The sequence below is a fragment of the Aureimonas sp. AU40 genome (assembly GCF_001463785.1).
Classification (GTDB): Bacteria; Pseudomonadota; Alphaproteobacteria; order Rhizobiales; family Rhizobiaceae; genus Aureimonas.
This window is the reverse complement of record NZ_BBWL01000025.1, coordinates 1-55934: the sequence shown is the minus strand read 5'-3', so window position 1 is coordinate 55934 and position 55934 is coordinate 1. Positions and strand designations below refer to the sequence as shown.

Below are 55934 nucleotides of genomic sequence, written 5' to 3'. Positions count from 1 at the left end.
CGATCGCCTCGGGCACGGCCTTGGAGAAGAACTGCGCGCCCTGGCTGCCGCCGAACACCACGAGATGGAAGGGCTCGTCGCCTCGGCTCGGCTCATAGGGGCGCTCGGCCGCCTTCAACACGGCGGGGCGCACCGGATTGCCGGTGACCTTCATCTTGGCCGCGACCGCCGGATCGGCATGGGTCTGCGGAATGCCGGCGGCGATCGCCCGCACGCGGCCGGCCAGAAAGCGGTTGGCCCGGCCCATCACGGCGTTCTGCTCGTGGATCAGGGTCGGGCGGCCCGCATTCACGGCGGCGAGCATCGGCGGCACGGTGGGATAGCCGCCGAAACCGACCACGGCGGCGGGCTTCAACGCGCGCATCAGCGCCCCCGCCTGCCGGTAGCCGTTCAGGAGCTTGAAGCCGGAGCGCAGCATCGCGATCGGGTTCTTCGAGCCGAAGGTCGCCGAGGGGATGACATGCGTGGCGTCGGCCGGGAAGCTGCCGGCATAACGCCCGGCGCGCTCGTCGGTCGCCAGATGAACGCTGAGGCCCCGCGCGCGCAGCTCGTGCGCCAGGGCCTCGGCCGGGAAGAGATGCCCGCCCGTGCCGCCGGCGCAGAGAAGGATTGGTCCTGCCACACCCTTCACCGGGGGCTCGCCGCAGTCTGGAAAAACAGCGTGCGGTCCACCAGCCGGTCGGTCTGCGAGACGTTCTCGGCACGCTTGCGCGTCAGCGCCAGGACGAAGCCGGCGGTGATCGCCACCGCCATCATGGACGAGCCGCCATAGGAGATGAATGGCAGCGTCATGCCCTTGGCCGGCATGAGGTGCAGGTTCACCGCCATGTTGATGATCGACTGGAGGCCGAACAGCATGACGAGGCCGGTGATGGCGAGGCGGCAGAACGTGTCGCGCTGGCGGAAGGCGACCGACAGGCCGCGCAGCACGATGAAGGCGAAGACCGCCGTCAGCGCCATGCAGGAGATGATGCCGAACTCCTCCGCAATCACGGAATAGGCGAAGTCGGTGTGGCTGTCGGGCAGGATGCGCTTCACCGTGCCCTCGCCCGGACCTTGGCCGAACCAGCCGCCGCGCATGATGGCCTCGCGCGCCGTGTCGGTCTGGAACGTATCGCCCTCGCCCGTCATGAAGCGGTCGATGCGCGAGGCGACGTGCGGGAAGACGAAATAGGCCGAGCAGAAGCCCACGAGGCCGATGCTGCCGAGCATGACGATCCACATCCAGGGTAGGCCGGCCATGAAAAACAGGCCACCCCAGACCGAGGTCGACAGGATCGTCTGGCCGAGATCGGGCTGCGCCACGAGCAGCGCGCAGACCACCATCAGGATCAGGATGGAGAAGAGATTGCCCGGGATATCCTTGCGGCGGGAATGCTCGGCGAAGAGCCAGGCGCAAACCACCACGAAGGCCGGCTTCATGAACTCGGAGGGCTGGATGCTGAGCGGGCCGATGTCGACCCAGCGCCGCGCGCCCTTGACCTCGGTTCCGAAGAACAGCGCCAGAACCATGAGGCCCAGGGCGCCGCAAAGCATGACGATCGAGGCGCGGCGAATGCCGCGCGGGCTGAGCAGCGAGGTGGCCAGCATCACGGCGATGCTGGGAAACAGGAACAGGGCGTGGCGTTTCACGAAGTGGAAGGGCTCGAGGCCGATGCGCTCGGCCACCGGCGGACTGGCCGCGAAGGACAGGACCATGCCGCCGATCATCAGGATCAGGAAGGCGGCCAGGAACCAGCGGTCGATCGACCGCCACCAGTCCGTGATGAGACCCTTCTTGGCGCGACTGACCATGTTCTAACCCCTGCGGAAGACATCGACCCCCGGCAAGGCTTCCACCAGATGGCGGAAGCTTTCGCCCCGGATCTCGAAATTGCGGAACTGGTCGAAGCTGGCACAGGCCGGCGACAGGAGAACGACCTCCTCCTCGCCGGATCGGGCGGCGTCGCGCGCCGCGTTTTCGACCGCGACGTCCAGCGTACCCGAAATTTCGTAAGGAATTCGTTCACCAAGAGTCGCGGCGAAGGCGGGCGCCGCCTCGCCGATCAGATAGGCCTTGGCGACACGCGGGAACAAGGGCTCCAGCGAGGCGATGCCGCCCTCCTTGGGCAGGCCACCGGCGATCCAGTGTATGCGCTCGAAACTCGCCAGCGCGGGCGCGGCGGCGTCGGCATTGGTGGCCTTGGAATCGTTGACGAAAAGCACTTGGCTGGCGCGCCCGACCTGCTCCATGCGATGAACGAGGCCGGGAAAGCTTTCGAGCCCCGCCTGGATTTCGTCCTGCGTCAGCCCCAGCGCGGTCAGCGCCGCGACGGCGGCGGCCGCGTTCTGCCCGTTGTGCCGGCCGCGCAGCGAGCCGATGCCGGCGAGGCGATACTGCGCCTCTTCGACGCCGTCGCGCGCCAGCACCAACGTGCCGTCGCGGTAGAAGAGTCCGTCCTGAAGCGGCTTCTCCTTGGAGATGCGCACCACGACATTGCCTTCGCTCTCGTGCCAGTCGGCAATGCCGGCGCCGTAATCGTCGTCCACGCCGATCACCGCCGTGCCTGCGTCCTTCAGGAGCCGGGCCTTGATCGCGGCATAGTTCTCCATGGTCCCATGCCGGTCGAGATGATCGGGCGTGAGGTTCAGGAGAATGCCGACGGTCGGCGCCAGCGAGGGCGCCAGATCGATCTGGTAGGAGGAGCATTCCACGACATAGTGCCGCTCGGGCGCGGGCGGCTCCAGCGTCAGCACGGCGACGCCGATATTGCCGCCGAGCTGCGTGTTGCGGCCGGCATGCCGGAGGCAATGGGCGATCAGTGCCGTGGTGGTGGACTTGCCGTTGGTGCCGGTGATGGCGATGAACGGCGCGCGGGGGCAGGTCGCCGCCCGCTCGCGCACGAAGATCTCGATATCGCCGATGATCGGTACGCCCGCCTCGCGGGCCAGCTCCGCCGCCCAATGGGGCTTGGGATGGGTCAGCGGCACACCGGGCGACAGCACCAGGGCCTCCAGCCGCGACCAGTCGAGACCATGGAGATCGCCGCTCGGCAGGCCTTCGGACGCGGCGGCCTCGACGCTTTTGGGATTGTCGTCGAAAACGGTGAGATCGGCGCCGCCCGCCAGCAGCGAGCGGGCGGTGGCGAGGCCGGAGCCGCCGAGGCCGAACAGAGCGACCCGCTTGCCGCTGAAACTCGTCGCGGGGATCATCGGCCCCTCCTCAACGCAGCTTCAGCGTGGACAGGCCGACGAAAGCGAGCATCAGGGCGATGATCCAAAAGCGGACGACGACCTGGCTCTCGGTCCAGCCGAGCTTCTCGAAATGGTGGTGGATCGGCGCCATCAGGAAGACGCGCTTGCCGGTGAGTTTGAACGAGGCGACCTGGATGATGACCGACAGCGCCTCCATGACGAAGAGGCCGCCGATCACGGCGAGCACCAGCTCGTGCTTGGTGGCAACCGCGACCGTGCCGACGAGGCCGCCCAGCGCCAACGAGCCCGTGTCGCCCATGAAGATGGCGGCGGGCGGCGCGTTGAACCAGAGAAAGCCGAGCCCCGCGCCGATCACCGCGCCGCAAACCACGGCGAGCTCACCCGTGCCGACGACATAGTGAATCTGCAGGTAGTTGGCGAAATTGGTGTTGCCGGCGAGGTAGGCGATCAGTGCGAAGGCCGCCGCCGCGATCATGATCGGCATGATGGCGAGCCCGTCGAGTCCGTCTGTCAGGTTCACGGCATTGGCCGCGCCCACCACGACCACAGCCGCGAAGGCGGCGTAGAACCAGCCGAGATCGATCAGGAGCGACTTGATGAAGGGCACCGACAGGGAGGTGGCGAAACTGCCGGACTGCGCGAGGATGATGAGGACGCCGGCGGCCAGCGCAATGGCGAATTCGATCGCGAGGCGCGCTTTGCCGGAAAAGCCCTTGTGGCTCTGCTTGGTGACCTTGAGATAATCGTCGTAGAAGCCGATCGCGCCGAAGCCGAGCGTGACGAGCAGCACCGTCCAGACATAAAGATTGGTGAGGTCGGCCCAGAGCAGCGTCGCGGCGAGGAAGCCCGACAGGATCATCAGCCCGCCCATGGTGGGCGTGCCGGCCTTCTTGAAATGGGTCTGCGGCCCATCGGCGCGGATCGGCTGGCCCCGCCCTTGCCGGATGCGCAGGTTGGCGATGATCGCCGGGCCGAACAGGAACACCACGATGAACGAGGTGATCATCGCGCCGCCGGTGCGGAAGGTGATGTAGCGGAAGACGTTGAAGACCTGCGCGTCTTCGGTCAGCGCGGCGAGATAGGTGAACATGCGATCAGGCTCCCTGCCGGAACGAGTGGGGGGCAGGTTCGCCCATTGAAGGGGCGGCGGATGCGGCGAACTGGGCGATCAGATCGTCCACGACCTTCGAGAAACCGATGCTCTTCGACGCCTTGATCATCACGACGTCACCGGGCCGAAGGTGACGCAGGAGGCTTGCGCGAAGCTCGTCGGTGGAGGAATGCCACTCGTGGCGCACGAGGCGCTCAAGCGCGGCGTCGAGCGCCGTCATCTCGGTTCCCGCCAGCAGGACGAGATCGGGATGGGCGTCGAGAACCGCCGAGGCGAGCTCGACATGCAGGGCACGCGACTGGGCCCCGAGCTCCAGCATGTCGCCGAGAACGGCGATGCGGCGCGCGTCCTCGCCCGGCGCGCATTGCGCCAGCAGTGCCAACGCGGCGCGCATCGAGGCCGGGTTGGCGTTGTAGCTTTCGTCGATCAGCGTCCATTCCCCGCCACCTGGAAGCGAGAGGACGTGGCGCTCGCCCCGGCCCTTGCTGGCGCCCCAGCTGGCGAGATCGCCTGCCGCCTGCTCGACATCGGCGCCGAGCAGGTCGGCCGCGCCGAGAACGGCCAGCACGTTCTGCGCGATATGGCGCCCGGCCGCGCCGATCTCGGCCGTCACGTCGGTTCCGTCGATGCGCGCGGCGAGCCGCTGGCCGGCGCCGGTGGAGCGCAGCGCGGTCAGGCGATAGTCGGCACCTTCAGCCTCTCCGAACGTCGTGATGCGGGTGACGCCAGCCGCGCGGGCGCGTTGGGTGAGATGGGCGAGTTGCGGATCGTCGGCATTCAACACGGCGGTTCCGCCCGGCACCAGCCCTTCGAAGATCTCCGCCTTGGCCTCGGCGATCTCGTCGATATCGCGGAAGAAGCCGAGATGCGCGGCCGCGATCAGCGTGACCACCGCGACATGCGGCTGCACCAGCTTCACCAGCGGACGAATCTCGCCGGGATGGTTCATGCCGATCTCGAACACGGCGAAGCGCGCGTCGGCCGGCAGGCGCGCCAGCGTCAGCGGCACGCCCCAATGGTTGTTGAACGAGGCGACCGAGGCATGGACCTCGCCCTGGCGCTCCAGCACATGGCGCAGCGCGTCCTTGGTCGTGGTCTTGCCGACGCTGCCCGTCACTGCGACGATGCGGGCGCGCGAGCGGGCGCGGGCGGCGAGCGCCAGCCGCTCCAGCGCCTTCAAAACGTCGTCCACCACCAGCAGCGGCACGGTCACGCTGCCGAGCGCCGGCAGCTTCTTTTCCGCCACGACGAGCAACCCCGCCCCGGCGGCGATCGCCTGGCGCAGGAAGGCGTGGCCGTCGAAGCTCTCGCCCTTGATGGCGAAGAAGACCTCGCCCGGCGCGAGTGTGCGCGTGTCGATCGAGATGCCGGAGATCGAGGGGGGCAGCGTTCCGACCGGACGCCCGCCCGTGGCAGTGGCGATGTCCGAACCGGTCCAGAGAGGTGCGGTCATGCGCGCTCCTTTCCGGCGATCGCGAGCCGAACTTCCTCATGGTCGCTGAAGGGCAAGGTCCGCCCGCCGGCCGTCTGGCCGTTCTCGTGGCCCTTGCCGGCGACGATCACCGTGTCGCCCGGCCCGGCCAGCGCCACGGCGGTTCGGATCGCCTCGCGTCGATCCCCGATCTCGCGCGCGCCCGGCGCGGCGGCGAGGATCGCGGCGCGGATCGCGGCCGGCTCCTCCGATCGCGGATTGTCGTCGGTGACGATCGCGACGTCGGCAAGGCGCGCGGCGATGGCGCCCATGATAGGCCGCTTGCCGGTGTCCCGATCCCCGCCGCAACCGAACACGAGGATGACGCGGCCCGTCGTGAAGGGGCGCACGGATTGCAGCACGTTCTCCAGCGCTTCCGGCTTGTGGGCATAGTCCACGAAGACCGGCGCCCCCTCGCCCGTCGTGCCGGCGAGATCGAGCCGCCCGGGCGCGCCGCGCAATCCCTCCAGCGCCCGCAGCGCCACCGCCGGCTCGACGCCAGTGGAGATCGCAAGACCCGCGGCCACCAGCGCGTTCGCCATCTGGAACTCGCCGGCAAGCGGCAGGACGATACGGTGAATCTGGCCCGCCGCCTCGATCTCGGCGATCTGACGATGGCGCTCGTGTTCGAGGCGCTTGAGGATCAGGAGATCGCCCGCCCGGCCGACGAGTCGCACATCGGCGCCCGCCGCGCGCGCCGTCTCGGCCGCCCGCGCGCTCCAGGCGTCGTCGGCATAGATCACGGCCGGAGCGCCCTTCGGCAGCAGCGTGTCGAAAAGGCGCATCTTGGCGCGGAAATAGTCCTCCACCGTCGGGTGGTAGTCCATATGGTCGCGGCCGAGATTGATGAAGCCGGCGGCCGACAGGTTCACGCCGTCGAGGCGGCGCTGCTCCAGCCCGTGGCTGGAGGCTTCCATCGCGGCGTGGGTCACGCCTTCGTGGGCGAGCTCCGCCATCAGCTTGGCGAGCGCCACCGGCTCGGGCGTCGTCAAGGTGCCGTAGTCGTCGCGCGTCGGCGACACGACGCCCGTCGTGCCGATCGACGCGGAGACGAGGCCGCTGGCGGCCCAGATCTGGCGGGTGAAGGCGGTGATCGAGGTCTTGCCGCTGGTGCCGGTGACGGCGACAACCTGGGCGGGCTGCCGGCCGTAGAAGCGCGCCGCCATGAGGGACAGCGCGCGGCGCGTGTCGCTTACGCGAACCAGCGGCAGGGAGCTTTCGACGCTCGCGCCGTCGGAGACGAGAAGCGCGGCGGCGCCGCGCGCCTGCGCATCCGCCGTGAAGCTTTCGCCATGGCCCTTCGTGCCCGCATGGGCCGCGAACAGGAAGCCGGGTTCCACCATGCGCGAATCCGAGGTCAGTCCCGTGATCTCGACATTCGCTCCGTCGGGGCCGGTGCCGAGGTCACCGGCGAGGTCGCAAAGCTTCATTCACCATCTTCCACGTCGCAGAAAAAAGCCGGCGGCGGGCCGCCGGCTTTTCACAGTTTTCTTATCGCGCTCATAGAGCGCCTGACCAAACCTCATGGGGTCGGCTGGTCGGTGCTTTCCGCCGAGGGCGTCGTCGCGAATGCTCGACGATGCCGCCGGCATCGACTGCGCTTCGCTTCTCGTCCTCGGACGAAAATCCCTCGCCCATCCTCCGCCCTGAGATTTGATCAGGCGCTCTTAGCCCACACAGCCCGGCGATTGAAGCAATTTGGCGTCAGTAGGAGACCAGAAGCTGCTTTCCGCTCTCCCCGAAGTCGGGCTTCACGTTCAGGAAGGTCGCCGCGCGGCGCACGATATTGCCGACCATGGGCGCCGCGTTCCAGCCGGCCTGGGCGTTCGGCTTGCCCGGCTCGACCTTGGGATCGTCGACGATCGACATGACGATGTAGCGCGGCTTGTCGATCGGGAACGCGCCGACATAGGCGTTGAAGCGCTGGTCCTTGGAATAGCGGCCGTTGACCACCTTTTCCGCCGTGCCGGTCTTGCCGCCGACATTGTAGCCGGGAACGTTGGCGGCGCGGCCCGAGCCTTCCTCACCGTTGAGACGGAAGATCGTGCGCATGTCGAGCGCGGTCTTTTCCTGCACCACGCGGTGCTTGAGCTCGTCGGCCTTTTCCTTCGTGCGCGGCAGGAAGGTGGGCGGAATGTAGTAGCCGCCATTGATGATTGCGGCGGCCGCCACGGCAGTGTTGAGCGGGGTCGTGGACACGCCATGGCCGAAGGCGATGGTCATGGAGTTGATCTTCTTCCAAACCTTAGGCTGAGTCGGCATGGCCACCTCGGGCAGCTCCGTCTTGAGGCGGCTGAGAATGCCGAGCCGCGTCAGGAACTCCTGATGGCTTTCGGTTCCGACCATGTCCGCCTCGCGCGCCGAGCCGACGTTCGAGGAATATTTGAAGATGTCGGGCACCGAGAGCGAGGCGCCCTTGTTGTGGAATTCCTTGATCGTATGACCCGCGACGAAGAAGGGGCGCGTGTCGACCATGGAGTTGATCGACACCTTGCCGAAGTCGAGCGCCATGGCGGTGGTGAAGATCTTGAAGGTCGAGCCCATCTCGAACGTGCCGGCCGAGAACCGGTTGAGGTTCTCCTTCTTCAGCGCGTCGCCTGGGTTGTTGGGGTCGTAGTCCGGCAGCGAGGCCATGGCGATGACCTCGCCCGTCTCGACGTCGAGCACGAGGCCGCCGGCCGCTTGGGCACGGTACTTCTGCATGGCGGCGACGAGCTCGTCGCGCACGATGTGCTGAACGCGCAGGTCGATCGACAGCTTCACCGGCTCCAGATTGTCGCCCGAGGCGAAGCCGCTCGCCTGCAGCGCGCGGAAGCCGCTGTCGTCGATGTATTTCTCCATTCCCGCGATGCCCTGATTGTCGATATTCGTGAGGCCCACGATATGCGACGCGGTCGAGCCGCCGGGATAGAAGCGGCGCTTCTCGGTGCGGAAGCCGATGCCGGGAATGCCGAGCGCCAGGATTTCCTGCTGCTGGCGCGGCGTCAGCTCGCGCTTCAGCCAGGCAAAGCCCGCTTTGGAGGACAAGCGGTCGTGCAGCACCTTGGGGTTGAGGTCGGGCAGAACGGTGAGCAGCGCCTCGGTCGCCTCGTCGGCGTCCACGATGCGGCGCGGCTCGGCAAAGAGCGAAGCGGTCTTGAGGTCGGTCGCCAGAACCTCGCCGTTGCGGTCCACGAGGTCGGGCCGGGTCACCGGGCCGGCATTGGCCATGGCGCGATAGGCATCGTTGGGATCTGCCACGGCGCCCCAGAGCAGGAGCCGCATTCCGATCACGCCGTAGATCGAGCAGAACAGGCCGGTCGCGATCAGAAAGCGCGCCTTGTTGCGCGGAGCTTCCGAGCGGCGCCGCCGAAGGCCGGCGGCGAGCCCGCTCCCCGGCTTGGTCTGGCCGCCGAGAAAGGCGAGCTTGCGACGGAAATCGATCATCGGGACTTGCTCCGATCCACGGCTGCGAACCGGTCGTGAGGCTTCTGTTCGGCGGCGGGCACGACGGGCAGCGGGGGCGAGGGCAATTGGTTCGGTTCGACGATCTGCTCGGGATCGGTCGGGTCGAGCTTCAGCGTGTCCTGGAAGGCTTTGGCCAGCTGCTCTAGGCGGCTGGGCTGGTTAAGAAGGCTCCAGTCCGCGTCGAGCAGCTGGATCGTCTCCTTCTCGAGGGCGATCTTGCGGTCGAGCAGCGCGATCTGATGCTCCACCGCCTCGGCCGAATATTTCTGGCCGAAGGTCCAGGCGGCTGCGCCCAGCATGAGAACGACGAGGAGAACGTCGAGCGTTTTCAACATGGGACGGTTCAAGCTCCGGACGGCAGGTCGGCGAGCGACGGCAGATCGATGAAGTCCGTCGCCTCCCCTTCCGCGCGCGGAGGCGCCTGGGTGCGGACGGCGGATCGCAGCTTGGCCGAGCGGGCCCGAGGATTGAGGGCGATTTCCTCCTCCTCGCCGCCCACCGGCCGGTTGCGCGATTCGAATGTGCGGTCCTTATGCTGAACATCCGGTAAATGCCGCGAGGTCGTCGCCGCTTCCGAGCGATCGCGCAGGAAGCGTTTCACGATCCGATCCTCCAGCGAATGGAAGGTAACGACGGCAAGCCGGCCGCCAGGCTTCAACACGCGTTCGGCCGCGACAAGGGCGCGCGTCAGCTCGCCGAGCTCGTCGTTCACATAGATGCGCAGCGCCTGGAAGGTGCGCGTCGCGGGGTCGATCCGATCCTTGGGCGCGCGCCCGATGACGCGGCCGACGAGTTGGGCGAGATCCAGCGTGCGCTCGAACGGGCGCTCGGCGCGCCGCGCCTCGATGGCGCGCGCGATGCGCCCGGCCTGCCGCTCCTCGCCGAGGAAATTCAGGATGCGCGCGAGATCGCCGACCTTCAGCCGGTTCACCACATCGGCGGCGCTTGGGCCGGAACGGCTCATGCGCATGTCGAGCGGCCCGTCCTTCTGGAAGGAGAAGCCGCGCTCGGCCTCGTCGATCTGCATGGACGAGACGCCGATATCGAGCACCACGCCGTCCACCATCCCGCCGGCCTCGCGCTCGACGATGGATTGAAGATCACCAAACTGGGCATGAACGAGACTGAGGCCCGGCTGGGCCGCAAGCATGGGCGCGGCCGCAGCGATCGCCGTCGGGTCGCGGTCGATGCCCAGAATGCGGGCGCCAGACGCAAGAAGGGCGGCTGAGTAGCCGCCCGCCCCGAACGTCCCGTCGACGATCAGATCGCCGGGACCGGGATCGAGCGCCTCCAGAACTGGCCGGAGGAGCACCGGGATGTGACGAACCGGTCCGCCATCGGCAGGTTCCTCAACCGTGCCGTGATCCGTCATCATTCCGGCGCACCCTCGGACATGCCTCGAGTGGTGCGACGCGCCGTCAGACGGGCACGCGCTTCCGCTCGATAGGCCTCGAACCGGGATGGCTCCCAGAGTTGGAAAAAGTGGTTGCGCCCCACGAAGGCGACGCGATCCGTGATGCCCGTGTGGGAGCGTATGAAGTCGGTCACCATGATGCGCCCCTCGGCATCGAATTTCAGAAAGGCGCCGTCGCCATAGGCAAAGAGCGACATGTCCGAATAGTCCTCGCTGAAGGGGTCCTCCTGGGCCATGCGCGTCTCGTAGCGCTCTAGGAGATCCATCCCGCCCACGTCGATCGCGGGCTGGCCGATGGCCTGCAGCGCATAAAGCTCCCGCTGCCCGCGCGCGGCCAAGACCTGCCGAAAGGGAGCTGGAACGGAAACGCGACCCTTGGCGTCGATATTGTTGACCGAATTGGAAAGGAACCGGTCCATCGTCGCCGTCGACCGCTCCTCTTTTCTCCCGATCCCTCACGACACCCCCACCCGCGCTTCACGCCGAAATCAGCACACAAACTCACACGTAGGCGGCACAACCACCCACGCCGCCCGGCCAAAACACGCCGGAAACGATGCTCGCCAATGTTTGAATTCGGCCCGAAAACGGGCCTTCAGGATGAATTTGGGATACCATGGGACCCTATGGGGGTCAATGGGAACGGGCCGCTCACGAGGTGGCAGAGGACCTGTTGCAGCCTTGCCGCAACCTCTTTCGTTAACCAATCTTTACAGGTAGTTAAAGCCACGAATGCAAGCATCGCTGGAACGTAAGACCAGCCTCGCGGCTCGGGTGAGCAAGGACAGTCGAGCTAGCCTAAACAAGCAGTTACGAGCGCCGATTGAAATTTCGTAAGGCAGCACAAGGTTCGGAAAGTTTTTTCCACCGCTCGAATCCGCCAGATCAAAAACCTGCGGGTTGCTCTTGAAGTTTCCGAAAACAGGAAATTTACGGCAAGCCGGTCCGGCAGGCCAAACTGTCGCAGGGCTTGCGGCCCTCGAAGGCCCAAACCGGATCGAATGTGGGGCGCCCTCCCATGATCGGGTGGGACGCGCTCCCATGCCGCGAGCGAGCCTAACCCCAAGACTGGAGGAAGCCTTTGGAAGCCCCTCAGCGGCAGGGCCATATCCGATGTCACGTGCGAAGAGCCAGCCGGCCTATAAGCCGGGTTCTGTGCGACGGCTTGCGCCGTCCGGCGACCATTCCTCTGGGATGCCGCTCGCGCGGCACCTCAAGCAACCCACCCGAACGATCGACCCGGAGAGGGCTGGCGGTTTCCCGCCGCGTCGTTCCTATTCGGTCTTGCTCCCGGTGGGGTTTGCCCTGCCGCCGCCATTGCTGGAAGCGCGGTGGGCTCTTACCCCACCGTTTCACCCTTACCCCTCGCACGAAGCGAAGGGCGGTTTGTTTTCTGTGGCACTTTCCCTGGGGTCGCCCCCGCCGGGCGTTACCCGGCACCGTTTCTCCGTGGAGCCCGGACTTTCCTCCCCCGCCGTCTTTCGACTTATGACGGGAGCGGCCGCCCGGCCGGCTGGCAAGCGGTCATGTCGCCCGCCCGGCCGAACGTGTCAAGCGAGCAGACTGCCTGGGGGCCTGTTTCGACGCCTCGGACGGCGAGATCCGCGCCCCACTATTTCGGGATGGCCTCAGAGCGAAGCGAGAACCAGCTTCACCTTCTCGCAATAGCGCGCCGAGGTGGGGTTCATGCGCCGGGAATAATGGCCGGCATTGTACTTGAGGATCGTGCCGCAAAGCGTTCCACCGCCACGCCGTTCGGCGCCGGCGAGATATTTCATGCCGTATTTGATGTTGACTTCCGGGTTGTAGAGATCGGTCGCGTCGCCGACGAAGCCCATGTCGCGGGCGGTCGCGGGCTTGATCTGCATGAGGCCGATCTCGCCGGCCCGGCCCGTGACTTCGATGCGGTAGTTGCTTTCCACGGAGACGATGGCATGCGCCAGTTCCACCGGAACGCCGTTGGCCCGCGCCTCGCGCTCGATAATGTCGGCGAAGGGCTTTTCCGAAAGGCGATCGGCCTCCGTCTCGACGTCGTTCGTCTCGACTGCATTCGCCGGGGCGGCGGTCTCGTCGGGGTCGGTCAGGGTCTGGCTGGAGACGGTCTTCTCGATCGGGGCGGTGGAAGTGGAAGAGGCGGTATCGGCGGTTGCGGCGGAAACATGCGCAAGCGCAAGCGTCACGGCGGTGGCCATGGCAGGCAGTCGTCTCATTTCGGTCCTGTGGTCTTCGACCCGGCCGGCGCAACAAGCCGGCGGCATCGTCCCCTCTCGGCCGCAAATCCTCAGCGGCGGTGCAAAGGCGTTTTGCCCTGCAAATCGACCGTGAGTGCGGCAGCGAAGTAACGGAATGTTAACGGCTGAAACAAAACGCGCTTGAACCAAGCTCTGGCTAGAGCGTTTGCAACGCCCAGATCAGACCAGTTGAACCAAAGTTCGAAGGATTTCGACGGTCTCGCGATCGGCCCGGCCATTGACTTGGCGTGGCCGGAAGTGGCGCTGGAAGGCCGCTGTCACGAACCGGGTCTCATCCCCGAAGATGCCGTCGATTCGCAGGCCGTAACCATAGGCCACGAGATGGCTCTGGTAGGCCTCCACCTCCGCTCCGCGATCCCCTTCGCAGAGCAAAACTTCGTTTTCCTTAATATTGGTCGTGCACCAAACACCGACGCCCGCTTGAAAAAGTTGATCCCAAGGGAACAACTCGCCGGGGTCTTCCTTCCGATCGGGCGCGATATCGGAATGAGCCAGCACCAAATGTGGCGCGATTTTCCATCTCTCGCCACAATCTCTACACAATTCGATCACCGCCTCGATCTGCCGTTGAGGAAACGGGCGGTAGCCGTGCTCGTGTCCGGGATTGACGATCTCGATGCCGATCGAGCGCGAGTTGATGTCGGTGTGGCCTTGCCAGCTTCCCCTCCCCGCATGCCAGGCGCGCTGCGCCTCGGGAACGAGTTGCAAAATCTCGCCGTCTTCCTCGACGACATAGTGGGAGGAAACTTCGCTGGCGGGGTCGGTCAGGCGCGCCAGCGCCGCTTCGCCGCTGCGCATCCCGGTGTAATGGAGGAGGAGGATATCGGGGCCAGCGACACCGCGTCGGCCGTTCTGGTTGGGAGAGGGGACGAGCCGGGAGACGAGCGGCGTGTCCGCCTTCATTCCGCGGGCGCCAGCTTGCCGACCGTTGCCCAGGCCGCGTTGATCGCCTTCATACGCTCGGTGGCGATCGCCATGAATTCCTGCGGAACGCCGCGCGCCACGAGCCGGTCGGGATGGTTCTCCTTGACCAGTTCGAGATAGCGGCGGCGGATCGTCTCAACGCTGTCGGTCGGCTCGACGCCCAGCACGGCATAGGCGCCCGTCTCGCCGCCCACGACATGGCGCGCCTTGAGGCGCTCAAACTCGCGCTCGCTGATGTCGAAGAGTTCGGCGACGCGGTGCAGGAAGCTCATCTCCCGCTCGTGCACGAATCCGTCCGCGCCCGCGATATGGAACAGGCCGTCGAGAACGTCGGTCAGAAGCGCGCAGTCCCGCTGCTCGCTGCCGCAGAGCGAGCGCATGCGCAGCGCATAGGCTTCGAAGCCTGCCGTGTCCTGCTTGGCGAGGTCGTAGAGCCGGAAGACGTTGCGCACTTCTTCGGGCGGAATCGCAAAGATCCGGCGGAAGGCATTGATCTCATTCTGACTGACGACGCCGTCGGCCTTGGCCATCTTGGCCGAAAGCGCGATCATGGCGACGGAAAAGGCGACGCGATTGCGCGTTTCACGGTCGGCCGCGAAGGCCGAGCGGATACGCTCCACCAGGGCTTCGACGGTGGCCGCACCGCTGGCGGCGAGATCCCGCACGAGTTGCGCGAGGCTCGAATAGATCGACATGGTCTTTCCGTTTCCGTCGCGCCGCAGGAGCGCCCGAGTCGGCATCTTATCGCAGCCAGGAATTTCGCAACAGCGAAAGCGTGCAGGGAAAGCCGGCCTTGCGTCACGAAAAAGGGCCCGCGCTGATGGCGCGAGCCCGGTTTGGCGTGGAGCGAGCCCACGCGCCCGAAGGCTGAGATGGGTTACGGCGTCGTGGTCGTGCCCGACGTGCCGGTGGTGCCGGTTGCGCCCGGCGTGGCGGTCATTCCGGTAGTGCCCGTCGTACCCGTGGCCGGCGTCGTGGTGGTTCCGGTGGCGGGAGCGGTCGTCGTGGCCGGAGCCGTCGTGCTTGCCGCAGGAGTGGACGTGCTGCTTTTGTTGTCGGAGCAGGCCGACAGCGCCAGAAGAGCAGCGGCGCCGAGAGCAAGAGAGATCGTCTTCATCTGAGGTCTTCCTGTTGTTGGTCTGCTGCACACTGAACGAGCCAAATCCCATTCGGTTCGCCCAAAAACCGATCACGCTGCATTACAGCGATCACATTAAAGCCGGCTCACCAATCGGTGAGACTGCGTAAGGAACAGCCCGGCGTAAGGTCCGATCCTCAGTTTGCCGCCGCAGAACGAGGCGGGACGGGAGCGGCACGATGCGGGTTGAAGGCGGGACGACCCCATTCGGTCTGCCGTTCGGGCGGCGGCACCTAGCCTGCCGCAGCCTCGCCCTCCTGGCTCTCGCCTGCCTTGCTCTCTCCAGCTGCCGCTCCGTCTCGCTCGACGCGACCGAACTCGGCCTGACACCGATTGCCGGCTCGAAACCCGAGCACTATCCCGTCCACGGCATCGACGTGTCGAAATACCAGGGCGACGTGGATTGGGACGCGGCGCGCAGCGGCGGCGTGGCCTTCGCCTATCTGAAATCGACCGAGGGCGGCGACCGCGTCGACTCCTCCTTCCTGCGCAACTGGAAATACGCCAAGGCCGCCGGCGTGCCGCGCGGCGCCTACCACTTCTTCTATTGGTGCCGGCCGGGCATCGAGCAGGCGCGCTGGTTCATCGCCAACGTACCGCGTGACCCGGACGCCCTCCCCCCGGTGCTCGATGTCGAGTGGACGCCGGATTCGCCGACCTGCACCCGCCGCCCGCCGCGCGAGGAGATGGTGCGGGAGATGACCGCGTTTCTGAACGCCGTCGAGCGCTACTACGGCGTCCGGCCCATCATCTACGCGCCGATCGATATTCACCGCGACCGGCTGGAGGGCACGTTCCCCAAGCACCAGTTCTGGCTGCGCGGTGTGAAGGACCATCCCAGCGAGAACTATCCCGGCCGCGACTGGCGCTTCTGGCAATGGACGGCGACCGGCACCGTGCCGGGCGTCGAGGGCGAGGTGGACCGCAACGCCTTCGCCGGCACGAAGGCTGACTGGCAGGCCTGGCTCAAGGCCCATCGTCCCGCTTCCTGAACCGCCTTCTTCAAAGCGCCGCAGTTTGTCTGTTAGGCCGGGCGCATTCTCCTCCCGAAACGGACCCGCCATGACCTCTTCGTTCAGACATGTGCTTCTCGCCTCCACCTTGCTTCTGGCCGGCGTCGGCTCGGCCGCGGCGCAGAGCGCGCAATGCGGCGGGGACTGGAACGGGTTCCTTCAGGGCGTGCGGGCCGAGGCCGAGGCCAAGGGCCTGTCGAAAAGTGGCGTCGACCGGGCTTTGGCCAATGTCCGCCAGGACGAGAAGGTCCTGGCGCGCGATCGCGGACAGGGCGTGTTCCAGCAGGAATGGCTGCGGTTCCAGGGCCGCATGGTCAACAAGGATCGGCTGGCGCGCGGCAAGGCCAATATCCAGAAATACGCCTCGACCTTCCGCGACGTAGAGAGCAAGACCGGCGTGCCGGCCGCCGTCATCACGAGCTTCTGGGGCCTTGAGACCGATTACGGCGCGGTGCTAGGCGATTTCGACACGCTCTCGGCGCTGGCGACCCTGGCCCATGACTGCCGTCGCCCGGAGATTTTCCGCCCGCACCTGATCTCGGCGATCGAGCTGGTGGATCGCGGCTATCTCCGGCCCGACCAGATGAAGGGCGCCTGGGCCGGCGAGCTCGGGCAGACGCAGATCCTGCCGGAGGACTACATCGCCTTCGGAACGGACGAGGACGGCAACGGCCAGATCAACCTCCTGACCGACGTGCCGGACGTGTTGATGACCACCGGCAAGTTCATCCAGTCCATGGGCTGGCGCAAGGGCGAGCCCTGGCTGGAAGCCATCCGCATGCCGGCGAACTTCCCCTACGACCGCGCGGCGCTGGTCAACAAGGAGCCGCGTTCCGAGTTCGCCAAGCTCGGCGTCACCAAGTCCGACGGAACGCCGCTGGAGCGCGACGGCATGATGGCCTCCATCATCCTGCCGCAGGGCAAGGGCGGCCCGGCCTTCCTCGCCTTCCCGAACTTCGACATTTACCTCAAGTGGAACAACTCACTGACCTATTCGCTGACCGCCGGCTATTTCGGCACGCGGTTGGCGGGCGGTCCGGAGGTGGACGCCGGCAAGCCGCAGCCCGGCCTCGACGGCGAGGGCATGAAGCGGCTGCAGCAGCGCCTCGTCTCGCTAGGCTACGATGTCGGCAAGGTGGACGGAATTCTGGGCGCCAACACCCGCGCTGCGGTGGCGACCGAGCAGCAGAAGCACGGCATGGCGCCGGACGGCTGGCCGACCGCCGAGCTCCTGGCCAAGCTGGGCTGAGCCGGATCACCATCAAACGAAAAGGGCGGCCTCTCGGGGCCGCCCTTTTTTATTCTGTCCCCTCCCCTTCGAAGGGGAGGCCAACGTCAGGCGACGGCCTTCCAGTTGATGCCGCCGGCATCGGTCAGGAGGAAGGCCTCGCCGCAGGCTTTCGCCAGCGTGCGAACGCGCAGGATGTAGCTCTGGCGCTCCGTCACCGAGATGACGCCGCGCGCGTCGAGCAGATTGAAGACATGGCTCGCCTTGATCGCCTGGTCATAGGCGGGGAAGACGCATTTGTGCAGGGCCTGATTGGCGCCCGCGCCCGGCGCGCCAGCGTCGAGCAGGGCGCGGCACTCGGCCTCCGCGTCCTCGAAATGGCGCAAGAGCGTCTGCGTGTTGGCGAACTCGAAATTGTGCCGGGAATATTCCTGCTCGGCCTGCAGGAACACGTCGCCATAGGTGACCTTCTCGTCGCCCTCGCGGCCGTTGAAGTTGAGGTCGTAGACGTTGTCGACGTTCTGCACATACATGGCGAGGCGTTCCAGGCCATAGGTCAGCTCGCCCGCCACGGGCGCGCATTCGATGCCGCAGACCTGCTGGAAATAAGTGAACTGCGAGACCTCCATCCCGTCGCACCAGCATTCCCAGCCAAGGCCCCAGGCGCCTAGCGTCGGCGACTCCCAGTCGTCCTCGACGAAGCGGATGTCGTGCAGCGCGGTGTCGATGCCGATCGCCTTCAGCGAGCCGAGATAAAGCTCTTGCAGGTTGGACGGGTTGGGCTTCAGAAGCACCTGATACTGGTAGTAATGCTGGAGCCGGTTCGGGTTCTCGCCATAGCGCCCGTCCTTTGGTCGGCGCGAGGGCTGCACATAGGCCGCGTTCCACGGCCGGGGTCCGAGCGCGCGCAGCGTGGTGGCGGGATGGAACGTGCCCGCGCCGACTTCCATGTCGTAGGGCTGCAGAACGACGCAGCCGTAATCGGCCCAATAGCGATGCAAAGCCAGGATCAAGCCCTGGAACGAGCGTTCGGGCCGCATGTGGGGGGCGAGGTCGGACATGGGGCACCTTTCCGGCTGACCAGCATGGCGGCCCTCCGATCCGCGATCGGGGCCGTCTCTTTGGGGGCGAGTTGCCACGGAGCCGCCGGAGGGGTCAAGCCTCACACTCAGAACACGGGCTTCACCCGGCGCGATCAGTCCCGCCTGAGGCGAAACACGCCGTCTTCGTCCCGCACCAGAGTCCCTTGCGCGCCGGTGCGCATTTCCGCCTCGGAGCGCCGGTTGCGCTCCGACACGCGCGCGGCATCGCGCTGCATCTGCTGGTATCCGAAATAGGCCGCCGCGCCGACAAGGCCGAAAAGCAGGATGGGCATCAGATCCGCCATGGTTCGTCCATCCCGACTGTCCTTCCCAATCCCGGCAAAGGCAAGGCGCCGGCCTCTCGGCTCAGAGCCCGTAGCGCGCCCAAAGCGCACGCTCCTCCGCCGCCTCCACCAGGCCGGACCCCAGCCCCGCGCCGATCTGCGACAGATCGAGGCCGCCGCCGAGCCGGCTCGACGCGCCGCCGCCCCGCAGGCCGAACAGGCCCCGCTTGGGGCCGATCAGCTGCAGCTTGACCTTGTCGCCATAGTGCCCGTGCAGAACGGTGCGCAGATCGCTCAAGCGATCCACCAGCCCGAGATCGAGCCCGCGCGTGCCCGACCAGAACAGGCCGGTGAAGAGATCGGGATCGTCGGCGAGCTTGGCGCAGCGCCGGGATTTCACGAGGTCGATGAAGGTCTTGTGGACGTCGAGCTGGAGGGCTTTCAGATGTTCCACGTCCTCCGGCCGCTCGGGCCGGAACGGGTCGAGCGTCGCCTTGTTCTGCCCGGCCGTGTGGACGCGCCGCTCCACCCCGATCTTGCGGATCAGCTCCACGAAGCCGAAGCCGCCGGACACGACGCCGATCGAGCCCACCACCGTCGAGGGATCGGCCACGATCTCGTCGCCCGCGCAGGCGATCATGTAGCCGCCCGACGCGGCCACGTCTTCGCAGGCGACGATGACGTGCTTGCGCTTTTCCTCGGCGAGATCGCGGATGCGCTGGAACACGAGACGAGACTGCACCGGCGAGCCGCCCGGCGAGTTGACCGAAATGGCGACCGCCGGCGCATCCTTCATCGCGAAGGCACGCTCCAGGAGCGGGGCGACCGAGGCGAGAGAGATGGACTGGCGGAACGGCCCGGAGGCGCCGGCCATGATGACGCCCTGAAGGCGCACCACGGGAACCACGAGCTCCTCGGAACGAAAGCGCTTGGGTAGGAGCTTCTTCAGGCGGCTGGGCACGGGGGAAACCTCGGGTCGCATTGAGTGAGACCCCATGTAGGAAGGCGCGCGGGCCCACGCAAAGCGCTTGCGTCACGAAACGGAGAGATCGACCTCGCCGCGTGAGATCGCTCCCCGCAGCACCTCGTCCAGGACCAGTGCCGGCAGGATGCGTAGGGGCGCGCGAGAGCCGCGAACCGCCGAGACGAGAAGCCGGATGGCGGGCGCTTCCGCCGACGACTGCACCGGGCAAAGCGCGATCGCGCCGAAGCGCCCCTCCGCGCCCTGGAGGATCTCGCCGAGATTGTCCGGCCGCACGATCAGCGCCAGCGGCGCGCCATGCCTTGCCAAGGCGCCCGCCACCGCCAGCCAGCGGCCGAGAAAGCCGGGCTCGGGCAAGGATTTGGCAGCCCCGCGAAGGGCGTCCGGCGAAACGCGCCCGCCGGCGGGATGGAAAGGCGGGTTGGAGAGAATGCGGTCGAAGCCGCCGTCCGGCAGGCCCGCCGCCTCGCGCGCCGGGCGGGGGCTAAGAAGATCGACTTCCACCACCTTCAGCCGATCAGCCAGGGCGCGATTCTCGGGCAGGGCAAGGCTTGCCCGCGCCAGATGCGCCATGTCGGGGCTGCGTTCGGCGAGGATCAGGGACAGGCCCCGAGCGCGGCTGGCGCTGGCAAAGGCAACCGCCCCCGCGCCGCTGCCCATGTCGAGCGCCAGCCCGCCGGCCTCGCGCGGCACGGCGGCCGCCAGAAGCAGCGCGTCATGCCCGGCGCGGAAGCCGCTGCGCCGGGGCTGGAGGAGATGGAAGGCGCCGCCGAGAAAGGCGTCCTTCGACGTGTCTCCCGCAAAGCCGGGTTCGGTCGCCGTAGCCTCAGCGGGTGTCGGAGAGTTCATGGCCGAGTTCCGCGTCGCGCAGGAGGCGGCGCGCCTCCTCGATCCCGTCCTCCTCCACAAGAAGGCGGCGCGGAATGGCGCCGATGGAGCCGTCCAGGATGCTCATGTGACCATCGGCCACGAAATGGGCGATCCCGGCATCCTTCAGGAGGGCGGAGAGAAAGGACAGAAGCACCGGGTCGTTGGAGCGCACGAGTTCGATCATGATCCGACTTGGCGCGAAACCGGGGCGCGCCGCAAGGGCCGCCGGGGGCCTCTTTCACCCTGCGGCGGAACTTGTCGCTCCATTCGCTCTTGCCGCTGGCCCCCCGCCCCGCTATTGCCCCGGCAACCGAATGGAGAATTGTCGTGAGCCTAGCCAGCCCCGTGGGTACGAAAAGGCCAGTCGCCTCGATCGATCCGATCCTCGGTCTGACGCGCGCCGACATGAACCGCGTCAACGACATGATCTTCGCCATGGCGGGATCGAATGTCGAACTGATCCCGCAGATCGCCGAACACCTGATCTCCTCGGGCGGCAAGCGCCTGCGCCCGATGCTCACCATCGCCTCGGCCCTCCTCTTCGGCTACGAGGGCGAAGGCCATGTGAAGCTCGCCGCCAGCGTCGAGTTCCTCCACACCGCCACGCTTCTGCACGACGACGTGGTGGACGAGAGCGACCTTCGGCGCGGCCGCAAGACGGCGCGCACCATCTGGGGCAACCAGGCGAGCGTTCTGGTGGGCGACTTCCTGCTCGGACAGGCCTTCAAGACCATGGTCGAGGTCGGCTCGATGCGCGCGCTCGCCATTCTCTCGAACGCCTCGGCCGTGATCGCCGAGGGCGAAGTCTGGCAGCTCTCCGCTGCCAAGAAGATGACCACCACCGAGGCCGACTACCGCGCGGTGATCGGTGCCAAGACGGCGGAACTCTTCGCCGCCGCCGCCGAGGTCGGACCGGTGATCGCCGAGGCCGGCGAGGACGCCGCGCGCGCCATGCGCGCCTATGGCATGCATCTCGGCATGGCCTTCCAGCTGGTGGACGACGTTCTCGACTATGGCGGCTCGGCCAGCGATCTCGGCAAGAATGTCGGCGACGATTTCCGCGAGGGCAAGATCACGCTTCCCGTCATCCTCGCCCATGCGGCGGGCGACGAGGCCGAGCGCGCCTTCTGGCGCGAGGCCATGGAAGACGGGCGCAACGACGACACGGCGCTTGCCCGCGCGCGCCAGCTGATGGAGCGCCACGGCGCGCTGGAAGCGACCAAACAGCGCGCCCGTGACGAAGGCCGCCTCGCCTCCCAGGCGCTGGCCGCCATGCCGGCGGGCCCGGTGCGCGACGCGCTGGAAGCGGTGGTGGAGTTCAGCATCGACCGGATTTCTTGAGCGGCGTTTCGCCCCTGCTCTTGCGCACGGCCCCAAAATGAACAAGCTGGATTGACAAGGGAACTGGTCGGCGCCTGACGCTTGTCGGCCGCGGCGGCTTCGCCGGAGCCACGCCGGCCGTTCCGGGCCGCTCCCGCCCTTCGCAAAGGAATTCGACGTTGGATACATCGCGCATTTCGCGGATCGCTCTCTCAGCGACGCTTGCGGCCTCGATGTTGGCGATCGGCGCGGCCGGAGCGCAGGCGAAGCCGACCAAGCCGGCCCCGGTCGTGGTGTCCAAGGGCCCGATTGAGGTGAACTCGCTGTCGGGCGCCTATCTCGCGGCCAAGCAGGCACGCGAGAACCGCCAGCCCGACGTCGCCGCCCAATATTACGAAAAGGCGCTGTCGCTCGACCCGACCTCCGAGACGCTGCAGCAGGAAGCCATGTTCGCCTATCTGGCGGACGGGCGCTTTGCCGAGGGCGTCAAGCTCGCCGCGAAGCTCGCCAACAACGAGGACGTCGGCAAGGTCGCGCACATCGCGCTGGGCCTCGACGCGCTGCGCGCCAGCCGCTTCGACGCCGCGATCAGCCAGCTGAAGCTCGACGACACGAGCGACCTCGACACACTTCTGGTCGGCCATCTCTCGGCCTGGGCCGAGCTTGGCGCCGGGCGCTCCAAGGATGCGCTCGCCCGCGTCAACGCGTTGTCGGGCGCGTCCTGGTTCGCGGTGTTCAACCAGTATCAGACCGGCCTTCTCGCCGGCCTGTCGGGCAATCTGCCCGCCGCGCGCACGGCGCTGAACAGCGTGATCTCCGATCAGGCCTCGGCGCAGACCTCCGTCGACGCCTTCCTCGCCAGCGCCGAAGCGCTCGGGCGGCTGGAAGCGCGCGCCGGCAAGAAGGCCGACGCGCTCGCCGCGATCGATAAGGGCCTGGAGCTCGCGCCGGGCTACGACCCGCTGACGCAGCTGCGCGCCGAAGTCGAGGCCGGCAAGAAGGTGGCGCCGCCGATCGAGAACGCGCAGGACGGGGCGGCCGAGACGCTCTACATCCTCGGACAGGCGATCAACCGGGGAGATGGGCAGGACGTCGCCCTTCTCTATTTCCAGTTCGCCAAGGCCGTGTCGCCGACGGTCGATCCCAAGCTCCTGACCGCCATGGCCGGCGTCGCCGATCGCACGCAGCAGATCGACCTCGCCCTCTCCTATTACGAGCAGATCCCCAAGACCTCGCCCTACCGGCGGACCGCCGAGCTGCAGATGGGCCTCGATCTCTGGCAGGCCGACCGCAAGGACGACGCCAAGACCCATCTTCGCAAGGCCGTCAGCGACTATCCCAACGATTTGCAGGCGCATCTCGCTTTTGCCGACATTCTCTCGGCCGACAAATCCTTTGCCGAGGCCGTGCCGCTGCTCGACCGCGCGCTGGAGCTGGCGCCCAAGGATTCGTCCACGCTCTGGAACATACATTTCCAGCGCGGCATCGCCTTCGAGCGGCTGAAGCAGTGGGACAAGGCGGAGCCGGAGTTCAAGAAAGCGCTGGAGCTTTCGCCCGACCAGCCGCAGGTCCTGAATTATCTCGGCTATAGCTGGGTGGACATGAACCGCAACCTCGACGAGGGGCTGCAGATGATCCGCACCGCCGTCGATCTCAGGCCGAACGACGGCTACATCATCGATTCGCTGGGCTGGGCCTATTATCGCCTTGGCCGTTACCCCGACGCGGTGGAGCAGCTGGAGCGCGCCATTCTGCTGACGCCCGCCGATCCGACGATCAACGACCATCTGGGCGATGCCTATTGGCGCGTCGGTCGCACGCGCGAGGCGCGCTTCCAGTGGAACCGCGCGCTGATCGGCGAGCCCAAGCCCGAGCCGAACGTGGTGGAAACCATCAAGCGTAAGCTGGCCGAGGGACTCGGGCCGGAAGCGCCCACCAAGCCGGGCGAGGTCGCGCCCGACACGGACGCGCAGCGCGCCGCCAACGAGGCGCCGGCAGCCGTCCGCCCGAACTGACGCTGAAGCGGTGGACCTTCTGGAGCCATCCGCTCCGGCGCTGCATCGGGCAGCGCTGGCGCCTGCCAAGATCAATCTCGCGCTGCATGTCACAGGGCGGCGCGAGAACGGCTATCACGACCTCGACAGTCTCGTGGTCTTCGCCCGCGAAGGGGACCGGCTCACGCTGGCGCCCTCACACGAGGATCGGCTGACGATCGACGGCCCGTTCGCGAGCGGCCTGCCGCTCGACCGGGGCAATCTCGTTCTGCGCGCCCTGGATCTGGCGCGCGTCGGTGCCGCCGGCCTCGGCCTCGCGCTTCCTCCCCTCCACATCCATCTGCAAAAGAATCTGCCGCTCGCATCGGGCATTGGTGGCGGCTCGGCGGACGCCGCCGCGCTTCTGCGCATGCTCGGCGCGATCTGGCCCGCCATCCAGCCCGCTCTGGCCACGGAATGCCTCGCGCTCGGCGCGGACGTTCCGATGTGCCTGTCCGGCCGGGCGGCCCGCGTGCGCGGCGTCGGCGAGATCGCGGCCGCCGTCCCGCGCCTGCCGGGCTTCGGTCTCTTGCTGGTCAATTGCGGCGCGCCCGTCTCCACGCCCACCGCCTTCGCCGGGTTGGAGCGGCGCGACAACCCGCCTCTGCCTCCCCTGCCCGAGGACGGCTTTATCGACCTCGCCGCCTTGGTCGACTATCTCGCAGGCACGCGCAACGATCTGGAGGCCCCGGCGCGGCACATCGTGCCCGCCATTGCCGCCGTGTGCGACGCCTTGCGCGCAGAAGAGCCGCTGTTTCACCGCATGTCCGGCTCCGGCGCCACCGTCTTCGCCCTGTTCGAGAACGGGGCGCAGGCCGAGCAGGCGGCCGTGCGGCTGCGCGCGCGCCATCCCGGCTGGTGGATCGCCTCCACCGGCGTCGATCCGATTGGAGACCGGCCATGAGCGCCCCTGACCGCCTCTTTCTTCCGCTCGGCATCGCCGTCCTTACCGTGTCCGACACGCGCAAAGCGGAGGATGATCGCTCCGGCGATACGCTGGCCGCGCGCCTCAGCGAAGCCGGCCATCGCCTCGCCGCGCGCGCCATCGTGCCGGACGATCGGGACGCCATTCGCGAGACCGTGCTCGGCTGGTCCAGGGACCCGGAGGTGGACGTCGTCATCACGACGGGCGGCACGGGCTTCACCGGCCGCGACGTGACGCCGGAGGCGCTGGAGCCGATCTTCGAAAAGCGCATGGACGGGTTCTCAGCCGTGTTCCACCGCGTCTCCTTCGAGACGATCGGCGTATCGACCATCCAGTCCCGCGCCACGGGCGGGGTGGTGAACGCGACCTTCGTCTTCGTCCTGCCCGGCTCGCCCGGAGCCTGCTGCGACGCGTGGGACCATATCCTAAAGCCCCAGCTCGACTACCGGCACAAGCCCTGCAACTTCGTCGAGATCATGCCGCGCCTGGACGAACATCTGAGGCGCAAAGGCGGCGCGGCAGCCTGAAGGCCAGCCGTCTCCGCTCCTCCATCGGCTGAGGCAAGGCGAGGCGTTCAGTCGTCGCGCTTGCGCAGCCGCTCGCTGGGCAGCCCATCGGCGGCCCTGTCGATCGCGACTCCCGCCGCCAGACGCTTCGCCAGATGCGCTTTCGGAACCAGCCGCGCGCTGGGCCTTCCGGCGAACCAGCGTCGCCACCCCGCGCGATCCCCCACGGGCAGCACGAAGCGGCCGCCTCTCGGTGCCTTCTCGCGCAACTGGTTTTCGATGTGATGCACCGCGCGCTCCGGCCAGCTTCCGGGCAAGCGGCTGCCCGCACGCAACACCAGCACCCACTCCCCCTTCAGCGTCGCGGCCGACTGGCGCAACTCGGCCAGCGAGCGCACCGAGCAACCCGCATGGTCCGCGACGTCCAGAACCTCCTGGCCGCTGGGGTCCACGACCACGACATCGCGCAGCACACCCTCGACCACGCCGGTTACCAGCGAGGACAGGGTCAGGGTCAGTTCCTGCGGGTCTTCGGCATCGAAAACAAGGACGCTCAGCATGGAACCGGCTTAACCGAGCCGAAGCGCGCTGACCAGAGCGGCACGGATACGCAATTTTGTTCTTGTAATGTTCTCATATGATGAATAGGACTATGGTCACAACGAGAGCAGCCACAGGGAAGCTTGTCCCATGTCCGAGATCCGCAGCCTCGAGAGAACCGACCGCCTGGGTCTGACCGGCCGTGAAGGCATCGACATGGCGCATCATGTCGTGGCGCAGTCCGGCCTTCGCATCGGCTTCGAGCGTCGGCGCGGCCGCGCGGCGGGCATCAACCCGACGGGCCGCTTCGAGCCTTTCTCTCGCTCCGTCTTCGACGATGGCTGGGCGACGATGGACGAGTTGCCGAGCTTCAAGACCGAAGTGCAGACGGAGATGGCCCGCACGGTCATCACCCGCAACACCTCCCCCGACATTTCCTTCGACCGGTCGGTGAACCCCTATCGCGGCTGCGAGCACGGCTGCATCTATTGCTTCGCACGGCCGACGCACAGCTATGTCGGCCTGTCGCCGGGGCTCGATTTCGAGACTAAGCTCTTTGCCAAGCCGAACGCTGCGGAGCTTCTGGAGGAGGAGATCGGCCGCGCCGGCTACGAGCCGAAGGCCATCGCGATCGGCACCAATACCGATCCTTACCAGCCGATCGAGCGCGAGCGCCGCATCATGCGCGACATGCTGGAAGTGCTGGAGGCCGCCAACCATCCGGTCGGCATCGTGACGAAGTCCGCTCTGGTGCTGCGCGATCTCGATATTCTCTCGCGCATGGCGGCCAAGGGCCTCGCCAAGGTCGCGATCTCGGTGACGACGCTCGACCGACGCCTCGCCCGCACCATGGAGCCGCGCGCCGCGACGCCCTCCAAGCGCCTGGAAGCAGTTCGCGAACTCACCAAGGCCGGCGTGCCGACCATGGTGATGACGGCGCCGATCATCCCGGGCCTGACGGATTCGGAGATCGAGCGGCTTCTGGAAGCGGCGGCGGAAGCGGGCGCTCGCGAGGTCGGCTACGTTCTTCTGCGCCTGCCGCTGGAGGTCGCGCCGCTCTTCAAGGAATGGCTGCTGCAGCACTATCCCGATCGCTACCGGCATGTCCTGTCGCTCCTGCGCTCTATGCGCGGCGGTAAGGACTATGACGCGGAATGGAACAAGCGGATGACCGGCAAGGGTCCCTACGCCATGCAGATCAAGCATCGGTTCGAAATGGCGGCCCGGCGCTTCGACTTGAACCTCGAGCGCACCCAGTTGCGCACCGACCTGTTCAGGGCGCCCAAGGGCGCTGGCGTCCAGCTGTCGCTGCTCTGAGAGACGACCGAAGCCCGCGAGCGGAAGAACACAGACTTTCGTTCGCGGGCAACAGGCGGGCTTTCAGTTGATGCGGGGCGTGTCTCCTCATCGATGAAGACGCTCTGAGGGAACCGGATCAGCCAGATCGATGCTGGCACTATGTCTACCCCGCCGGTTCGCCAAATCATTCGGGTTCTGCCCGCACCAGTTCCGGCGTTTGTCCCCGACGCCGGATCGCTCGCCCGCCGTCCGCACCCGGCTCGCGAGCCTTGAGGAGAATCGGAGAATGCGCGAGTCTCGCCGCACCATGGCTCGCCGTTCCTCCGATTCTCCACCCCTTCCCCCTCGCCCTGCCCGACGTGCCGCGCCGCATCCCGGCCCGGATTTTGCGCGCGAGGCCGCCCTTCTGCAGAATGGCGTCCACTGCGTGGCCGGCGTGGACGAGGCCGGGCGCGGTCCGCTCGCCGGACCGGTCGTCGCCGGCGCGGTGATTCTGCGCGTCGAGCACATTCCCGAAGGGCTGGACGATTCTAAAAAGCTTGGCGCGCGCGAGCGCGAGCGCCTGTTCGATGCGATCCTCGATATGGCCGAGGTAGGCCTCGGCAGCGCCAGTGCCGCCGAGATCGATCGGCTCAACATCCGGCAAGCGACGTTTCTCGCCATGCGACGCGCGCTGTTTGCCCTTCCCAGCAGGCCCGATCACGCTTTGATCGACGGTCGCGACGTGCCGCCGGGCCTTCCCTGCGCCGGGTCGGCGGTGATCGGCGGAGATGCGCTCTGCCTGTCGATCGCAGCGGCCTCGATCGTCGCCAAAGTCATGCGAGATCGGCTGATGACCACGCTTTGCGCGAGCGACCCGCGCTACGGTTTCAGCCGCCACATGGGCTATCCCACGGTCGCCCATCGCGCCGCGCTCGCCGAGCATGGCGTTGGCCCGCATCACCGGCGCAGCTTCGGGCCGGTGCGAGCCCTCATGCTGGCAGGCGAGTCGGACGGTTAGGCGAGGCCCCACTCGTGCCATCTCCCATGTGCAAACCCCATCGCATCGGTGCGGGTTGGCACACTTCCCGATTTGCCGCTTCCCGGCATTCCGCAGACAAACGAAAAAGGCCGGCTTTTCAGCCGGCCTTCGTCTTATACAAGAGCTATTGGTGCGGATCAGTTCAGACGACGGCGCACTTCGGCGATCGACTGGTCGGTGATGCGCGGGTCGGCGCCGACATTGCGCTCGGTCATGACGCGCGTTGCCGCCTCGATGGCGATGTCCACCGCGCGAGCGCGGACTTCGGACACGGCCTCGATCTCCGCCTGCTTGATCTTCTGCTCGGCGACCTGCGTGCGACGGGCAACGTAGTCTTCGCTCTTGGCGCGGGCCTCGGCGACGATGCCCTGCGCCTCGCGCTGCGCGACGGCGAGGATTTCCTGCGCCTCGCTCTCCGCCTCGCGGCGGCGGCGCTGGTATTCGGCCAGTTGCTGCTTGGCCTCTTCCTTCAGCTCGCGCGCTTCGTCGATCTCGTTGCGGATCTGCGCGGCGCGCTTGTCGAGCGCCTTCGCCATGATCGAGGGCGCCTTGAGATAGGCGATCAGCGCCAGGAAGAGGATGAGGCCGACGAGAGCCCAGAACGTATTGTCGAAAGCCATGGCGACGCCCTTTTAGGAACGAACGGAACGGACGGCGTGGGAGACGTCCTCGCGCGACACGCCGAGGCCGGCAATGTCGTTGAGAATGGCTTCGGCCGCATCTTCGGCGATCGTGCCGACATCGGCGAGCGCGCGCATCTTCACCTCGGCAATGCGAGCCTGGGCGCTTTCGAGGCGACCGTCGAGTTCGGCCTCGATGGTCTTGCGCTGCGCATCGGCATCGGCGCGCGCCTTGTCGCGGGCTTCCGTGGCGATGCGGGCGGAATTCTTGCGAGCGGACGCGAGTTCCTGCTCATAGGCGGCCTGTGCCTCGTCGGCGTCGAGGCGCATGCGCTCGGCGGCTTGGAGATCGAGGGCGATGCGCTCGCGGCGATTCTCCAGAACCGTGGAGATGCGCGGCACGATCGTCTTCGACAGGACGTAGTAGAACACGCCGAAGGTGATCGCGAGCCACAGGATCTGCGACGCGAAGAACTCGGGGTTCATCGGCGGAAAGCCGGCTTCCTCGTGGTGACCGGGCTCCACGGAGATCGCTTCGCCCGTGGGCGGAACGGGTGTTTCCATCAGGGTCGGACCTGCATCTGGCGATTGGACCTGGGCGAAAGCCTGAGTGACGAACATGTCGGACTCCGATGATACGGGTCCGGCCGCCCCAGCAGGGGCGGCCGGCTGCACAATCCCTTATGCGACCTGCTTAGACGAAGAGCAGCAGGAGCGCGATCAGGAGCGAGAAAATGCCCAGAGCTTCCGTCACGGCGAAGCCGAACACGAGACGACCGAACTGGCCATCGGCTGCCGACGGGTTGCGCAGGGCGCCCGTGAGGAAGCTCGAGAAGATGTTGCCGAGCGCGAGAGCGGTGCCGGCCATGCCGAAGCAAGCGAGACCAGCGCCGATGTAACGTGCAGCTTCCGCGTCCATGGGAACTCCTTTGGTTGGATCGTGCGGGGGTAGGATCCGCGGCGCCATGCGTCCGCGAAAGGGGGAGAGCGGTCAGTGGTGAACGTGAACCGCGTCGTTGAGGTACATGCAGGTCAGGATCGCGAAGACATAGGCCTGCAGGAAGGCAACCAGGAACTCCAGCGCCGTGATGCCCACCGTCATGACGAGCGGCAGGAGAGCGCCGAGGAAGCCGAGCGCGCCCATGCTGCCCATCGAGACCACGAAGCCTGCGAAGACCTTTAGCGTGATGTGACCGGCCAGCATGTTGGCGAAAAGACGAACAGAGAGCGAGATCGGGCGCGAAAGGAACGAGATCAACTCGATCAGCACCACGAAGGGCAGGACCGCCCCCGGAACGCCGGAGGGAACGAAGACCTTGAACCAGCCGAGGCCGTTCTTGCGGATGCCGTAGACCACGACCGTGCCGATCACCAGCAACGCAAGCGCGAAGGTGACGATCAGATGGCTGGTGACGGTGAAGAAGTAGGGGAACATCCCGATGAGGTTGGCCACCAGGATGAACATGAAGAGCGAGAACACGAACGGGAAGAACTGCATCCCGTGCGAGCCCGTCGCGTCGCGCAGCATCTTGGCGATGAACTCGTAGGAGAGTTCGGACACCGACTGCGCGCGGTTCGGGACTAGGCCACGTCCCCGGGTCGACCAGTAAAGGAAGCCCGTCGCCACCGCCACGGTCGCGACCATGAACAGCGAGGAGTTGGTGAACGACAGATCAAGGCCGCCGATCTCGATCGGAACGAGCCGAGAAATCTGGAACTGGTGAAGCGGATCGTTCGCCAAAACGTCTGGTCCTCTTGATGCGGAGCCCTCGGAGAGCGAGACTGCCATAGCGTCCCGAACCGCGCTTCGCAACTCCCTGACGTCGAAATGCACCTTTGCTTTCCGAACGATCGCTCCGCTAGCGACGTTCGGTCGGGTCCTTCTCGCCGCTGGCGGACCGCACCACGTTGAGAACGCCGGCGGCGAAGCCCAGCATGAGGAAGACGATGAGACCGAAGGGAGACACCCCGAATAGACGGTCGATCCCGTAACCGATGGCCCCGCCGACCATGATGCCCGCGATGAATTCGCTGGCGATCTTGAGGCCCTGGGCCATGCCCTGCATGCTGCCCTGGCCACCCTCCGGCACCACCGGCTCGGCCGTCGCGGCTTTCAGCCGGTCGATCCGCTCCTTCAATTTGCGGCGATCCGCCTCCAGATCCGCTTCGCTTCGAGGCTCAGGCTCGCTCATCGTCATTCGTCCATCCGGCCGATCTGTCCGCCCGCCGCATGGCGAAACAAAGGCGGTTCAAGTTTGCGTGTTCGCCGCCGAAAGCGTCACTCGCGCGAACATACACCGCAGCGTCCAAAACCGAGAGGGCCGGCTAACGCCAGCCCCCGCCGAAGGTCCGGTAGAAGATGTGAAGGCCGATCTTGTCGACCTTTTCCATGGTCTTGGCCCAGCGCGGGTGGACATAGGTCGCGTGGTAATGGGTCGCCGAGCCGACTTCGGGAATCCAGATCTCGCCATTGGTCGCCTGCCGGGCGATTCGCTCGGCCAGGGCATAGGCCGGGCGATTCCAGATGACGTCCTTGATGCCGTCGCAGGCGAAGGAGAACTGGCAGCGGCCGAACCAGTCCTGGTTCTGGTAGACGACGCCACAGATCGTTTTGGGATAGGCGGGATTGCGCACCCGGTTGAGGACGACCTGTGCGACCGCCCCCTGGCCCTGTTCCGTTTCCCCGCGCGCCTCGAAATAGATCGCCTTGGCGAGGCAGGTCTGCTGCTCCTCGGTATAGGAGGAGGCCGGGAGGGGCGTCGCGACCCAGGAATGGTCGTTTTCGCCCTTGGGCGGAATGAAGCCTCGCGAGGGCCCGAGAACCGCGTCGAACAGGTTCGACACGCCGGGCCGCGGGGTGCCGGCATAGGCCGCGACGCTTGAGCCGGCGACGTCGTTGGATGACGGGGTGGGCGCCAAAGCGGCAATGGCCCGCAACGCGTCCGGCTTGGGCGCGGCGATTTGTCCCTTCGGGCTTTCGGGCGCAAGCGGCGGCGCGAAACTTTCCGCGACCAGCACGGCGCCGCCCGAGCTATCGGGTGCGGCGAAGGCCGCGCGCAGATTCTCGTCGCCCAGCGCGATCCCGGCTTGGAGGAGGCCGGCGGGATCGACGAGTCGCCCGGCCGCGAACTTGGCCTGCACGGTGGCAAGCGGCGTCGGAGCGACGCGCCCTCCCCTCTTGGCGGGAATCCGCGCCACGGGGTCCTTGATGTAGAGGGGTCCGGCGAGCGCGCTCGAATCCAGATCGTCGCCGTCCTCGGCGAAGGCCGAGAGATCGGCCATCTCGGGCGGAAGGCTTGCCTGGAGTTCCGCCTGCGTTGGTACCGGCGGCATGGCAATCGCGGCAGGGAAAAGGGGCAGCACCGCGAGGGCGAGCGGCAGCGAGGCGAGAAGACGGGCGCGCGCGCGGGCACCATTTCGGCGCGGGGCGCTGCCCTGAAGTCTCGATCGAGCGTGAACGGCCATCGTCGGCTTCCCGGAGTGTCCTTGGAAAGCCGAACATCTCTTATTAACCTTAGCGGACGGTTAATGCCCGCCGGCATGGCGTTGCCGGGTCGGAGCCGAGCGGCGTCCAGGCGCGCGGGACCCTCGCCCCACGCGCCGAACCGAAGCGGCCTTTAGAATTTGCGCGCCTTGTGCGCGAAGGGGTTCTCCGACTTGCGCATGGTGATGCGGATCGGGATGCCGGTGAGGCCGAACTGATCGCGCAGGCCATTGATGAGATAGCGCATATAGGCCGTGCCCACGGCCTCGGGCCGGGACGTGGACAGGATGAAGGTCGGCGGGCGCGTCTTCACCTGCGTGATGTACTTGATGTTCACGCGGCGGCCCGCCACGGCCGGAGGCGGGTGATGCGACACCATCCGCTCCAGCCATTGGTTGAGCTTGGCGGTCGAGACGCGCTTGTTCCAGATCTCGTGCGTTTCGGTAACCGCCTTCATCAGGCGATCCAGCCCGTCGCCGGTCTCGCCCGAGACCGTGACGGCCTTCACGCCGCGCATCTGCGGCAGGAGGCGATCGGTCTTCTCGCGCAGGTCCGCCAGCACGGCCTGCCGATCCTCCACGAGATCCCACTTGTTGAAGGCCAGGACCGGCGCGCGGCCTTCGCGCGAGATCAGATCGGCGATCGACAGGTCCTGCTTCTCGAACGGCACGGTGACGTCGAGGACGATGATCACGACTTCGGCATAGCGCATGGCGCGCAGCGCGTCGGCGACCGACAGCTTTTCCAGCTTCTCCTCGACGCGCGCACGGCGGCGCAGGCCGGCCGTGTCGAACATCTTGATGCGCCGGCCGCGCCATTCCCATTCCACGGAAATCGAATCGCGCGTGATGCCGGCTTCCGGGCCGGTCAGCAGCCGGTCGTCGCCGAGAAAGCGGTTCACCAGAGTGGACTTGCCCGCATTGGGCCGGCCGACGATGGCGATGTTGAGCGGCTTGGTGGCGTCGTAGCTGTTGATGGGCTCGCCGTCGGCGTCGAACTCCACCGTGCTCTCGATGTCCGCCTCGTCCTCCTGCCAGCCCCGGAAGGCCTCCCGTCCCAGCTTTTCGACGATGGCGTCGCGCAGGTCCGCCATGCCCTCGCCATGCTCGGCCGAGATGGCGACGGGCTGACCGAGGCCGAGCGAATAGGAATCGTAGAATCCGGCGTCCGAGCCCCGCGCTTCCGACTTGTTGGCCACCAGCACGACCGGCTTGTTGCGCTTTCGCAGAAGCTCGCCGAAGACCTCGTCCTGCGGGGTCATGCCGCTTTTGGAGTCCACCACGAAGAGCGAAAGATCGGCATCGTCGATGGCGCGCTCGGTCTGGGCGCGCATGCGCCCTTGAAGCGAATCGGCTGTGGCCTCTTCGAGGCCGGCCGTATCGATGACGCGAAACTCCAGATCCTGGAGCGTCGCTTCGCCCTCGCGCCGGTCGCGCGTGACCCCGGGACGGTCGTCCACCAGCGCGAGCTTGCGGCCGACCAAGCGGTTGAAGAGCGTGGACTTGCCGACATTCGGCCGTCCGATGATGGCGATCGTCACCATGGCTGGGTCTCGCTCCTTCGGAAAATCAAGCCGGGGGCTGGTTGGCGGCAGGCGTGGCCGGGGCCGGCTCCGTCGCAGGCGCGGCCGGTGTCGGCGCGGCGGCGGGCTCGGGCGTCGCGGAGGTCGGCACGGGTGCAGGCGCAGCGGGTTCGGGCGCGGCGGGCGTTTCGCTCACCTCAGCCGCATCCGGAGCAGCCGTGGCGGCGGGAGTCGCAGCGGCGGGCGCGGTGCCGCCCTTCGGGCCATGCTCGGCCTCGATGAGTTCCACCATCAGGCCGGCGCGGCGCTTGATGCCGGCGGGCGTGCCGAAATCTTCCTGAAGCTGCGTGAAGAAGCCCCGCGCCGACTCGTAGTCGCCGGCCTTCCAGGCCGCGAGGCCGATGGCCTCGCGCGCGCCGTAGCGCAGCGGCTCGCCGTCGGTCGCCAGCCGCTCGGCGCGGGCGCGCACGTCGGCGAGCGAGCCGTTGTCGACCAGCACATAGGCCGCACGCAGGGCCGCCATGTCGCGCAGGTCCTGCGCCACACCCGCATCCCCGGCGATCGCGTCGAAGCCGGCGATTGCCTTGGCGGGTTCGGTGGCGAGGTCGAGCTGGGCCAGGCGCATGCGCGCCAGCGCGGGATAGCTCGCGACGCCGCTTTGCGACAGGGTTTCCAGGATCGCCCGGCCTTCCTGCGTCTTCCCGTCTTCCAAAAGCGAGGTGGCGGCGAGCAGGCGGTCACCATCGGCCGCCTGAAGACCCTGCTGGTGATGCTGCCAGAGCACGTATCCGCCGACGGCAAGCACGATCAGAACCGCGAGAGCGAGAGCGATCCGCCCGTAGCGAATCCACAAGGCGCGGACCCGCTCCTGGCGAAGCTCCTCGTTCACCTCGCGGATGAAGATGTCGTTGCTCATAGGCGGCTGAACCCTGCGAAAGATCGGGATGCAAAGCGGATAAGGCGAGCCGATGCTCGGCCTTGTCCCGGCTTTCTAACGATTTTTCGACGAAGCGAAAGGCGGGGATCGCCAATCGCACCGCGCGGGCTCCGAATCCAAGCCGCGTCCCTCCCCTCTTTCGGGAAAGCCCGGACATGATTTCGCCCAGCTCGCAGGAAGCCGGGCGATCTCGTCATGACGATTTCCGAGCGATCGGAGCGGGCCTGTCAGCCTTTGCCGAAACGGTCCACGACGTCGCGCTGCGCTTCGCTTGCCGCGCGCGCACGGGCGATCTCGTCCTCGCCGCTGCCGCCCCCGGGACGTGCCCCGCCGTCCGACAGGTTTTCGGCGAGCCCCGATGGCGCGTCAGGCGCCGGCGCGCCGCCGACGCGCGAGACCTTTGGCTCGCCGCCACGGTCGTCGCCGAGAACGCTGACATCGGCGTCGAGACGCGTGTCCTTCAGTCGGTTCGGTTCGTTGTCGCTCATGGCGAAGCTCCCTTGCTCTTCCGAACAGGACGCTTGGCCATCCCGACTTGTTCCCCAGATCAGGGATTCGGTGGCCCGGCTAGAGGTCGCAGGGTTGGCCTTAGAGGAAGTTTAGAATGTTCGTGCCACCGTTGGACGAGCCGCCGAAGAGCTGCAGCACCGGATTGGACGACCCGTCGCTACTGGTGGCGTCATACATGCCGGCAAAGCGGGCGACGAACTTGTCCAGCTTCTTGGGGTCGTCGAAATCATCGACATTCAGCTTCTTCTTGATAAGCGAAGCCTGCTGATCGACATCCATGTTCACCATGCCCTCGGGCAGGTTCAGCGCCGTGCGCACCACCTGATAGAGCGCCTTGTCCGCCAGGACACCATAGACGCTGGTCAGCCCCGGCGCCTTGCGCAGGAAGTAGAGCGCAAGACGCGTTCCCTCGCTCGTGTCCCCAGCCTTCTCTTCCATCTTCTGCAGGACGTAGAGATTGTCGGTCGCCAGCTTGTCGCCGCTCGACTGAGCGCCAGAGGCGGCTTCGCGCACGCTGCCGTCGGTCTCGAAGTTGAAGGCCGCGGCGAACTTGGCGATGGCCTTGTCGGTCTGCGTGTTGGCGTAGCTTTTGGGGTCCCCAAGATCGCTGGTGAGGATCTTCTTCAGGTCGGCGGTGGAAAGGTCTTTGTTCTTCACGCCATAGGCAGTGAGCGCAAACTGCACCGCCTTCTGGTCCTTCACGAAATCGTCGATCGTGACGGCCGACCCGATCGAGGCAAGATAGGTCTTGGTGTCGGCGGTGATTTCGGCCTTCTTGGCCGCGCTGATGGGCGTGGCGAATGTCGCGGCATAGAGCGTGCCGGTCTTGGTCTGGCCGGAGACGGACTGGACGAGGCGCTCGGCCCGCAGCTTGCCGTTGGCGTCGAAGTTGAAGGCGGCGGCGAGCTGGGTGTAGCGGTCGTCTTTCAGCTTGGCGACATAGCTGTTGGGATCGCTCGGATCGCTGGTCAGGACGGCACGGATCTTGGTGAGGCTCGCGGTCGCGGGATCAATGCCGAACGCCTTAAGGGCGTAGTTCAGGGTGCGGCGCTTGCCATCTTCCGACGTCGACATGAGATCGGTGACGGATTTGATATCCGTGAGCTTGGCCTTGAACTCGGTCGTGTCGAAGTTCACCGACTTGTTGAAGGCGGTCTGGTAGTTGTTGCCGTAGCCGGTCTCGATCTGCTGAAGGCCGGCTGTCGTCGGGCTCAGGGCGCCGCCACTCTGAGCATTCAGCGCGTCGTGCAGGGTCTGGAACCGCGCCTGCTCGACGCTGGAAACCGAGCTTGGAATCGTGGACGGGTCCGTGATGTAGCTTGCCGCCGCGCTGGCGGCATAGGTGATGTCCGACCCCATCGCGGTCATGGCGATCTTCAGCAGGCGATCGTCGCTCGTGAAGGCGGACACGGTCTGGGTCGAGTTGCTGCTGGAAAAAAAGGCGTGGAGATAGTCGATGTCGGCTTGCTTGGCCTGCGGGCTCGTCGCGTTTCCGGTCACGCCATTGTAGGTATAAACAGTGTTCGACGCCATTTTGACTGTCTGCGGAATCCAGGTCCGCTGCGCGCCGCTCGTCGCCGGGTCGGCCGAGAACTGCGTGCGCAGCGTCGCCCAGGCTGAATCCCCGTTCGCGACATCGCCTTTCAGAACGGAGGCGGCATAGTCCGAAGAGATCGAACTCGGATCGGCGAAGCCGGAGGCGCGCAGCGCCACGTCGAGCAGACCGCGATCGGCGACGAAATCATCGACCGAAGTGATGGAGCCGATGTTATCGGAGTAGTAGCCCGTCGCCTTGGCCGCTGCCGGCGCGGACTTGTCCACGCGCTCGGCATAGGCTTCCACCAGACGCTCGGTCTGCGAGGTGGACTGGGCGGTCGTCGCCGTGCCGGCGCCGAAGCTGAAGGCGGCGGCGAAGTCGCGGTAGCGCTGGTCGGACAGCTTGTTGGCAAAGCTCGTGGAATCCGTCAGGTCACTCTGCAGCACCTTGCGGATCATACCCTTGGCGGAGATCTGGTCCTCCAGTCCATAGGCCTTCAAGGCATAGGAATAGAGCTTGTAGTCGCCCATGAACTGGTCGACCGTCGTGACCTTGCCGATATGCTCGTCGTAATAGGCCTTGTCGCGCTTGACGTCGGTCTGGCTCGACAGGCGCTCCAGCGTCTGGGCCATGTTGTTCGTGTAGAGCCGATAGTTCAGAAGGGTCGAGATCACCACCGGTCTCCATACGAACGGGCGTCGGCCGTGATGGACCGGACGCGCCATGAGGGAACCCTAGCAAAACAGGGTTTATGCAACGTAAAGTCCGGCTGGAGCCGATGGGGTGAGCCCGATTCCGACAGGCAAGCTCCAGGTCCTCGGTTTGGCCGCATCATCCAGTGGAGAAGCGTGTCCGCTCTGCCGCCGGATAATGTTCCAGGCTCAGGACTTGTGGTCCTGCTTGGCCTTTTCGATCTGCCCCTTGGCGAGGTCGCCGCCGGTGTCGCCGGGCATCTGGCTCTTGGGCAGGAAGTCGAACTGGTCCACCATCACGTCCTCCACGACCTTCTGGCCGTAGCGCTTGTTCACGGTTTCCTTGATGGAGGAGAGAAGCGAGGCGAGGTCGTAGCGCTCCGGGTTCTTGAAGTCGAAGCCCGAGACCGAATAGACCGCGCGAAAGGCCTCGTCGAGAATGATCGGGTCCGGCGGCACGGCCAGTGTCGCGGCGAGCTTGCCGTCGATCGTGTAGACGAAGCGCGCCAGGACATAGCCCTGGATCGCGTTGTCCGAGATCAACGGCACGGCGATGCTGTTGGTCTTCTTGTAGTCGAGCCCTTCGAAATAGGTCGGCTGCTTGGGCGCGTCGGCCGTGCCTCCGCCGCTCAGCGTCGCCATGGCGTAGCCGGCGCCCAGAGTGACGAACATCACCCAGACGCCGATCCCGAGAAGCTTGATCATTTGGCGGTCCAGGCTCCCGACACGCTGTTGCTGTAGGTGCCGTCCGACTCGGCTGCTGCCATCGCGCGGGTGATGACCTCGGCGACCTCGGCTGTGGCCTCGATATGGATCTGCAGAAGGCGGCTGTTGTCGCCGAGGCGTTCGCGCAGGACGCCGAGCTTGGCGCGCATCTCCTCGCTGAGGGCGGCCGGCTCGATGCCGCGTGAGATGCGCGTGAGTTCGAGCAGGCTCTGGTTCTTGCGATTGCTGATGTCGCCAAGGCCCGTGCTATCGCCCGAACGCAGCGCCAGGCTCTCCCCCGCGAGAACGGATTCCAACCGGTTGATGGCTTGAGACAGAACCGCTTCCACTTGACCTTATCCCTTGGTGATGCGGCCATGCCGCGTGTTCGCTTCGCCGCCCGGAGCCGGGCGGCATTTCTCTCAAGGCTTGGCGGCCGCGGCCGCGCCGGTTTCGCGCTTTTCCAGCATGTCGGCGATGCCGATGCCTCCCGAGGCGGCCATCTCGTCGCCGATGCGCTCGGCCAGCATGGACTTCCAGATCTGACCGGCCGTGCCCGTGCCGAAGAAGCTCGTGTTCTGCTGCGGCAACATGCTCTCCACGAAGGAGCGCAGAACGAAGCTTTCGAACCGCTGCAGGGGCTCCAGCTGGCCGCTATGTGAGGTCTGGTGGTGAAACCGGGCCACCTCGTCCCGCGCCGCCTCGGCGGCGCCGGCCGCTTGCTTTGCCGAAACGAGATCGGCGAAGTCGGCAGCGCCGGCCGACGACGCGGCGGCGGACGCCGGAGCGGCAGCGGAGCCGCGTTCGATCGCGGAGGCCGAGACGGTGGATGCGAGGGCGGACAGGATCATGGGTCCCCGGTCTTCAAATGCGAGGCGCGAATGCGAGCCGTCGGTTAACCCGTCTTAAGCCGCGCCACTTATTCCAGGCTTGCGGCACGCGCGACGAGATAGTCGTCGAGGGTCGAAAGAAGCTCGGCCGTGTCTTCGGCCATGCGATCCTCCACCAGCGCCGCCTCCGCCGCGCGCTGGACGCGCTTCTCGGCAAGGTTCGCCGCCTGGACCTCGCTTTTCGCCTCGGCCTGGCGCTCGATGACGCCTGAGAGCGCCACGTCGTTGCGCCTGAGGGCCGAGACCTTGGCGTCCAGAAAAAGGCCTTGCATCAGGGACTGGGCGCCGAGAGTGTCGAGAAGTTCGTCGCGCGTGTCCTCCAGCCGCTTTTCCTCGCGCACGAGCTCGGCCAGCGCCCATTCGGCGAGCTGGCGCTTGCGCTCCTGCACGGCGAGGACGCGGGCGAGACGGTCGGAACGCTTGCCCCCGCTCATCCGAACAGCACCCATTGGCGATAGGCGCCCGCGAAGATCGACAGGAAGTTGCCGACGCAGAACCAGAGAAGCAGGAGCCCGCCGGCCAGAACGAAGGGCATGGAGATGAAGTAGATCGGGATCTGCGGCGTCATCTTGTTGGCGAGGCCGATCGCGAAATTGACCACCACGGCATAGACCACGAAGGGGCTCGCGATGCGAAGGCACAGCATGAAGGTCTGTCCGAGATTGTCGACCAGCGCGTCCAGCCCCGAGCGGATGGAGAAGCCGAGTTCCACCGGCATGGCCCGGTAGGAGGCGACCAGCGCGTTGACGATCTCGGCATGGAGATTGAGCGAGAAGATCATGACGGTCGCCGTCAGCGTCACCAGCGAGACCAGCGCCGGGTCGGCCTCGTGCCCTTCCAGCGGCACGCCGAAGGACTGGCCCATGCCGATCGCGTTGGCGACGATCGCGCCGGAGAACTGCAGCGCCAACATGAAGACGCGGCCGAGAAGGCCGATCAGGAGGCCGTTCAGGATCTCCCCCGCCGTCATGTAGATGCGCATGTCGTCGCTGGCGTTCTGAACCAGCGGCATCACCTGCGGCAGCAGGCGGGGCGAGACGGCCAGCGCCACCGCGATCGCCACGAAGAGCCGGATGTGGCTCGGCACCCGGGCGCTGGAATAGCCCGGCAGCATCATCAGGCAGGAGCCGATGCGGCAGAAGATGAGGAAGACCGCGATCACCAGGGCCTGGGCGTCGGCGCTCACGAGATCGTTCCGAGAGCCTTGATGTCGACGCCGCGCGCGATCTCCAGATGCGAGAGCACCGGCAGGTTGACGAAGATGCGCTCGATCATCATCCGCACATAAGGGCGCGCGTCCGGCGAGGCGACGAGCACGAAGTTCTCGCCCTGGTCGGTCTTCTCGCGGATGACCTTGGTGGCCTCGCCGGCGAACTGCTCGACCAGGCGCGGGTCGATGTCGAACTCGATGACGTCGCCCTTCGCGTCGCGCTTGAGCGCCTGATGGAAGGCGAGATCCCAGCGGTTGCCGAGGCGCAGGACGCCCAGCTGCCCGTTGTGCAGGAGATCGCCGCAGATCTGCTGCGCCATGCGGGTGCGCACATGTTCCACGATACGCTCGGAGCGGCGCACATGCGGCGCGATCTCGGCGATGGCTTCCAGGATCAGCGTCAGGTTGCGCACCGAGACGCGCTCGGCGAGCAGCAGCTTCAGCACGGCCTGAAGACCGGAATAGCTCATATGGGCCGGCACGATCTCGTCGATCAGCCGCTTGTATTCCGGCTCCAGCCGGTCGAGCAGCGAGCGCATGTCCTTGTAGGACAGGAGATGGGCGAGGTTGTTGCGGATCACCTCGGAGAGATGCGTCAGGATGATCGAAAGCGTGTCCACCGGCTCGAACCCGGCCCGGCGGGCGGCGGAGGCGAACGTGTCGGAGATCCAGGCGGCGCGCAGGCCGAAGGCGGGTTCCTTGGTCAGATCGTGCGGGATATCGGGCGCGGGCGCGTCGCCGAGCACGATCAAGAGATCGCCGAGGCGGATCGGCTGGCTGGCCACCGTCGTGCCATGGACCTTGATCGAATAGGAACGCGGGTCGACCGACAGATCGTCCGACAACTTGATCTCGGGAATGACGAAACCGTAGCGCGAGGCGAATCTACGGCGCATCTTGGCGACGCGATTGGCCAGTTCCTCGCGCGAGAAGTTGAGATGGGCGGCGACCTGCTTGCCGAGAACCAGCTCCACCTCGATGATGCGCAGCGATTCCTTGACGGACTGGCGCTCGGCTTCGATCGCCTTGTCCTCGACCGCCTTCTTCTCCGCCTCTTCCTTCTGCACGACCTCGGCGCGGCGACGCGGAATGGTGTAGGCGAGCGCGGCGAGCCCGAAGGCGGTGAGCGCGAAGGGCAGGAACGGCAGGCCCGGCAGAAGCGCCAGGACGCCGAGCAGCGCGGCAGCCACCATCAGCGCCCGGGGATAGTGCCCGAGCTGCGTCATGATGGCCTTTTCGGCCGCGCCCCTCGTTCCGCCCTTCGACACGAGAAGGCCGGCGGCGAGCGAGACGATCAGCGCCGGGATCTGCGTGACGAGACCATCGCCGACCGAGAGCTTGACGAAGACGTCGGCGGCGTGGCCGGCATCCATGCCGTGGCGCGTCACGCCGATGATGATGCCGCCGAAAATGTTGACGGCGGTGATGATGAGGCCGGCGATCGCGTCGCCACGCACGAATTTCGAGGCGCCGTCCATGGAGCCGAAGAAGGAGCTTTCCTCTTCCAGCTCGCGGCGGCGGGTCTGGGCCTGCTTCTCGTCGATGAGGCCGGCCGAAAGATCGGCGTCGATCGCCATCTGCTTGCCGGGAATGGCGTCGAGCGTGAAGCGCGCCCCGACTTCGGCGATACGCGTCGCGCCCTTGGTGATGACGAGGAAGTTGACCGTGATCAGGATGATGAAGACCACGATGCCGATCACGAAGTCGCCGCCCATGACGAACTGCGAGAAGCCGCCGATGACGTAGCCGGCGGCGTTGTGGCCCTGGTCGCCATGGCTGAGAATGACGCGCGTCGTCGCGATGTTGAGCGACAGGCGAAGCATGGTGGCCAGAAGCAGGACGGTCGGAAAGGCCGAGAAGTCCAGCGGCTTCTCGATCCAGAGCGAGACCATCAGGATCAGGATCGACAGCGCGATGGAGATCACCAGACCCGCGTCGATCAGGAAGGCCGGAATGGGCACGAAGAGCACCGCCAGCATCGCGACGATACCGACGGCAAAGCCGATGTCGCGGCGAGAACTCGCAGGCAGGCTGGGCGCGATCTTGAGCGTATCGACCGACATTCGGCTCGTTCCCCGGAAGCGATGGGCCGGGCAAGGGAGCCCGGTTCGGCGGCGCGCGCACGACCGTCGGTCGCGGCGCAATCCTTAACGCTTTATTTCAAAGGGGACTGGTGCCGGGCTGGCGCGCGCTCGAGCGGCATCAGCCCAGCCCAAACGAAAAACGCCCGCCGGACAAGCCGGGCGGGCGCATGGGATAGGAGCGTCGGTCGCGAACCGGCGGCTAGAAGCCGTGCTGGATGCGGGAGTAGCTTTCCTCGGTGAAGGCGTAGACCTGCGCGCCGGTGAAACCGGCGGTGAGCGCGATGATGACGAAGATCGCCAGGATTTTCGGCACGAAGGTGAGCGTCACTTCCTGGATCTGCGTCAGCGCCTGGAACAGGGCGATCAGGACGCCCACCAACATGGCGCCGGCGACAGCCGGGCCGCAGGCGAGCACGACGGTCCAGATCGCGTGCTGGACGATATCGATGGCATCGGCCTCGTTCATCGCTATTCGACCTTCACGCCGTTGCCGAGCGTCAGCTCCTTGCCGGAGGTGAGCGTGGCGATCGTGCCGTCGCTCGTCACCTGGATCGACTTCACCACGCCGCTGATCGAGGCATCGCCATTGGTGACGGTGCGGCCGATCAAGAGATTGGCGCTGGTGAGCGCGGTGAGCGTCGTCATCGATTCCAGCTTCTGGTTGAGCTTGATCGACTGTTCCACGTTGGAGAACGAGGCGAGCTGGCTCATCTGCTGGGTCGGATCGGTCGGGCTCAACGGGTCCTGGTTCTTCATCTGCGTGACGAGAAGCTGCAGGAAGGCGTTGTAGTCGAGACCCGTCTTCAACTCGGACGACTTCGCGGCGGAAGCCGTCGTGTCCACTGCGGAGGTTGAGGAGGTAACGCCGGAAACGGACATGATCAACGGGCTCCCACGGCGACCGGCGCGCGGTCGGTCACGGTGATGGTGGACAGGTTGGCCGGGGCTTCCGTCTCGGCGGCGGAGAGAATGGCGTCCTCGAGCGGGATCAGCGCGCGCACGCGCTTCAGGGCGTCGAACACGCGCTCGCGCTCGATCAGCTCCGCCGCGTCCTGCAGGCCGGAGCGGATGGCGGGCGAGGAGAAGGCGGCCATGAGCGCGGGGAAACTGCGCTCGAAGAGCTTGCGCGTCTCGGCCGCCGCGGCCGGGTCGATCAGCATGAGCTGGACGACGAAGTAGAGCTGGCGGATCGGAGTCGTTGCGTCCTCGGCCTGCATGACATGGCTTTCCAGAAGGAAGGTCACGTCGTTCAGGAACTCCAGATGCGTCTTGCGATCGACGCGCATGACGGCGCCGTTGACGAAGATGCGCTCGCCGGCGCGAAGGGTGATGCGAAGCGTCGACACGTTACTCTCCCAGGCCGTCGCGGATCATGGTGGTCACCTCGATCATGGTCGAGAAGCTTTCGCGCTGGCCGAGCCGGATGGCCTCGGCCTCGCGCATGACCCAGAGCCCGATCGAGATCAGGCTGGCGCGCAGCTCCTCGGGGAGCGCGTTGCCGGGGGTGGCGAGGTCTTCCACCAGGATCGACCAGAGATTGCGCGTCAGGTAGATCGCCTCGATCGCCTCGCGCGAGCGGGGGCCGGCCGCATCGGCGCGCTTGAGCGCGTCGACCATGCGGTCCAGCGCCTCGCGCTCCCTCTCGCGAGCCGTCGCCGAACTGTCCTGCGTGACCTCGGCATAGGAGAATTGATACATTCCCATTCCTCAAAGCGGCGGGCTGTCATGCCCTTTTGTTCGGGGTATCGCGCGGCCGGAACCGCGCTCAGAGAGGGTGGCCGGGACCCAAATCAGAGATAGTTGAGGATGCTGAGGTTCTGGAGCTTGCCGGTGACGGCGAAGGTCGCGTCGAGCTGCGTCTTCAACTGGTTGATCAGAAGGCCGGCTTCGGTCTGGTCGACATTCTCGAGGCGTCCATAGGCGGCCACCACAACATCCTGCTGCTTGGTCAGGAGATCGTTGGCGGCCGCGACGCGATTCTGTCGCACGCCAATATCGGCCTGGAGCTTTACGATGCCATCGCGACCTTGCGTCAACTTGCTCTGCGCGGCGGTCGTCAGCGCCTGGCGGGCGTCCGAGCCCATCTGGTCGATGCCGAGCGCCCCGATCATGGCATAGGCCGCGACAGTGTTCTTGAACGGAGCGGAGCTTGCGCTGATCGAGGTTTCGATCGTTTCCGACTTGGAGATCTGCGCCGTCGACACATCGCCGCCCGTGTTGGCGATCGTCGCCCATTCGGCATCGAAATCGGTCGAGAACTTGTAGGTCGTGGACACGCCGCCGACCGTCTGCGTCAGGCCGGCATCGCTGAAATAGGCCTTAACGTCGTCCGACTTGGCCAGAGACACATCCGAAATGCCCAGCGCCGTCAGGAACTTGGTCTTCAGGTTGCCGTTCAGCGTGGTAATCGCGGTCGTGTCGCTTAGGACCGGCTGCACCTCGCTTCGGGTTCCCGAGAAGAGATACTGGCCGCCGCTGCTCAGATTGGCCGAGCCCAGCACCGACTGGAGACCCTGCGTCGCGGTCTGGATGAGCGAACCCACACCCGTTCCCGTCGCCGTGCCGTTGATGAGCGCCTTGGAGTAGTCGTCGCCGTTGTTGCGGATCGACGTAAGCGCGTTGTCCATCAGCGTGAAACGGCTGGCGACGAGCTTGTTGGTGTCCACCATGTTCTGGAGCGAGGATTCCTGCGCCCGGTAGGTGATCGTGTTGCCCGTGACATAGCCGAGCGTCCGGCCGACATCGGCGTGTCGGCCGGTGTTGAATTCCGTCTGCGCGTCCGCGAGCTGCGTCTGAACGCGCTGGATCGTGGTGCGGGAAAAGTTACTGAGGGTGAGGCTGGAAATGCTCATCGGACGTCAGTCTTTCCTCAGATGGCTTGGAGCAGGGCGGCCATCATCTGGTCCACCGTTGTGATGATCTTGGACGAGGCTTGGAAGGAACGCTGCAGATCGAGAAGGCGGGTGAGCTCGGTGTTGAGATCGATGCCCGTCTCGTTGGAAAGCGTCGTCTTGGTCTTGTCGAGAAGCGTCTGCTGGTACTCGTTGGTCGAAAGAACCGAAGCGCGCGTTCCCTGCAGCCAGCTCATGGAGGACGCGGCGAAGTTCACGAGCTTGCCAGTGGGGTCAGCGCCGGCCGCGCTATAGCCGCGTGTGCTGCCGAGATTGCTGATGAGCGTGGCGATGCGCGCCGTGAAACCGGTGGCGGACGTGTCCGTATTGGTCTTGAAGGTTGCCCCGTTGATGCCCCCGTCGCGGATCAGGGTCGGGTCGCCGAGAGCGGAAGTGGCGATCTGGATGCGACCGGCCGCCCCCGCCAAAGTCGAACTGGCGCTGCGTGGCGACGCCGCCGTTCCCGCCCCTGTCCCGGTGACCGTAGCGCTCGCGTCCTGAAACAGGCCCTGCTTCGTCGTGGTGCCGTCGGTTTCAGAAAAGGCATCTATCAGATTGTTCGCGATCGCGTCGAGCTGCGTCTGGAATTGCGGAGCGATCTTGTCGCGAAGCTCCACGAGACCAGCGATCTTGCCGCTCGTGATCGGCATGAAGGCGTTGTCGCCCGTCACCACCGTTCCGTCGATGCGGAACGCGCCGCCCGACTGACCCGGCTTCAGCGACGGCGTCGGCGTGAAGTCGATGCTGCGCGCCGTGCGATCGAACATGGTCACGCCGCTGTCGGTGTAGATCACCACATCGTTGTCGCCGCGTGTCTGCACGTTGATGCCGACATATTCCGACAGTTTCTGGATCTGCTGATCGCGCTTGTCGATCTCGTCGGTCACATCGCGCTTCGCCGAGGTGCCCGCCGTGATCCGCTGATTCAGTTCCTGGATCTGCTTGAGGATCTGCGTCATGTCGCTGGCGGCCAGTTTCAGCTCGCCATCGGCATCCTGTCGAATGTCGTCCACCGAACTGCTGACGGCGTTGAGCGTCGAGACGACCTTCTGGGCCGCCGTCACGGCGGCCTTGCCCACTTCGTAATTGGCAGGCGAAGTGCGATAGGCCGTCAGCGCATCGGACAAGGCCGAAACCAGGGCTGCGGGCGATCCGTTGGTGTCGGTGTCGCCGATGACTTCATTCAGGCGGTCGAGCCCCCCCGCCACGACGCCGGACTTGGCGACATCGGACGTGCCGTTCAGGACGTTACGGAAGAGCGCCGTGTCGCCGGACTGAGCGACCGAGCGGACCTCGAGTCGACCATCGGCGCCGGTGACGACATTGGCATATTTGCGCGTCGCGCCGGCGACATTGGCGTTCGCAATGTTGCGCGACACGAGCGCGGTCTGCGTCTGGGCAGCCTGAAGCGACGACGTCGCCGTGTTGATGGCAGACGAAAGGGTCATGGGGAACACGTCCGCGAAAGAGGATCCGTCGGTGGCCGGCCGCAGGTTTGCGGCCGCGCCCTGATCTGGGCGGGGCGCCGAAGGCGCCCCCGGCCGCTTAGCGCTTCAGATTGACCAGCACGTCCATGATTTCCGAACCAGTCTGGAAGACCTTGGAATTGGCCGTGTAGGAGCGCTGCGATTCGATCATAGTGGTGAGCTCGCTCGCCATGTCGACGGTGGAGTTTTCGAGCGCGCCCGACTGGAGCGTGCCTAATCCGCCGCTGCCGCCAAAGCCCATCAGGATCGAGCCTGATTCAACGCCGGCGGAATAGGCGTTGCCGGAAACCGGCGTCAGGTTGTCAGGCGCGGCCACCATGGCGAGCGGCACCTTGAAGAGATCGCGCGACGTGCCCGAGGTGAAGGTCGCCGTGACCGTGCCATCCTTGCCGACCGACACCTTGTCCACGACCTCGGCCGGGTTGCCGTTCACGGTTGCGGCGAGCGGCAGGTAGTCCTTCGAGTACTGCGTGAAGTCGCTGATGTTCAGGGCGACCTGCGAGCCGTTGAGAGCGGTCACCGCATTGGCGTTGGTGGAGCGCAGGTCGATGTTCAGAAAGCCGTTACGTGCGGTGGTGTCCACCGTCGTCGCCGCGCCCGTGCCCGGTGTGATCTTGGAAAGCTTGCCTGAAGTAGCGTCGAATTCCAGCACGGCCGTATAGAGCGGCCCCTTCGCATTCGCGGCGCCACCGGCATAGGGGAAAGGCGACGTGGTGGACGCACCGGTCCCTGTGGCGGGGGAGGCATCAGCGTGGTTGAAGACCGCCACTTCCCATTTGTTGTTGTCGGTCTTGGTGTAATAAACGTCGAGCGTGATCGCCTTGCCCGTATTGTCGTAGGTCACGACCGAGCTCGACGACGTGAACTTGACGACCGTGTTCGAAGCCGCCGTGGTGGTCGTGGTGACCTCACCGGGCGTCGTGTCGGCGGCGGCGACGGCGACTGCTTCCTTGTTCAAGTTCGCCGTCAGGTCACCCTTGGTGGTCGGCGTCGCGCTCAGCAGCGAGGCGCGAAGGTTGACCGGCTGGAGCCCAGCATAGCCGTTCAGCGTGTAGGCCGTGCCGCTGGTAGTAACGGGATAGCCCATCAGCGTGTAGCCAGCCGCGTTGACCAGCGAGCCGTCGGCCTGCTGCGTGAAGGAGCCGGCGCGCGTGAGGTAGTTGCCGCTGGCGCCACCCTTGGTGCTGCCGTCGTTCACCACGAGGAAGCCGTTGCCCGAAATGGCGAGATCCACCTTCTTGGAGTTGGTGGAGTTCGCCGTGTAGGAAATGCCGCCCTGCTCGCTGATCAGCGTGCGAACATTGGCTTCGACGGCACCGGAATTATACTGACCTACACCGCTCGGCAGGATCTGGGATGCAAATTCCGTCGTGGTCTGCTTGTAGCCGTTGGTGTTGGAGTTTGCGATGTTCTCCGACACGGCGCTGAGCCGCGTGGCCTGCGCGTTCATGCCCGAAACGCTCGTGCGCATTAGTCCGCCGATGCTCATACCTGCTCCTTGCTGCCGAAACGGGGGGATTGGCGTGAAGCTAGCGGCTAGGGCTTGCGTCAAACTGCATTACGAGATGTAAAGTATAATTGGAAATTAACGTTTTATTAGTAATCAAAAATAAACCCGGCGCAAGAGCCGGGCTTAATATTTGATTTATTGTTTTATCTGACAGGAAGATTTGAGCTACATGGTGCTTGGGAAAGCGTTTGACCTCAGACGCCGATGCCGTAGCCGAGGTAGCGCTTGGAGGAGACCGGATCGTAGCCGAGGCGCATCTTGAGCTTCTTGCGCAGCTTGGAGATGTGGCTTTCGATGACGTTCTCTTCGACGTTCTCGTCGAAAATACCGTAGATGGCGCTGAAGAGCTGCTGCTTGGAAACGCGGCGGCCCTTGTTGGCAACCAGATATTCCAGGATGCGGCGCTCGCGGCGCGGCAGGACCAGCGCTTCGCCGCCGACTTCCGCGTCGCGGCCATCGGTGAAGACGCAGATTTCGTCCACCGAGGTGCGGTTGCGGTCAACCGCCACGTCGCGGCGACGGATGGCGCCGACGCGCGCCAGGATTTCCTTGACGTGAACCGGCTTGGCCACCACGTCATCGATGCCAGCGGCGAAGAGATCGAGGGTGGAGTTCAGCGCCTTGGTCTCGGCGAGGGCGATCATCGGGGCGGTGGAGCGGCTGCGAACCAGGCGGGTGAAGGTGCCACGCTCGGGGAAGTCACCGAGAAGGAAAGCCTCGACCGCCGAGATGTCGGTCTCCGAGGCGGATTCGACCCAATCACGGAACTCGTCCACTCCGAAGCCGGCCGAGGAGACGCCTTCCTGCGAGAAAAGCGACTTGTAGCCGTTGGTGACGAGTTCGCGGTTATCAACAACTACAATCATCTGGCCCCACCGAGTGTCTTGCGTTTCGTTAGGGAAAAGTTATCCGCCGGGGCCGAATCGGACTATCCCCAAAAATCACTATAGGGTTAACGGTTCCCAAAGGCGTTGCATAAAAGTCGCCTTGTTTTCAGGACGTTAACCATTTTGGCCGCGTTCCATCCATTTTGCTGCCATGCAAAAAGGCGGAAAGGGTTCCCCTTCCCGCCTTTTCGATTTTTCCTGCGTCGTGAGGTCAGAGATAGGTGGATGACCGGCGGCGCGACGGTGCTTCCTCGCGCTGGGCGCGGGAGCCTGCCTGCTCCTGGGGCCTGCGATCCCCACGATCGCCCTCGCGGGCTGAAGACTCGTCCCTTGCGGCCTGCCCGGACGGCGAGCCCGACCCGGAATTGTCGCCCCCACTTGTAGAGGCGGAGCTGTCGGAGGCACGGATGCCGTTCGGCTGCATGTCCTTGGCGACGACAGTGATCGACGCATCGTCCACCGAGAAGCCGGCGCGCTCCAGAAGCTGGCGCAGTGCGCCGCGATCTTCCGAGAGGAGCACCGCCGTGTCGGCGCGGCTGGCCGCGAGTTCCACGGTCAGACGCCCTTCGGACAAGCGCATGGAAACGTCGAGCGTGCCGAGATGCTCGGGCTTGAGCTGGATCGTCAGGGTCTTCAGCGCGGCGCCGCCAGCGCGCATGCGAAGATGCTCCTGGCTGTCCTGGGAGGCGTTGGCGGCCGGGCGCGGAGCCGGCTCGCCGAGAACTTCGAGCATCCGGTCCGCGATCTGCGTGGCCAGCCCAAGGCCCCCCGCCCCGCCCACGCCGAGCGCGCTCGCGCCATCGATGCTTGCCGCCTTGGCGGAGCCGGTCGCATCGGCCGCGCGGGCCGAAGCATCCGTTGCCGCCGATCGATCGGCGTCGCCGCGCCGATCGCCCCGGCGCTCGTCCGACCCAGACCTTGCCCCGTCGCGACCCGACAAGCGCGCCAGGGCTTCGTCGAAGCGAACGGGCAGCGCGGCTTCGTCTCCCGCAGCCTTGTCGGCAGCGGCGGCATCGCCCGCCGATTTTGCCGACGCGGCGGTCACGCGCTCGCCTGCCGCCGCAAGCTTGGCGGCCTTCTTGTCGGCAAGCCCGGCCAGAACGGCGGCCGTGTCGCCCGCCTTGCCGGCAGCCGCAAGATCCTCGCCCTCCCCGGCTTTGGCCTTCGCCTCGCGTTCGGCGTCGGATCGCACCAGAACCATTCCATCCTGATGTGGCTCGAAATGGGTTTCCATCTTCAGAACGTCGAGCCGAACGGCTTTGCCGCCCGACAGCGCGTCGGCCGCCGTGGGCTGCCCGTCCTTGGTCTCGTTCTCAGGAACGAGCGTCCGCACGAGCGCCTTTTCGTCGGATTGGGTCGACTTATCCGCCGCACCCGCGACGGCGGTCTGCGTCAGGATACCGAGAAGCGTGTGAAGCGGACGCGGGTCGCTGCTTTCGGCCGGATCGGCCTCGTTACCATCGTCCTGCCCGTCCGACGGCTTCGCCTTGGCGGGTGTGGTCGATCCGTCGTCAGTCGCGGTTGCGGATCTGGCCGATGAGGGCGCGTCGGGCTTCGACGTGTCGTCGGGCTTCGGCGCGTCCTTCTGGGCGGGTTTGGCGTCGCGGATCGCGGCGTCGAAAGCGCGCCCCTGGTCGCGATGGGAATCGTCGTCGCGCGGGGCCGTCTTGAAGGCCGGCTCGCGATCCAGAGGCGACGGAGTGAAATCGATCTTCATGAGCGTCAGGGCTTCAAAACTTGAGAGGATTGGGCAAGCGCGGCTTCGGCGCGAGCGAGAACGGCAGGCACGGCCTCGGCCGGGGCGGCGCTCTCAGCGTCCGCCGGCATCTCGGCCAGCGTCGCGTCGATGGAATCGAGAACGGAATAGGCCGCGTCGAGAAGCTTCACATCTTCGGGATGCAGTCTCGTGCGGTCGATCGCATCCAGCGTGCGCCGCGCGTCGGCGGTCTTGAGGGACCCCAGCGCGGACGCCGTCTCGTAGAGTTCGGCCCGGTCGCGGTCGGCGTCGCCAAGACCGGGGATCGCCAGTGCGGCGTCGGCGGCGGCTTGCGCGAAATGCAAATTGCCTTCCACCAGCGAACGACGCGACGCCGCGAGATACAGCGTCTGGCGGCGCGGGTCGGGCAGGCTCGCGATGATGTCCGACATGTCGGCCAGCGTCTCGTCGGCCTTCTCCGCGGCGCGGCTCGTCACCATGGCGGTGAAGCGGGCTTCGAAATTGCCGGCATAGGCGCTGTTGGCGAAACGGTCGAAATAGCGGCGAGCCAGTTGATCGGCGCGGCCATGGTCGCCCGAATCGTCCACCAAGGTCGCGCCAAGCCGCAGCGATGCCTCCTCGATCAGCGTTCCCGGCGCGAGAAGCCGCGCCCGGTCGAGATGGGGAATCGCCACTTCGGGGTGGTCGACCTGGTTGATCTGGCCGAGCACCAGACTGAGCTGCGCGGCGAGAACCGGCTCCATGCCTTCGAGCTCGACGCCGCTGAGGCGCTTGCGCGCCTTTTCCAGATCGTTGCTGACATAGGCCAGCGTTCCTTCAAGAAGCGGCGTCTGCGCCTCGTCCAGAAGCTTTTCGCGCATCAGGCGCTGGAGCACTTCGGGCGTGCCGCCGCTCAGCGCGAACAGCACTGCCGCGCGGAAATTTCGCGGGTCCTGCCACACGGCGGGGTCGGCTTCCAGAAAAGTCCGGCCGAAGCGGCGCAGGATGAGCGCCTGGACCCGGATCGCCCGGTCGTTGCCGCGCGCCACCTGATCCTGCAGGAACTGCACCGATCGCATGACGTCGAAGGGCATCGGCGTGCGGGTCTTGGCCCAGGCCGCCCCCGCCTCCTCGCCCTCCGCGCCGGGCACTGACGCCGCCGGCTCGGCGGCGACCTCATGGCCGCTCGAAGCGGCTGTCGCGTCATGTCCGCTCTCCTCGGCCCGGAGGGCTCCGGAACCGAGGATCAGGGCGCACAGGGCCACTCCGAGGACAGTCTTCACGCCGCTGGCTCTTTCAGAAGGATCTCGATGCGCCGGTTGCTGGCCGCTTCCGGGTCGGACTCATTGCTGGGTTTGCGGTCGGCAACGCCTTCGATCGCCTCGACGCGCTTGTCGTCGAGCCCGCCGCGCATCAGCATGTAGTAGGCCATGTGGGCGCGGTCGGTCGAAAGGCGCCAATTGTCGAGTTCGCCGCTCGAACGCGCATAGGGGCGCGCGTCCGTATGGCCGCGAATGACGATCGTGCCCGGCCGCGACTTCAGGATGCCGGCGATCTTCTCCATCAGGCGGATCGCATCGGCCGTGGGCCGGGCGGAGCCGATCTGGAACATGCCGGTGTCCAGCGTGTCGGCGAGCGAAATCGTCACCGTGCCCGAGCCTGGGTCTCCGGCCTTCACGGCGACGTCGGCGGCCGCGCCCGGCGCGCTGGCCTCGATCTCGCGTTCCAGCTTGGCGGCGTCGAGCTCCTGCGCGGTGCGCGGCGCGGCCGTGGGGGCCGGTGCCGGGGGAACGTTCGCCGTTGCCACCGTCTTGAACTCGTCGGCGGCCGGGGGCGGCAGGTTGTCGCTCAGCGGCTTGTCGGTGAGATCGGACGCGCTGGCCACGGTGTTGGGCTGGAGCTGCCAGGAGGTCGGGTCGAACGGGTCGCGATAGGCGTCGCCGCCGTTCAGGCCCGGTAGCCCGCTGCCATCGGGCTTGCCCTTGATCGTGCCGTTCTCGGTCGCCGGGCCGCCTTCGGCCACGATCTCGGCCAGCACCGCGTAAGGGTCGCGGAACAGGGCCTGGTCTTCGCCGCCCTCGGCCGTGCCGCCGACGGGCTTGCCGCCCGGCTGGCCAGGCTGCGAGTTCGGGCCCGTCGCGGTTTCCGGCGTGCCCTTGGGTGCGTTGTCGGTCTTGGTCAGCCCATCCGTCGGCGGAACGTCGCTGTTCAGCTCGATCGGGTTGAAATACTGGGCGATCTGCTTCTTCGTGGACTGGTCGGACACGGCCGTCAGCCACATCACCAGGAAGAAGGCCATCATGGCCGTCATGAAGTCGGCGAAGGCGATCTTCCAGGCGCCGCCGTGATGGCCGTCCTCGTGCCCGCCGCCGCGACGGACGATGATGATGCTCTGGTGCTCGTGGGCGGGATCGGATGCGCTCACGACAAAGCCTCTTCAACCGCCTTCAGCCAAGCCGCGAGGCGCGTTTCGATCACGGTCTGGTTGGCGTCGATGCGCACGTCCGTGTCGCTCTCGTTGGCGTCGAACGAGACGTGCCGCGCATGATCGCCCAGCTTGGTTTCCAAAGCCTGAAGAAGGTCGCTCGGGCCCGAGGCCGCGATCTTCACCGAGGCGCCGTCGAAGGCGATCGTCTTCACCGCGCCGGCCAGCTCGTCCACCGTCTGGCGCTTGCGCGCGTCGAGAACGAGGGGACGAAGCAGCCCGTTCAGCGTCGATTTCAGCGCGTCCTCGAACACGGCCATCTGCAGGATCACGAGATCGGCCAGCCGGTCGCCCTCGTTGTCCACCCAGTGGCGGCGCGTGTCGGAGAGCGTCGTCGCCTGCTCGGCGGCGAGCTGGCGGCGAAGCTCCTCGATGCGCTCGGCCGACACGCGCTCCAGATCCTGGCGCAGCGTTTCGGTTTCCTCGGCGGCGAGGCGCCGGGCTTCCTCGAGCGCCGCCTCGCGCTCCTCGATCAGGGCCTCGCGCTCGGCCGCCCAGGCCTGGCGCTCGGCTTCCAGCTCGCGCAGGGGAACGCGCGGCTCGGTGACCGGGCGCAGCGGCGCCTGCTGGCGGGCGGCCGGCGCGCCCATGGCGGGCGCCGCGAGAGCCCGGCCCGGTGTGGAGCCGCCGATGCGCGGCAGGGCGTTTTCCAAGGGGCGGGTGGCGGGCTTGGCGGGCGCGGCCTGGGCCGGGCGGCGCACCGGGGCGCGGAAGGGGACGAATTCGTCGTCGGACTGGTCGGCCAGGAGTTGAGCGAGAGGGATCATGGATTAGGCCGCTTCTTTCTCGTGGATCCACTGCTTCAGGATGGCCGCCGCTTGGGCTTCGTCGAACTCGACGAGCTTCTCCAGGCGGACCTTGGGCGAGTTGGCGCGGTTGCGTGTCAGTTCGTCGAGCAGGTCGTCGGAGTTGGACGGATCGCCGAAGCCGAGCGAATTGGCGAAGTCTTCCGAGAAGGTCATGGCGCCAGGAATTCCCGTGATTTCGGGGACATCGAGCGAGGGGTTCTGAAGTTCGATCGACCCGTCGGAGCCGATCTGGACATTGTCGTTGGAGGCGGCGCCCGGGCCGGCGATGGCGCGGATGGCGGGCTTCAGGCCGAACCAGATGACCAGCACCGCGACCACCAGGATGGTGAGGGCGTTGACCACCGTGCCGGACTGCTTGAGCAGCATCTCGGCGTAGCCGGGGGCCGGCACGGGCTCCAGATCCTGACCGTTGGAGACGAAGTCCACCGCCGTGACCTCGAGCTGGTCGCCGCGCGTCTCGGAAATGCCGGCGGCGGAGGCGACGAGCTTGCGCACTTCGGCGAGCTTGGCGTCGATCTGTTCGGGCGTGGCGTTCTCGCCTATCGTGGCGGCGAGGCGCGCCCGGTTCACCACCACGGCGACCGAGAGCTTCTTCACGTCGTAGCCGTCGGAAACGGTCTGCGTCGTGGTCTCGTTGATCTCGTAGTTGGTGAGTTCCTCGCGGCGCTCCTTGGCCTCGGAGGAATTGTTGCCCGCAGCATTGGCCTGGGGCTGCGCCTGCGGCACGTTCTGCGCGGCGGTTGCCGGGTTGCTGCCCGAGGTGTCGTTGGACTGGCCGGTTTCCTTGACCGTGCGGGTCGAGCGCTCGACGCGGCCCTCGGGGTCGAAGGTGCGGGCGCTGGTCTGCTTGCGGTCGGTGTCGAGCCGGGCGATGACGGAGGACTGGAAGTTGCCGACGCCGAGATAAGGCGCGAGCGTGCGGCGGATCGAGTCCTCGACCGAGGAGGAGACGATCGACTCCATGCCGAGCTGCTTGGTGGAGTTGGCGTTGGTGGAGTCGTCGCCCGAGGCCAGAAGTCGGCCGTCGGTGTTGAGCACCGTCACCTGGTCGACCTTCATGCCGGGAATGGCGGAAGCGACGAGGTGGCGGATGGCCTGCGCGTTGGCGAAGTCCTCGAAATTGTCGGTGCGGATCACGACGCTGGCGGACGGCGGCTGCTGCTCGCGGCGGAACGAGCCCTGCTCGGGCAGGACGATATGCACGCGGGCGGCGCGCACGTCCTTCAGCGTCTGGATGGTGCGGGCAAGCTCGCCTTCCAGCGCGCGGACCTTGGTCACCTCCTGCATGAAGGTGGTGAGGCCCATGGAGCCCATCGTGTCGAAGAGTTCGTAGCCGGCCTTGTCGGAGCGCGGCAGGCTCTTTTCGGCGAGCAGCATGCGCGCCGAGGCGGTCTGGGAGAAGTTGGTGGAGACCGTGTCGCCGGTGGCGTTCACGTCGAAGGGAATGCCGGCTTCCGTCAGCGCCGCGCCGATTCGCGCGACGTCCTGCCGATCGAGGCCGGAATAAAGGACCTCCATCGTGGGCTTGGACAGGGTCCAGGCCGCCAGGGTGACGAGGGCGATCGCCACGACGCCGACCATCGCCAGCGCGCCGAGCTTTCGGCCGCCGAGCGCCTGAAGGTTGGACAGGAGTTTCTGGGCCTCGGCCCGAGCGACCATCGCCATATACGTTCGCCTGCGGATGCGGGAAAGTGATGAGGCATCATTGGGCGACCAAGCTTGTGCGGGCGTGATGGTCTTAACGCCGCGGCAAGGTTTGAGGCAGCCGTGGCAAGCCTGCATCCCCTCCCCTGCCGTGGGCCGATCCGGCACCCCAAAACCGAAAACGCCCCCCGGACCACGAGGTCCGAGAGGCGCTTGGATTTTGGAGCGAACCGGCGGAGCGATCCGCCGGTTCGCGCTGCGTGGCTGGATCAGCCGCGG

General features: G+C 66.4%; 57 protein-coding genes and 1 other RNA gene (1 of these 58 running past the window's edge). 9 read left to right on the top strand and 49 right to left on the bottom strand.

Features of this window, described 5'->3' with window-relative positions; all coding sequences use genetic code 11:
* The 14 genes from murG to AUL32_RS08065 form a co-directional block, all read right to left on the bottom strand.
* Nucleotides 1-622 carry the 5' portion of an undecaprenyldiphospho-muramoylpentapeptide beta-N-acetylglucosaminyltransferase gene (murG, locus tag AUL32_RS08130; RefSeq protein ID WP_062113584.1) on the bottom strand. 482 nt of this gene lie to the left of the window's left edge, so 622 of the gene's 1104 nt are visible here — the first part of the coding sequence; its start codon is at nt 620-622; the stop codon falls past the left edge of the window.
* A gap of 5 nt (nt 623-627) precedes the next feature.
* Nucleotides 628-1794, bottom strand: coding sequence for a putative lipid II flippase FtsW (ftsW, locus tag AUL32_RS08125; protein WP_061976770.1), 1167 nt, complete (start codon nt 1792-1794; stop codon nt 628-630).
* Nucleotides 1795-1797: 3 nt separating this feature from the next.
* A complete protein-coding gene (murD, locus tag AUL32_RS08120; RefSeq protein WP_062113532.1) occupies nt 1798-3192 on the bottom strand; it encodes a UDP-N-acetylmuramoyl-L-alanine--D-glutamate ligase in 1395 nt (464 codons plus the stop codon).
* A 10-nt stretch (nt 3193-3202) separates the two neighbouring features.
* Nucleotides 3203-4285, bottom strand: a complete 1083-nt coding sequence (mraY, locus tag AUL32_RS08115; RefSeq protein WP_062113529.1) for a phospho-N-acetylmuramoyl-pentapeptide-transferase — start codon at nt 4283-4285, stop codon at nt 3203-3205.
* Nucleotides 4286-4289: 4 nt separating this feature from the next.
* Nucleotides 4290-5759 carry a UDP-N-acetylmuramoylalanyl-D-glutamyl-2,6-diaminopimelate--D-alanyl-D-alanine ligase gene (locus AUL32_RS08110; protein WP_062113525.1) on the bottom strand — a complete coding sequence of 490 codons (1470 nt, stop codon included), beginning with the start codon at nt 5757-5759 and terminating at the stop codon, nt 4290-4292.
* Nucleotides 5756-7207: a UDP-N-acetylmuramoyl-L-alanyl-D-glutamate--2,6-diaminopimelate ligase gene (locus AUL32_RS08105; RefSeq protein WP_062113524.1), complete on the bottom strand. Its 1452-nt coding sequence runs from the start codon at nt 7205-7207 to the stop codon at nt 5756-5758. The genes AUL32_RS08110 and AUL32_RS08105 overlap by 4 nt, the downstream gene beginning before the upstream one ends.
* A 274-nt stretch (nt 7208-7481) precedes the next feature.
* Nucleotides 7482-9203, bottom strand: a complete 1722-nt coding sequence (locus tag AUL32_RS08100; RefSeq protein ID WP_061976775.1) for a peptidoglycan D,D-transpeptidase FtsI family protein — start codon at nt 9201-9203, stop codon at nt 7482-7484.
* On the bottom strand, nt 9200-9559 hold the full coding sequence (gene ftsL / locus AUL32_RS08095; protein ID WP_062113522.1) for a cell division protein FtsL: 360 nt from the start codon (nt 9557-9559) through the stop codon (nt 9200-9202). Before ftsL ends, AUL32_RS08100 begins: the two co-directional genes overlap by 4 nt.
* Before the next feature lie 8 nt (nt 9560-9567).
* The gene (gene rsmH, locus AUL32_RS08090) at nt 9568-10599 is read right to left on the bottom strand and encodes a 16S rRNA (cytosine(1402)-N(4))-methyltransferase RsmH (RefSeq protein ID WP_062113521.1); all 1032 of its coding nucleotides are present in this window, start codon (nt 10597-10599) and stop codon (nt 9568-9570) included.
* Nucleotides 10596-11057, bottom strand: a complete 462-nt coding sequence (gene mraZ / locus AUL32_RS08085) for a division/cell wall cluster transcriptional repressor MraZ (RefSeq protein WP_061976778.1) — start codon at nt 11055-11057, stop codon at nt 10596-10598. The genes rsmH and mraZ overlap by 4 nt, the downstream gene beginning before the upstream one ends.
* A 707-nt stretch (nt 11058-11764) precedes the next feature.
* Nucleotides 11765-12155, bottom strand: an RNA gene (gene rnpB, locus AUL32_RS08080) — RNase P RNA component class A.
* Nucleotides 12156-12266: 111 nt separating this feature from the next.
* Nucleotides 12267-12848 (bottom strand): lytic transglycosylase domain-containing protein, encoded by a 582-nt coding sequence (locus tag AUL32_RS08075; RefSeq protein WP_062113518.1) that lies wholly within the window; start codon nt 12846-12848, stop codon nt 12267-12269.
* Nucleotides 12849-13049: 201 nt separating this feature from the next.
* Nucleotides 13050-13793 carry an N-acetylmuramoyl-L-alanine amidase gene (locus tag AUL32_RS08070; protein ID WP_062113515.1) on the bottom strand — a complete coding sequence of 248 codons (744 nt, stop codon included), beginning with the start codon at nt 13791-13793 and terminating at the stop codon, nt 13050-13052.
* On the bottom strand, nt 13790-14509 hold the full coding sequence (locus tag AUL32_RS08065; RefSeq protein WP_061977880.1) for a J domain-containing protein: 720 nt from the start codon (nt 14507-14509) through the stop codon (nt 13790-13792). Before AUL32_RS08065 ends, AUL32_RS08070 begins: the two co-directional genes overlap by 4 nt.
* 177 nt (nt 14510-14686) lie before the next feature.
* Between AUL32_RS08065 and AUL32_RS08060 the strand changes: the two genes are divergently transcribed.
* The 3 genes from AUL32_RS08060 (at nt 14687) to AUL32_RS08050 (ending at nt 17214) form a co-directional block, all read left to right on the top strand.
* Nucleotides 14687-14935: a hypothetical protein gene (locus tag AUL32_RS08060; protein WP_061976781.1), complete on the top strand. Its 249-nt coding sequence runs from the start codon at nt 14687-14689 to the stop codon at nt 14933-14935.
* Nucleotides 14936-15131: 196 nt separating this feature from the next.
* Nucleotides 15132-15944: a glycoside hydrolase family 25 protein gene (locus AUL32_RS08055; protein ID WP_244497724.1), complete on the top strand. Its 813-nt coding sequence runs from the start codon at nt 15132-15134 to the stop codon at nt 15942-15944.
* Nucleotides 15945-16014: 70 nt separating this feature from the next.
* Entirely contained in the window at nt 16015-17214 is a 1200-nt protein-coding gene (locus AUL32_RS08050; RefSeq protein WP_062113513.1) for a lytic murein transglycosylase, read from the top strand.
* An 86-nt stretch (nt 17215-17300) separates the two neighbouring features.
* Here the strand turns inward: AUL32_RS08050 and AUL32_RS08045 are convergent, their stop codons facing one another.
* From AUL32_RS08045 to AUL32_RS08025, 5 genes are all read right to left on the bottom strand, one after another.
* Nucleotides 17301-18233 carry a glycine--tRNA ligase subunit alpha gene (locus AUL32_RS08045; RefSeq protein WP_374700937.1) on the bottom strand — a complete coding sequence of 311 codons (933 nt, stop codon included), beginning with the start codon at nt 18231-18233 and terminating at the stop codon, nt 17301-17303.
* A 155-nt stretch (nt 18234-18388) separates the two neighbouring features.
* A complete protein-coding gene (locus AUL32_RS08040) occupies nt 18389-18580 on the bottom strand; it encodes a hypothetical protein (protein ID WP_061976785.1) in 192 nt (63 codons plus the stop codon).
* A gap of 61 nt (nt 18581-18641) precedes the next feature.
* Nucleotides 18642-19520: a S49 family peptidase gene (locus AUL32_RS08035; RefSeq protein WP_156421369.1), complete on the bottom strand. Its 879-nt coding sequence runs from the start codon at nt 19518-19520 to the stop codon at nt 18642-18644.
* A 72-nt stretch (nt 19521-19592) separates the two neighbouring features.
* Nucleotides 19593-20390 (bottom strand): tRNA1(Val) (adenine(37)-N6)-methyltransferase, encoded by a 798-nt coding sequence (locus AUL32_RS08030; RefSeq protein ID WP_062113507.1) that lies wholly within the window; start codon nt 20388-20390, stop codon nt 19593-19595.
* Nucleotides 20368-20595 (bottom strand): putative signal transducing protein, encoded by a 228-nt coding sequence (locus tag AUL32_RS08025; RefSeq protein ID WP_061976788.1) that lies wholly within the window; start codon nt 20593-20595, stop codon nt 20368-20370. The genes AUL32_RS08030 and AUL32_RS08025 overlap by 23 nt, the downstream gene beginning before the upstream one ends.
* Nucleotides 20596-20738: 143 nt before the next feature.
* Here AUL32_RS08025 and AUL32_RS08020 point away from each other — a divergent pair, with 143 nt between their 5' ends.
* From AUL32_RS08020 to moaB, 4 genes are all read left to right on the top strand, one after another.
* Nucleotides 20739-21752 carry a polyprenyl synthetase family protein gene (locus tag AUL32_RS08020; RefSeq protein ID WP_374700936.1) on the top strand — a complete coding sequence of 338 codons (1014 nt, stop codon included), beginning with the start codon at nt 20739-20741 and terminating at the stop codon, nt 21750-21752.
* A gap of 158 nt (nt 21753-21910) precedes the next feature.
* Nucleotides 21911-23746: a tetratricopeptide repeat protein gene (locus AUL32_RS08015; RefSeq protein ID WP_062113504.1), complete on the top strand. Its 1836-nt coding sequence runs from the start codon at nt 21911-21913 to the stop codon at nt 23744-23746.
* A gap of 10 nt (nt 23747-23756) precedes the next feature.
* On the top strand, nt 23757-24668 hold the full coding sequence (locus AUL32_RS08010; RefSeq protein WP_062113501.1) for a 4-(cytidine 5'-diphospho)-2-C-methyl-D-erythritol kinase: 912 nt from the start codon (nt 23757-23759) through the stop codon (nt 24666-24668).
* Entirely contained in the window at nt 24665-25216 is a 552-nt protein-coding gene (moaB, locus tag AUL32_RS08005) for a molybdenum cofactor biosynthesis protein B (RefSeq protein WP_062113498.1), read from the top strand. The genes AUL32_RS08010 and moaB overlap by 4 nt, the downstream gene beginning before the upstream one ends.
* A gap of 47 nt (nt 25217-25263) precedes the next feature.
* Here the strand turns inward: moaB and AUL32_RS08000 are convergent, their stop codons facing one another.
* On the bottom strand, nt 25264-25755 hold the full coding sequence (locus AUL32_RS08000; RefSeq protein ID WP_062113496.1) for a hypothetical protein: 492 nt from the start codon (nt 25753-25755) through the stop codon (nt 25264-25266).
* Nucleotides 25756-25951: 196 nt separating this feature from the next.
* Between AUL32_RS08000 and AUL32_RS07995 the strand changes: the two genes are divergently transcribed.
* Nucleotides 25952-27052: a PA0069 family radical SAM protein gene (locus tag AUL32_RS07995; protein ID WP_062113574.1), complete on the top strand. Its 1101-nt coding sequence runs from the start codon at nt 25952-25954 to the stop codon at nt 27050-27052.
* A 268-nt stretch (nt 27053-27320) separates the two neighbouring features.
* On the top strand, nt 27321-28034 hold the full coding sequence (locus AUL32_RS07990; RefSeq protein WP_062113493.1) for a ribonuclease HII: 714 nt from the start codon (nt 27321-27323) through the stop codon (nt 28032-28034).
* A gap of 158 nt (nt 28035-28192) precedes the next feature.
* Here the strand turns inward: AUL32_RS07990 and AUL32_RS07985 are convergent, their stop codons facing one another.
* The 29 genes from AUL32_RS07985 to fliF all read right to left on the bottom strand — a co-directional run bounded on the left by AUL32_RS07985 (nt 28193) and on the right by fliF (nt 55676).
* Complete coding sequence (locus AUL32_RS07985) at nt 28193-28675, bottom strand: F0F1 ATP synthase subunit B (RefSeq protein WP_061976793.1); 483 nt, start codon at nt 28673-28675, stop codon at nt 28193-28195.
* Nucleotides 28676-28687: 12 nt separating this feature from the next.
* A complete protein-coding gene (locus AUL32_RS07980) occupies nt 28688-29296 on the bottom strand; it encodes a F0F1 ATP synthase subunit B (protein WP_062113491.1) in 609 nt (202 codons plus the stop codon).
* Between the two features lie 73 nt (nt 29297-29369).
* Nucleotides 29370-29594 (bottom strand): F0F1 ATP synthase subunit C, encoded by a 225-nt coding sequence (locus AUL32_RS07975; RefSeq protein ID WP_019996925.1) that lies wholly within the window; start codon nt 29592-29594, stop codon nt 29370-29372.
* Between the two features lie 72 nt (nt 29595-29666).
* The gene (locus tag AUL32_RS07970; RefSeq protein ID WP_062113488.1) at nt 29667-30416 is read right to left on the bottom strand and encodes a F0F1 ATP synthase subunit A; all 750 of its coding nucleotides are present in this window, start codon (nt 30414-30416) and stop codon (nt 29667-29669) included.
* Nucleotides 30417-30534: 118 nt separating this feature from the next.
* Entirely contained in the window at nt 30535-30873 is a 339-nt protein-coding gene (locus tag AUL32_RS07965) for an AtpZ/AtpI family protein (protein ID WP_062113485.1), read from the bottom strand.
* Between the two features lie 127 nt (nt 30874-31000).
* Entirely contained in the window at nt 31001-32140 is a 1140-nt protein-coding gene (locus AUL32_RS07960; protein ID WP_062113482.1) for a cell wall hydrolase, read from the bottom strand.
* Nucleotides 32141-32292: 152 nt separating this feature from the next.
* Nucleotides 32293-33702: a ribosome biogenesis GTPase Der gene (der, locus tag AUL32_RS07955; RefSeq protein WP_062113479.1), complete on the bottom strand. Its 1410-nt coding sequence runs from the start codon at nt 33700-33702 to the stop codon at nt 32293-32295.
* Nucleotides 33703-33727: 25 nt separating this feature from the next.
* Nucleotides 33728-34597 (bottom strand): tetratricopeptide repeat protein, encoded by an 870-nt coding sequence (locus AUL32_RS07950; protein ID WP_062113476.1) that lies wholly within the window; start codon nt 34595-34597, stop codon nt 33728-33730.
* 248 nt (nt 34598-34845) lie between these two features.
* Nucleotides 34846-35106 carry a hypothetical protein gene (locus tag AUL32_RS07945; protein WP_062113473.1) on the bottom strand — a complete coding sequence of 87 codons (261 nt, stop codon included), beginning with the start codon at nt 35104-35106 and terminating at the stop codon, nt 34846-34848.
* Nucleotides 35107-35206: 100 nt separating this feature from the next.
* Nucleotides 35207-37339: a DUF1217 domain-containing protein gene (locus AUL32_RS07940; RefSeq protein WP_062113470.1), complete on the bottom strand. Its 2133-nt coding sequence runs from the start codon at nt 37337-37339 to the stop codon at nt 35207-35209.
* Nucleotides 37340-37546: 207 nt separating this feature from the next.
* A complete protein-coding gene (locus AUL32_RS07935; protein ID WP_061976802.1) occupies nt 37547-38062 on the bottom strand; it encodes a hypothetical protein in 516 nt (171 codons plus the stop codon).
* On the bottom strand, nt 38059-38412 hold the full coding sequence (locus tag AUL32_RS07930; protein ID WP_062113467.1) for a hypothetical protein: 354 nt from the start codon (nt 38410-38412) through the stop codon (nt 38059-38061). Before AUL32_RS07930 ends, AUL32_RS07935 begins: the two co-directional genes overlap by 4 nt.
* Nucleotides 38413-38484: 72 nt before the next feature.
* Entirely contained in the window at nt 38485-38913 is a 429-nt protein-coding gene (locus tag AUL32_RS07925) for a rod-binding protein (protein ID WP_062113464.1), read from the bottom strand.
* 68 nt (nt 38914-38981) lie between these two features.
* Nucleotides 38982-39386, bottom strand: coding sequence for a hypothetical protein (locus tag AUL32_RS07920; protein ID WP_062113461.1), 405 nt, complete (start codon nt 39384-39386; stop codon nt 38982-38984).
* A complete protein-coding gene (locus tag AUL32_RS07915; RefSeq protein ID WP_061976806.1) occupies nt 39383-40138 on the bottom strand; it encodes a flagellar biosynthetic protein FliR in 756 nt (251 codons plus the stop codon). The genes AUL32_RS07920 and AUL32_RS07915 overlap by 4 nt, the downstream gene beginning before the upstream one ends.
* The gene (flhA, locus tag AUL32_RS07910; RefSeq protein ID WP_061976807.1) at nt 40135-42225 is read right to left on the bottom strand and encodes a flagellar biosynthesis protein FlhA; all 2091 of its coding nucleotides are present in this window, start codon (nt 42223-42225) and stop codon (nt 40135-40137) included. The genes AUL32_RS07915 and flhA overlap by 4 nt, the downstream gene beginning before the upstream one ends.
* Before the next feature lie 220 nt (nt 42226-42445).
* Nucleotides 42446-42712 (bottom strand): flagellar biosynthesis protein FliQ, encoded by a 267-nt coding sequence (fliQ, locus tag AUL32_RS07905; RefSeq protein WP_062113458.1) that lies wholly within the window; start codon nt 42710-42712, stop codon nt 42446-42448.
* 2 nt (nt 42713-42714) lie between these two features.
* Nucleotides 42715-43128 carry a flagellar hook assembly protein FlgD gene (flgD, locus tag AUL32_RS07900; protein ID WP_187301335.1) on the bottom strand — a complete coding sequence of 138 codons (414 nt, stop codon included), beginning with the start codon at nt 43126-43128 and terminating at the stop codon, nt 42715-42717.
* Complete coding sequence (locus tag AUL32_RS07895) at nt 43128-43532, bottom strand: flagellar biosynthesis repressor FlbT (RefSeq protein ID WP_244493248.1); 405 nt, start codon at nt 43530-43532, stop codon at nt 43128-43130. Before AUL32_RS07895 ends, flgD begins: the two co-directional genes overlap by 1 nt.
* Before the next feature lie 61 nt (nt 43533-43593).
* Nucleotides 43594-43944: a flagellar biosynthesis regulator FlaF gene (gene flaF, locus AUL32_RS07890; RefSeq protein ID WP_061976811.1), complete on the bottom strand. Its 351-nt coding sequence runs from the start codon at nt 43942-43944 to the stop codon at nt 43594-43596.
* A 92-nt stretch (nt 43945-44036) separates the two neighbouring features.
* The gene (locus AUL32_RS07885; protein ID WP_062113455.1) at nt 44037-45098 is read right to left on the bottom strand and encodes a flagellar hook-associated family protein; all 1062 of its coding nucleotides are present in this window, start codon (nt 45096-45098) and stop codon (nt 44037-44039) included.
* A 17-nt stretch (nt 45099-45115) separates the two neighbouring features.
* Complete coding sequence (gene flgK / locus AUL32_RS07880; RefSeq protein WP_062113452.1) at nt 45116-46585, bottom strand: flagellar hook-associated protein FlgK; 1470 nt, start codon at nt 46583-46585, stop codon at nt 45116-45118.
* 97 nt (nt 46586-46682) lie between these two features.
* Nucleotides 46683-48113 carry a flagellar hook protein FlgE gene (locus AUL32_RS07875; protein ID WP_062113450.1) on the bottom strand — a complete coding sequence of 477 codons (1431 nt, stop codon included), beginning with the start codon at nt 48111-48113 and terminating at the stop codon, nt 46683-46685.
* A gap of 215 nt (nt 48114-48328) precedes the next feature.
* Nucleotides 48329-49000 carry a response regulator transcription factor gene (locus tag AUL32_RS07870; RefSeq protein ID WP_061976815.1) on the bottom strand — a complete coding sequence of 224 codons (672 nt, stop codon included), beginning with the start codon at nt 48998-49000 and terminating at the stop codon, nt 48329-48331.
* A gap of 232 nt (nt 49001-49232) precedes the next feature.
* The gene (locus AUL32_RS07865) at nt 49233-50738 is read right to left on the bottom strand and encodes a flagellar hook-length control protein FliK (RefSeq protein WP_062113448.1); all 1506 of its coding nucleotides are present in this window, start codon (nt 50736-50738) and stop codon (nt 49233-49235) included.
* Nucleotides 50739-50743: 5 nt separating this feature from the next.
* Nucleotides 50744-52000, bottom strand: coding sequence for a hypothetical protein (locus AUL32_RS07860; protein WP_062113445.1), 1257 nt, complete (start codon nt 51998-52000; stop codon nt 50744-50746).
* Nucleotides 51997-53142, bottom strand: a complete 1146-nt coding sequence (locus AUL32_RS07855) for a flagellar motor protein MotB (protein WP_062113443.1) — start codon at nt 53140-53142, stop codon at nt 51997-51999. The genes AUL32_RS07860 and AUL32_RS07855 overlap by 4 nt, the downstream gene beginning before the upstream one ends.
* A complete protein-coding gene (locus tag AUL32_RS07850; RefSeq protein WP_062113440.1) occupies nt 53139-53969 on the bottom strand; it encodes a hypothetical protein in 831 nt (276 codons plus the stop codon). The genes AUL32_RS07855 and AUL32_RS07850 overlap by 4 nt, the downstream gene beginning before the upstream one ends.
* Nucleotides 53970-53972: 3 nt before the next feature.
* Entirely contained in the window at nt 53973-55676 is a 1704-nt protein-coding gene (gene fliF, locus AUL32_RS07845; protein WP_192847442.1) for a flagellar basal-body MS-ring/collar protein FliF, read from the bottom strand.
* Between the last annotated feature and the right edge of the window lie 258 nt (nt 55677-55934).

Coding starts and splice junctions, on each gene's coding strand:
- AUL32_RS07925 (WP_062113464.1), bottom strand. CDS start 38,913: ATGATCCTGTCCGCCCTCGCATCCACCGTCTCGGCCTCCGCGATCGAA.
- AUL32_RS07965 (WP_062113485.1), bottom strand. CDS start 30,873: ATGACGATGAGCGAGCCTGAGCCTCGAAGCGAAGCGGATCTGGAGGCG.
- AUL32_RS07960 (WP_062113482.1), bottom strand. CDS start 32,140: ATGGCCGTTCACGCTCGATCGAGACTTCAGGGCAGCGCCCCGCGCCGA.
- AUL32_RS08065 (WP_061977880.1), bottom strand. CDS start 14,509: ATGTCGATCTATTCGAGCCTCGCGCAACTCGTGCGGGATCTCGCCGCC.
- AUL32_RS08055 (WP_244497724.1), top strand. CDS start 15,132: ATGCGGGTTGAAGGCGGGACGACCCCATTCGGTCTGCCGTTCGGGCGG.
- AUL32_RS07935 (WP_061976802.1), bottom strand. CDS start 38,062: ATGATCAAGCTTCTCGGGATCGGCGTCTGGGTGATGTTCGTCACTCTG.
- AUL32_RS08100 (WP_061976775.1), bottom strand. CDS start 9,203: ATGATCGATTTCCGTCGCAAGCTCGCCTTTCTCGGCGGCCAGACCAAG.
- AUL32_RS07870 (WP_061976815.1), bottom strand. CDS start 49,000: ATGATTGTAGTTGTTGATAACCGCGAACTCGTCACCAACGGCTACAAG.
- AUL32_RS07920 (WP_062113461.1), bottom strand. CDS start 39,386: ATGAGCGGGGGCAAGCGTTCCGACCGTCTCGCCCGCGTCCTCGCCGTG.
- AUL32_RS08030 (WP_062113507.1), bottom strand. CDS start 20,390: ATGAACTCTCCGACACCCGCTGAGGCTACGGCGACCGAACCCGGCTTT.
- AUL32_RS07885 (WP_062113455.1), bottom strand. CDS start 45,098: ATGAGCATTTCCAGCCTCACCCTCAGTAACTTTTCCCGCACCACGATC.
- AUL32_RS08025 (WP_061976788.1), bottom strand. CDS start 20,595: ATGATCGAACTCGTGCGCTCCAACGACCCGGTGCTTCTGTCCTTTCTC.
- fliF (WP_192847442.1), bottom strand. CDS start 55,676: ATGGCGATGGTCGCTCGGGCCGAGGCCCAGAAACTCCTGTCCAACCTT.
- AUL32_RS07865 (WP_062113448.1), bottom strand. CDS start 50,738: ATGAAGATCGATTTCACTCCGTCGCCTCTGGATCGCGAGCCGGCCTTC.
- AUL32_RS08105 (WP_062113524.1), bottom strand. CDS start 7,207: ATGAAGCTTTGCGACCTCGCCGGTGACCTCGGCACCGGCCCCGACGGA.
- AUL32_RS07895 (WP_244493248.1), bottom strand. CDS start 43,532: ATGCGCGTCGATCGCAAGACGCATCTGGAGTTCCTGAACGACGTGACC.
- AUL32_RS07995 (WP_062113574.1), top strand. CDS start 25,952: ATGGCGCATCATGTCGTGGCGCAGTCCGGCCTTCGCATCGGCTTCGAG.
- AUL32_RS08050 (WP_062113513.1), top strand. CDS start 16,015: ATGACCTCTTCGTTCAGACATGTGCTTCTCGCCTCCACCTTGCTTCTG.
- murD (WP_062113532.1), bottom strand. CDS start 3,192: ATGATCCCCGCGACGAGTTTCAGCGGCAAGCGGGTCGCTCTGTTCGGC.
- flgK (WP_062113452.1), bottom strand. CDS start 46,585: ATGACCCTTTCGTCTGCCATCAACACGGCGACGTCGTCGCTTCAGGCT.
- ftsL (WP_062113522.1), bottom strand. CDS start 9,559: ATGTTGAAAACGCTCGACGTTCTCCTCGTCGTTCTCATGCTGGGCGCA.
- AUL32_RS08000 (WP_062113496.1), bottom strand. CDS start 25,755: ATGCTGAGCGTCCTTGTTTTCGATGCCGAAGACCCGCAGGAACTGACC.
- mraY (WP_062113529.1), bottom strand. CDS start 4,285: ATGTTCACCTATCTCGCCGCGCTGACCGAAGACGCGCAGGTCTTCAAC.
- AUL32_RS08070 (WP_062113515.1), bottom strand. CDS start 13,793: ATGAAGGCGGACACGCCGCTCGTCTCCCGGCTCGTCCCCTCTCCCAAC.
- AUL32_RS08075 (WP_062113518.1), bottom strand. CDS start 12,848: ATGAGACGACTGCCTGCCATGGCCACCGCCGTGACGCTTGCGCTTGCG.
- mraZ (WP_061976778.1), bottom strand. CDS start 11,057: ATGGACCGGTTCCTTTCCAATTCGGTCAACAATATCGACGCCAAGGGT.
- AUL32_RS07980 (WP_062113491.1), bottom strand. CDS start 29,296: ATGTTCGTCACTCAGGCTTTCGCCCAGGTCCAATCGCCAGATGCAGGT.
- AUL32_RS08045 (WP_374700937.1), bottom strand. CDS start 18,233: ATGCGGCCCGAACGCTCGTTCCAGGGCTTGATCCTGGCTTTGCATCGC.
- der (WP_062113479.1), bottom strand. CDS start 33,702: ATGGTGACGATCGCCATCATCGGACGGCCGAATGTCGGCAAGTCCACG.
- fliQ (WP_062113458.1), bottom strand. CDS start 42,712: ATGAACGAGGCCGATGCCATCGATATCGTCCAGCACGCGATCTGGACC.
- AUL32_RS07990 (WP_062113493.1), top strand. CDS start 27,321: ATGCGCGAGTCTCGCCGCACCATGGCTCGCCGTTCCTCCGATTCTCCA.
- AUL32_RS07975 (WP_019996925.1), bottom strand. CDS start 29,594: ATGGACGCGGAAGCTGCACGTTACATCGGCGCTGGTCTCGCTTGCTTC.
- AUL32_RS08060 (WP_061976781.1), top strand. CDS start 14,687: ATGGGTTACGGCGTCGTGGTCGTGCCCGACGTGCCGGTGGTGCCGGTT.
- AUL32_RS07875 (WP_062113450.1), bottom strand. CDS start 48,113: ATGAGCATCGGCGGACTAATGCGCACGAGCGTTTCGGGCATGAACGCG.
- AUL32_RS08040 (WP_061976785.1), bottom strand. CDS start 18,580: ATGGCGGATCTGATGCCCATCCTGCTTTTCGGCCTTGTCGGCGCGGCG.
- rsmH (WP_062113521.1), bottom strand. CDS start 10,599: ATGATGACGGATCACGGCACGGTTGAGGAACCTGCCGATGGCGGACCG.
- AUL32_RS07985 (WP_061976793.1), bottom strand. CDS start 28,675: ATGGCTTTCGACAATACGTTCTGGGCTCTCGTCGGCCTCATCCTCTTC.
- AUL32_RS07950 (WP_062113476.1), bottom strand. CDS start 34,597: ATGAGCAACGACATCTTCATCCGCGAGGTGAACGAGGAGCTTCGCCAG.
- moaB (WP_062113498.1), top strand. CDS start 24,665: ATGAGCGCCCCTGACCGCCTCTTTCTTCCGCTCGGCATCGCCGTCCTT.
- flaF (WP_061976811.1), bottom strand. CDS start 43,944: ATGTATCAATTCTCCTATGCCGAGGTCACGCAGGACAGTTCGGCGACG.
- flhA (WP_061976807.1), bottom strand. CDS start 42,225: ATGTCGGTCGATACGCTCAAGATCGCGCCCAGCCTGCCTGCGAGTTCT.
- AUL32_RS07850 (WP_062113440.1), bottom strand. CDS start 53,969: ATGATCCCTCTCGCTCAACTCCTGGCCGACCAGTCCGACGACGAATTC.
- AUL32_RS07945 (WP_062113473.1), bottom strand. CDS start 35,106: ATGAGCGACAACGAACCGAACCGACTGAAGGACACGCGTCTCGACGCC.
- AUL32_RS08110 (WP_062113525.1), bottom strand. CDS start 5,759: ATGACCGCACCTCTCTGGACCGGTTCGGACATCGCCACTGCCACGGGC.
- ftsW (WP_061976770.1), bottom strand. CDS start 1,794: ATGGTCAGTCGCGCCAAGAAGGGTCTCATCACGGACTGGTGGCGGTCG.